Consider the following 46,204-nt stretch of genomic DNA (forward strand, 5'->3'; position numbering starts at 1 on the left):
ATCAATTGGAAACTTTTGATGAGCTAATTACAACTTTGGAAGATGCTGAAGAAGAGGTGGAAGGTTTTACGTTTAGCTATTTTTTAGAACAGTTTGAGGATGATGAGGATGGCGATTTAGAAGACGATTTAACAGATTAATATGATAAGAAAAGCCCAATTAGACGATCTGGATCAACTGGTGATTTTGTTTAATAATTACAGAAAATTTTATGGAAAAACGTCTGATATAGAGTCCGCAAAAGATTTTCTGAAAGCACGAATTTCTAAACAAGAATCCGAAATTTTTGTGGCAGAATATGAAGGTAATTTAAGAGGCTTTGTACAATTGTTTCCAATTTTTTCTTCTACAAGAATGAAAAAATATTGGTTGTTAAATGATCTTTTTGTTGATGAAAACTCTAGAGGACGTCAATTTTCTAAAGCCTTAATCGAAGCAGCCAAACAACTCTGCATTGATACAGAATCTTGCGGAATGCTTTTAGAAACTGGAAAAACGAACAATGTTGGAAATCATTTGTATCCAGCTTGCGGTTTCAAATTGTATGATGAGGTTAACTTTTATGAATGGACAAATCCCCAATAATATATAAAATGACAGATTTTGAAAAATACATTCAAGCTTATTTAGATCTTGTTCCTTCCGAAAATTGGATTGAAGAAATGGATTTTGCAGGAGCAAAAACTTTTGAGTTTTATAGTCAATTATCAGAAGAGAAAAGTCTTTTTGCGTATGATGAAGGCAAATGGTCGCTGAAAGAATTGTTGCAACATTTGATAGATACAGAAAGGGTTTTTAATTATCGTGCATTGACTTTCGCGCGCCAAGATAAAGTGGAGCTTCCTGGTTTTGATGAAGAATTATGGGCAAAAAATTCTGAAGCTAATGATCGCGCTTTGGAAAGTCTAATCGATGAATTTTCGTTTGTTAGAAAAGCAAATGTTTTATTTTTTGAAGGTCTTTCGGATGAGGCTTTGTCACAAACAGGTCTTGCCAACGGAAATTCGATACAAGTGGAAACCACAGGAAAACTGATTGTTGGACACAATATTCATCATCTTAATATTATCAAAGAGCGTTATGCGCCAAAAATGTAGGATTAATTGTTAACTTCAAAAGTTTTCAAATAAGCTTTAATATCGGGAAAGAAAATATCAAATTCTTTCCCGATTTCTTTTTTGTTGTCCAAAAAAACTTGAAAAACAGGTAAATCTTTATTCAGATATTGTGCTTTGTTCAAGACATTCTGAATACTGAATTTGATGCCCCAGTCTTGTCGATAATTGTACAGCCAATTGTCTTCTTCCATTTTGATGAGCATTCTTTTAAAATTTTCAGGAAGCCATTCTTCGTGATCCCAAAGAGTTTTATAAACTTTTTTTGAATGCTCTAACAGTAGGTTTTCTTTCATGGAATGTGCAACATAAAAATCAAAAGCGACATCTACAAAAGCGCCAGCATACAATCTTACCAAGGGACTAAAGATCTTTTTTGCGGCAGAAACTGCGGGATGCGTATCTGTAAAACTGTCAATCGCACGATGTAGTTTTATACCTTCCTGGATTTCTAAAGGGAAATTCTTGCGTTCATTGTTTTTAATGAAATCAGCAATCATATTACCCACGAGTTGCCCGTCGGTAAAGGAAAAATAGGAATGTGCGAGGTAATTCATGGGCTTTTGTGTTCGTATTTGGAAGCGTTGTTAGGGCTCAAAGCCCTAACAACGCTCAGTAATTAATAATTTTTAAAGTTGAGATTAGCATAACTAAAATTTTCGATATCTTCAAATAAGGAAATGACTTTTTCTGTGTCTATAAGTAATGAGGTTTTATTTAAAATTTCTAAAAAAGAAGAATATGGGTAACTTATTATATCGTCTGAAATATTATGTTTTTTAGGATTGTTATGGATGTATAGAATGCTATTGATAAGATGATCTTGCGTTTTTAATAGTTTTCTTCGAAATGGCAATTCAAATAGTTTTCCTGTCCGAAGCTCTTGTTTGTTAATTGCTTGTGTATAGCTATTAAACGTATTTGAGAATTTTTGACTGATAATTTTCGAAATATCAAAAGACTCGTTGTTATTTTTCTGTCGAATTTCTTTTTCAGATTTTGTTTTAATAAGTAAGTGGAAGTGATTACTGGCTAAACAATATGCATAAATTTCTGCTGTTGTAGAAATTTTTTCTTTTAATAACTTCAAAAAGTAAAAGTAATTTTTTGGCAAGAAAAAGATTTTTTCACCATTTATACCACGATTATAAATATGATAAAAAGAATCGGTGTCCAAAGGGTATACGTTTGTTTTCATCTTTTTTGTTTTGTGTTTTGGGAGCATTGTTAGGGCTCAAAGCTTTAACAACGCTTGGTTTCAATAATGTAATTTAAACTCGTTCCGCATTTTCACTCATTGTATTTCATGAATATGAATAACGTGTTTGTTTATACTTATTTTCAGTATGCTATTGAATAATTTTTGTCTTGCTTTGTGTTTAAATTATCGCAATGTTAAACAAAGTTTTATTGAAAAAAGTCCTTTTAAAGATAAATAATGGTACTTCGTTTTATATAAGTAATACTGGAATAATGAAATAATGATGATGATCAGTTAATTTTACTTTATTTCAAAATATACCATGGTTAAATTAAATTTAAAACAAAATATCTACAAAATCTTCAATCTTTCCAACTTCTTGAATTTTGATACCAAATTTACGCTTCGGAATTTTATTTAAATTAGAAATAAAAATACATTCATAACCTAATTTTTCGGCTTCAGAAATACGCTGTTCCGCATGTGGAATAGGGCGGATTTCACCACTTAAACCAATTTCTCCAGCAAAGCAAAACTTCTCCGAAATGGCGATGTCTTCATTGGATGATAAAATAGAAGCGATAACTGCTAAGTCCAAGGCAGGATCATCGGTCTTGATGCCACCAGTAATATTGAGGAAAACGTCCTTGGCGCCTAATTGAAAACCAGCTCTTTTTTCTAATACTGCCAAAAGCATATTTAATCTTTTAGAGTCAAATCCCGTCGAGCTGCGCTGTGGCGTTCCATAAACCGCTGTGGAAACCAAAGCCTGAATTTCCAATAACATGGGGCGATTGCCTTCCAAAGTAACAGCCACCGAATTTCCAGAAAGTTCTTCAAATTTTTTGGTTATTAAAATTTCTGAAGGGTTTTTAATCTCTTTTAGACCTTGGGAAATCATTTCGTAAATTCCGATTTCTGCGGTGGAACCAAAACGGTTTTTGTTGGCGCGAAGTAATCTGAACAAATGATTTCTGTCGCCATCGAAATTAAGAACGACATCTACCATGTGTTCCAAAACTTTTGGACCTGCAATTTGACCATCTTTGGTGATATGGCCAACCAAAAATACGGGTGTATTGGTTTCTTTCGCAAATTTGATGATTTCTCCAGAACATTCCCGAATTTGAGAAACTGTTCCTGGAGAACTTTCAATCATGCTAGAATGCAGTGTTTGTATGGAGTCGATGATGATAAAATCGGGTTTGAGTTTTTTTGCTTCGTGGAGAATTTTGTCCACAGAAGTTTCTGTAAAAAGATAACATTCGGGATTTTGTAAATCGGTAAGTCGGTCTGCGCGCATTTTGATTTGTGAGGCGCTTTCTTCCCCAGAAACATAAAATACTTTTTTGCGCATCTTGAGTGCCAGTTGGAGCAACAAAGTTGATTTTCCTATGCCTGGCTCGCCGCCGATAAGTGTGACAGAGCCTAAGACAATTCCGCCTCCTAGAACGCGGTTGAGTTCTTCACTAGGTGTAGAAATTCGGGGTTCTTCTTGTGCATTAACTTCGATAATGTTAATGATGTGTTGCTTTTTGTCGCCTGAATAGTTTTTGGATGTTGATTTTTCAACAACTTCTTCAATAAGTGTATTCCATTCGCCACAATTTTTACATTGGCCGTGCCATTGTGGATATTGGCTGCCACAGTTTTGGCAGTAATAGACGGTTTTGAGTTTTGCCATTCTGTAAAGTTACTATCTAATTTTTAAAAATAAAATTTTCTTTTGTATCCTAAATCCTTAGCCCCGATGGAAGCGGCATCCTTTTGGGGTGGCGTGAGGCGGCGGAGCGTAGCGGAGCCGTCCGAGCGACACTCTAAAAGATAAAGCTGAGAGCGGGAAATAGCTCCTAATAAAAAACGGCAACCTAAGAAAGATTGCCGTAATTTTTTTAAATTATCAACTATTAGTTTTTGATAAATTTAAGATTTGATATTTCGTCACCATTAGAAATTTTGATGACATAATTGCCAACTGGAAGCGGTTGTACATTGATGCTTTGGTTGCTGGCTTTACCAGAAAGTACCACTTGGCCACTTACATTTATAATTTGGTAAGACATCTCACCTGATTTTTTAGCTTGGATGTTGATAATATCTTTAACTGGGTTAGGGTAGATGTTGAAGGCATTGTTTTTGTTAATGTCAGAAACTGCCATGTTAGTTTCTACAAATTTCAAGGTGTAATCTTCAACTTGTCCGTATGTGAAAGACTCACAAGCTGTTGGTATCGCATTGAATTTCATCGACACTCTCATTCTCGTATTTTTATTAACGACTGCATTCGCAGGAACTTTTATTGAGCCAACAATAGGTGTTGTTGTTGATGCGGCCTTACTAAATGCTTGTTCTCCAGTGTCTGAGAAGTCTCCATCGGCATTCCAGTCAATATAAACAGCGTATCCTTCGTTATATGATGAACTTGTCCATTTTGGAGTAATTTTGATTTCGTAAGTTTTGCCTTGTTCTAATGTAGTGGAAATGTCTGTGAAATCTTCGTAACCAGCTGTTCCTGTACTTAGATTGTCTATGGTGTTAAATTGTACGCGATTAATTTTTTCGTCATTTGTATTAGAACTTGTTGATGTGCAATATTCTGCTTCGTCTGTAGTTGTTACAATTGCGATGTTGCTTGCTGCGGAGATGTTATTATAACCGTCAATAGCTTTTACAGTAAAGCTATAAGTCGTAAGGCGTGTAAGTCCTGTAACATTGTAGGTCAATTGCGTGGTTGTTCTAGCAATCTCTGCACCATCTTTGTAAACGATATAGCCTGCCATATCGTTGTCATCTGTAGAAGCTCCCCAAGTTAGTTTTGCGCTAGTGCCTTTAATATTACTAGCTGCTAAATTAGTTGGAATTGTCGGTGGCGTCGTATCTGGTGTTGACAAATATTTTACCCCAATCCCAACAGCATAAAATGCGTCTTGCACAGCAATCATCTCTGCAGAGTTTTCTCCATACAATTCTTTCGCTACTTGAATTCCAAAGTCTCTCGTGTTTTTATAGTTTGAGTTAGCAGTAAGATAAGTCGTTTCTAGTTTGTAAACAATTTGTTCTGCTTTTTCCCAGCCAATACCTGTAACATTGTAAGGTTTTCCAAGGTCGTTAGTTCCTGTTTTTCCCATTACAAGAATGTAAAACCAATGGTTAAGAACGCCACTGTTATAATGTACACCACAGTTATCATTGGTCCAGCTACTTGGCGTAATACATCCTTCTTCAACAGTTGCTGGATACCAATTGGTTCCTCTATAAGTGTCTGGTTGAGCGGATAATCCAGATTTTGGATTGCTCATTGATCTTAAATAATTAGGCGATGTTTTAACGATATCTTCACCAATTAAAAAAGCTTGCTTTTCTGGTGCGTATTTGTGTTCTACAATTGCGCCCCAAATATCTGAAAAACCTTCGTTAAGTGCTCCTGACTCTCTTTGATATGCTAGATTGGCAGAATATTCGCAAACACCATGTCCCAATTCGTGTGCTGTAACATCGAATGCGGTTAAGGGTTTGAAAGTCGTTGCGCCATCTCCATAAATCATTTCGCTACCTGTCCATCCTGCATTTTCATAATTACTACCATAATGAACATAACTATTTAGTATAGCTCCCGCGTTGTTATAGCTATTGCGATTGAAAGTGTCTTTGAAGTAATCGTAAGTTTTTTCAACACCCCAATGTGCATCCAATGCAGCATTGTCAAAAGTGCTATTGTCGTGTTCCGCAGCAGTCCAATCGTTATTATTATCAACAAAATCTACGGCACTTCCTATGCTAGAGCTTTTTTTAAGATTTTTTGTAACAACGCCACCGCCACGTGTCGTATCGTTCAGAATATATTTACCACTATTGGTACCACTTGTAGCAAGTGTTGTTTCTATTTGACGAGAGCCACTATATCTTGTTGCCGCAGTTCCCGCAGCAAAAAGAATAGGTTGTGTAAAACTATCTTGAAGTTTGATAGGTTCTTCTTTAGCGATGTTGTTGGTTGGAAGATTGTTATGCAAATTAGCATGTTTCATAATGGCATTATATCCTAAGATAGCACCACTAGAAGCATCTACATAGACCCAACCTCTGCTAATAGGCATAGCCGCATATATGTCAAATTTGTACGCTAATATCAATTTGTAATCACCATTTCCAGATGAAATCGGTAATAGTACTTTTTGACCAACAGGTTTTTTGTATCCAGAAGATGCAGAATAGGCTTGGTCTTCCCACATATATGAGGAAGCGTTCACGTATTTTTTAGCTTTGTTAAAAGCCTGTTCTTCTGTTATTGAAATCTTAGTTTGTGCATCATCGGTTTTAAAAATTTCACCATTCATGCTGGTAAGCTCACCATTCTTGTAATGTAGATTATAAGAACCAAATTCAACAGGGATATTATCAAAATACATTTGGTATTTTTCATCTTTGAATTTTCCAGATTTGTCAACCTCTGTAGAAGTCAATTTCATACTAGTTTTAGATGATAAATTAAGATACTGTTGAAATAAATTTTGGGCTGTTACAGATGAAAGACCGTTTCCTGAACTAAAGCTTATTAAGCTGGGTGTTCCGTTATCATGAAGAATTTTTTCACTGATATTATTCTGTGCATTCAAATTTGCAGATAGAAACAAAACACCAATAAAACCGAGACTAAGTAGATTTTTTCTCATTTTTTAATTATTTGTAAAGTGATTTATGGTCGCCGCAAATTAATAAAAAAATATGAGTTATATCATTAATGATTATTTTTTTTCAAAAAAGTCCAAGATTATCAAGTAGTTGTTGCAATAAAACTTAATTTTTTACTACTTGCTTAGATTAATTAAAATCAATATGGAGATGCTTTACATTCCTATTAGCTTTAGGAATTAAATATTCTTCTAATCGAAGTTTATCTCCTTATTTTAATTTTTTAAGCTGTGTTATTAGGAAGAATTGACAAAAAAAATCCCTTCTATTAAAAGGGATTTTATGTTAAAATTATTTCTTTTCAGGAATGTTTTGAAGAATGTCTTGCAAGAACTTCCAGAATTTTTGTAGCGAGGAAATACTTGCTCTTTCGTCTGGCGAGTGCGCACCTTTTATAGTAGGACCAAAACTTACCATTTCCATTTTTGGATAATTGGTGCCGATAATTCCACATTCCAAACCTGCATGACAAGCGACAACCATTGGTTTTGCACCGAAATTTTTTTCATAAATATCTGTCATAATTTGGATGATTTCTGCGCCAGGATTAGGTTTCCAACCAGGGTAACCTCCTGCTAGCTCTGTGGTTAATCCATTGCTTTCAAAAGAAGAAATCAACTGTTGGGCAACTTCTGTTTTTGTAGATTCTACAGAAGATCGCGTTAGGTTAAGGATTTTAACGGCGCCGTCTTTTACCTCGATTCTAGCAAGATTATTAGACGCCTCGACCAAGCCTTCAACATCTGGACTCATTCGGAAAACACCATTATGCGCTGCGTTTAATGCAAAAATAATGCTTTTAGAATCTGCATTTGATAAAGCTTTTTCTGTAGTAGATGTTTTATTGATTTCGATGATTAAATCTTTTTCAATGCTTGCGAATTCTTCTAAAATGTTTGTTTTTAAATTTGATAAAACGATTTCAACATCTGATATATTTGAAACCTTAATGACTGCTTTGGCTTCTCTTGGAATGGCATTTCGTAATCCACCACCATCGATACTGTTAATTTGAACATCAAATTTTAATGTTTCAAATAAAAATCTTCCTAAAATCTTGTTAGCATTTCCAAAGCCTTTGTGAATATCCATTCCAGAATGTCCACCTTGCAGACCTTTAATTTGGATTTCTAAGCTTTCACCTTTTACGTTTTCTGTTCCGAAGCTTGCAGTTGCAGTTATATCAACGCCTCCTGCACAGCCAATGTCGATTTCGTCATCTTCTTCGGTATCTAAGTTTAAAAGAATATCGCCATGTAGCAAGCCGCCTTTCAGGCCAAGTGCGCCAGTCATTCCGGTCTCCTCATCTATTGTGAAAAGTGCTTCCATTGCGGGATGCGGAATGTCGTTGCTTTCCAAAATTGTCATAATTGTAGCCACTCCAAGGCCATTGTCCGCACCAAGTGTCGTACCTTTTGCCCTAACCCAATCACCGTCAACATACATCTGGATGCCCTGCGTGTCAAAGTCAAAATCAACATCGCTATTTTTTTGACAAACCATATCAAGGTGCGATTGCATTACAATAGCTTGGCGGTTTTCCATGCCTTGTGATGCGGGTTTGCGGATAATAACGTTGCCAACTTCGTCAACTAATGTGTCTAATCCTAAATCTTCTCCGAATTTTTTGATGAATGCTATTACGCGTTCTTCCTTTTTGGAAGGACGCGGTACGGCGTTCAGCAATGCAAAATTCTTCCAAATATTTTTAGGTTCTATTTGTGAATATTCCATTATATAATTTTAAAAAAGCTAATTTACGGAAACTAATGTAGCTATTACTAGTTTTTGAATATTTTGATTCAAAAACTGGTTTTAAATGAGGATATTTATTTGGTTTAAATTTAAAATAAATCCTTCCTATTATTAATAAGAAGGATTTATTTCTAGTGTTCAATCAAATTATGCTGAATAGCAAAGCGTACAAGTCCAATAGAGTTTCTGATGTTTAACTTTTGAAAGATATGTCTTCTGTGGGTTTCAACAGTGTTAAAACTTATAAAAAGACGATCAGAAATCTCTTTGCTATTGCAACCTTCACAAATAAGTTGAATAACTTCTAATTCGCGATTGGTAATACTGTCGAGGATTTCGTTGAGGGGAAGATTCTTATGAGAATTAGGTGTGTTAAGTAAAGATTGCATGATTTTCTCTCTAAGCTCTTCGCCCACATATTCTTTACCGTTTTTAATACAAGTCAAAGCTTCCACAACGGCTTTGCTATCGTTGTGTTTTTCTACAAAACCATCTATTCCTATCTGGAATAAATCGGTAATTCTTTTGAGTTTGTTTTCTCCGGTAAGAATTAAAATTTTTGTGTTTTCCCGAAGTTTTTTGATGGATTTGATAAGGTCAGCAGAGTTTTCGTTTTCAAAAATAATTTCTGTAATGACCAGGTCTACGTCATTATTTTCTAGCCAATTACAAGCTTCTGACGAGGAATTTGTGTGACCAACTATTTCAAAGCCTTTTTTGCGGGTTAGCAACGAAACTAAGCCATCAATAACAATTTGATGTTGGTCGATAATGTAAATTTTCATTTGGTTTTTTTGGTTTTTAGTTTATATATATGGTTTTTGTGTTTATGGCGACATAATTTTATAATTTTTCTTATTTTTTAATCTTTCAAGGAGGTGCAAGTTAATGATTATTAATGATATTGGAAATAAAAACTACACATTTATCCATTTTTTTTCAATTAATTTCATCAAAAAATCAGGACATTTGATAATCTTATTATCATCGGCTCTCAAAAAAAATAATGTGGTGGAGGCTTCTGTTATTTTTTCATCGACATCATTATAAATTTCGTAGTCGAAAATAATTCTTACCCCAGGTTTTGTTTTTATACTGGTTTTTATATGTAGAATTTGGTCATAAAGAGCGGGTTTTAAATATTTAATTTTATATTCGGAAACGGGAAGAAGGATACCCATTTTTTCAATCTCATCATAAGATATTCCAAGTGAACGAAATAGCTCCACGCGTGCCACTTCGAAGTAGGTTGCATAGTTGCCATAATAGACGTAACGCATAGGGTCTGTTTCTGCGTAACGTACTCTTATTGAGGTGTTTGTGTGTATCATTTTAAGTCGATATTAATACATACAAATATATTTTTTAATAAGCAATAGAGCAAAAATTTTTTTTTATAAATTATAATTAGATATTTGTCTTCCCTATAAAAAAATGCCTAATCTGGTAAAAAAGCAGCTCTGAAAATGGATGAAAATTTAAATTTAATTTGGGATAAATGCCTTCAGTTTATGAGAGATAATCTCAATGCAGCGGAGGATCATTCTGACCTTAAGAAATTGGAAAATTCTTTTGATTTATTATTTGATAAAGTTAAACCATTATCTTTAGTGAATCATAATTTAACGTTATTTGTCCCAAGTGATTTTTATAAAGAATATATTGAAGAAAATTACTTGTCTTTGTTATCTGCTGCACTTAAAAAATATATTGGAAAAGGTGTTAAACTTTGGTATTCTGTTATGGAAAACAAGCCTACAGGACAAGAAGCGCCAATTACAGTTAATGTAAAAGGCAACAGCACACAAACACCAAAAATCCAGGAAGCATTACCAGTTCAGAAAGAAGTTAACATCAATCCTTTTGTAGTACCGGGCATCAAAAAAGTGAATATTGAGTCTAACCTAAAAGCAGATTTGTCTTTTGATAATTTTGTAGAAGGTGAGAGCAATAAGTTGGCTGCAACAGTAGGGAAAACCATTGCAAAACGTCCTGGCTCGACAGCTTTTAACCCTTTATTTGTGCATGGTGGTTATGGTGTAGGGAAAACGCATTTGGCACAAGCTATCGGATTAGAAGTTAAAAACTCTTGTCCAGATAAAGTGGTATTGTACCAATCTTCAGAAAAATTTATTCAAGACTTTATAAAAGCAGCGAAGTCTCAAAACAAAACAGATTTCCAAAATTATTATCAATTGGTTGATGTTTTAATCATTGATGATATTCAGTTTTTGTCAGGAAAAGCGGCAACACAAGATAGCTTCTTCCATGTTTTTGATTATCTCCACCAAAACGGAAAACAAATTATCTTAACATCTGATAAAGCGCCAGCCGATATTATGGACATACAGGAACGTATTGTTTCTCGTTTCAAATGGGGATTAACTGCAGAGATCAAATCACCAAACTTCGAGACAAGACGCCAAATTATCGTTGATAAACTGAGTCGCGATGGGATTGTGCTAACAGATGATATGTTGGATTTCTTAGCAACGGAGGTGAAAACCAATGTTCGCGAATTGATGGGCGTTATCAATTCTGTGATTGCATATTCTACGGTTTACAAATCGGATTTAAGTTTAGAACTTTTAAAAGAAACAATCAACAAAATTGCAACGACTCAAAAGAAAACCATCAATATTCCCTATATCCAAGAAGTGGTTTGCGAATATTTTGGAATCAACAGAGAGTTGCTGTTGTCAAAATCTAGAAAAAGAGAAATTGCTTTGCCAAGACAGTTAGCTATGTATTTTGCTAAAGAATATACCAATTCTACATTTACCAAAATAGGCGAAGAAATGGGCGGAAAAGACCATTCGACGGTCATGTATGCTTGCGATACCATTCGCGACGTATCAAAGATTGATAAAGAAATTAAAAAATACATCAAAGATTTGAAAGAGCGTATCAATCATTAATCGATGTAAAATAATACTATAAAAAGGGTTTAAAATTTTTTAAATCCTTTTCTTTTTTTATAAATTCATCACATGAAAATTTTAATGCTTTGTTTAGGGAATATTTGTCGGAGTCCTTTAGCTGAAGGTATCTTAAGAAGTAAACTTTCTAGCGATCATGAGATTGATAGCGCCGGAACTATCGCTATGCACGAAGGCGAAAAGGCCGATAAGCGTTCTATAAAAACGGCTGACAATCATCATATCGACATTAGCGAGCATCGCTCAAGACCAATTACTTCGAAGGATTTTGATGATTTTGATCGTATTTATTGTATGGATCTTCATAATCTTGAAGATGCTATTTCTATGGCAAAGACCAAAGAACATCGTCGAAAAGTAAGCTTGATTTTGGATGTTTTGGAAACGGGGAATGATAACGAAGTTCCGGATCCGTATTGGGGCGAGATGTCCGATTTTGAAAAAGTTTATCAAATGTTAGATAAAGCCTGTGACATCATCGCAAAGGATATTAAACTTAATTTTAAAACCAACTAAATGCTGTATTTATTACCTGCGTATTTGTCAGAAAATTCACCGATTGATTATTTTGCGCCGACAATCCGTGAGATTATTATGAATCTAGATCATTTTTTTGTGGAAAACGAAAAAACAGCGCGTCGCGTGATCAAATTTTTTGCACCCGAAAAAAAACAATCCGAATTAAAACTTTATGTACTCGATAAATATTCCGAAACTGCAGATTTAAAAGACGCGCAAGAGTTAATGAAATCGGATGTCAATTTTGGTTTGTTGTCAGAAGCTGGACTGCCGTGTATCGGTGATCCAGGAAATATCATGGTGAAATGGAGTCACCAACATAACATAAAAGTTATTCCTGTCAATGGACCAAGTTCTTTTGTTTTGGCTCTGGTGGCGAGTGGTTTCAATGGGCAACAATTCAGTTTTAGTGGTTATTTAGCAATCGATAAACAAGAAAAGAAAAAGCAAATCCAACATCTCGAATCTTTGATGCAAAAGACAGGTTTTACCCAAATTTTTATGGAAACGCCTTATCGTAACAATCAGATGTTGGAAGACTTGTGCAAATTTCTTTCGCCACAGACGCAGTTGTGTGTCGCCACCAATATCAACGATCCAGAACACGAGTTTATAAAGACAAAATCGATTAAAGATTGGTCAAAACAAAAACCAGATTTACATAAAATTCCTGCTGTTTTTTTGATAGGAAAATAACAGATTAAAAACACCAACATCATGAAAACAACCTTTCCATTCTATCTAAAATTATCTTGTGTACTTGTCAGTATTGTCGTTTTGGGGTTTTTAGCCAAACTTGGCGAACGCATTATTGTGCCTATGATTTTGGGTTTGCTTTTTTCAATTTTGTTGACACCAGCATGTCGATTTTTAGAAACTAAAATTAGGCTTCCGAGGAGTTTTGCATCCATTGTTGTATGTATTTTGGCGATGTTAGCAATTTCGGGAGTGGTGTATGTTATGGCGTTGCAGATCGGGAAGTTATCCCAAGATTGGCCAGCTTTTCAAAAACAAATTATGGATTTGTTCGACCAATTACAAAGTTGGTTTTATAAAACTTTTGGTGTTAAACAAAGTGAGCAATTAACTTATATTAATGATACCGCCAGAAAAAGCATCAGCACAGGGACGGCTATTCTTGAAAAAATTGTCAGTTCGGTTTCTTATGTTTTGATGATTTCGGCATTCACATTTTTGTTTACTTTATTTTTTCTAATCTATCGAAGTCGACTGGTGCTTTTTCTGGTCATGAGTTTCAGCGATGATAGTCATAAAAATTTGGTCTACGAAGTGGTAGAAAACATTCAGTTTATGGTGAAAAAATATCTTGTAGGTTTGTTTTTACAAATGTTGCTTGTGATGATTTTGTCATTCATTGCCTTTACGATTATCGGGATAAAATACAATGTCATGTTAGCCGTTTTGACAGGTGTTCTTAACATTCTTCCATATATTGGGATTTTTACTGTTTTGTTAATTGGTGTTTTAATTACGTTCGCAACCTCAGGTTTGAGCAGTGTTTTGTTCCTTGTTATTTCTATCATAATTATTCATGCGATCGACGCCAATATCATCATGCCAAAAGTTGTAGGCTCGAAAGTTAAAATTAATTCTTTAGTTGTTATCATCGGTTTGGTTATAGGAGAAATGCTTTGGGGGATTTCAGGGATGCTGTTGACGATTCCGATTTTAGCAATTGCCAAAATTGTTTTCGATAGGATAGACCATACCAAAGCTTGGGGCTATCTCATGGGTGAGGAAGATGAATAAAAAATGATAGTATCATTTATGAATATTTGTGGAATATTTAACCAATGTTAACTCTGGACTTGCATTAGTTTTGCAATTAATATATCAAAACACTTTAGACAAAGATTCGTTATTAAGTTTAATAGTTGAGCGAAATTAAATCAAATTAAACAGTCTAAAATGCAATATTTCAAATTAAATTTTTCAATATTAAAACCATTCTTCGGAGTGGTTTTTTTATGCTTTATTTTTCTGTTTTATTAGATTTAAATATTTAAAAATCGTTTTTTTAACGACAGCTTTTTTCGTATTTTTGTTAAAATCGAAAATATAGCAATTATGATTTCTAACAAGTATTTGGAATATTTACAAAACGAATTACAAAACATCGAAAACGATGGACTTTATAAAAGAGAACGTATTATTACATCTCAACAATCTGCGGAAATTGAAGCTAATGGAAAGAAGCTACTCAACTTCTGTGCCAACAACTACCTAGGACTTTCTAACAACTCTGAAGTGATGAAAGCGTCACAAGATGCCATTGCATCACATGGTTATGGGATGTCGTCCGTACGTTTCATTTGCGGAACACAAGATATACACAAAGATTTGGAAGCTAAGATTTCTAAATTCTTAGGTCTTGAAGATACCATTCTTTATGCAGCGTGTTTTGATGCCAATGGTGGGGTTTTCGAACCATTGTTTACCGAAGAAGATGCCATAATTTCCGACGAGCTCAATCACGCTTCAATTATTGATGGCGTAAGGTTGTGTAAAGCTGCAAGATACCGTTACAAAAACAACAATATGGAAGATCTGGAAGCGCAACTTATTGAGGCTTCAAAAAAAGATCATCGTTTCAAAATTATCGTAACAGACGGTGTTTTCTCAATGGATGGCATTGTTGCGGATCTTAAAGGTGTTTGTGATTTGGCAGACAAATATGACGCTTTGGTGATGGTGGATGACTCTCATGCAACTGGATTCATCGGGAAAACAGGTCGTGGTACGCACGAAGCTAACGAGGTTATGGGACGTGTGGACATTATCACATCAACTTTAGGAAAAGCTTTAGGTGGTGCTTTGGGAGGTTTTACTTCTGGAAAAAAAGAAATTATCGACATGCTTCGCCAAAGATCAAGACCTTATTTATTCTCAAATTCTTTGGCGCCAGGTATAGTGGGTGCAGCTTCAAAAGTTTTGGATATGATTTCGGATGATACAAGCTTAAGAGATAAGGTGATGGAAAATGCATCTTATTTTAGAACCGAAATGAAAGCAAAAGGTTTTGATATCCCAGATGGTGATGCTGCTATTGTTCCTGTAATGTTGTACGATGCACCACTATCCCAGAAAATGGCGGAAAAACTGATGGACGAAGGTATTTATGTAATCGGATTCTTCTATCCAGTTGTTCCAAAGGGCAAAGCGAGAATTAGAGTTCAGTTATCTGCGGCACATACCAGAGCACATTTGGATAAAGCCATTGCTGCTTTCGAAAAAGTTGGAAAAGAATTAGGTGTAATTTAATGAATCTAAATTATTAATACTAAAAAAAATCCCGTTCCTTGAGCGGGATTTTTTAATGGCAATATTCTTGCTTAGATTTTAGCCTAACATTCAATCACCATTATTATGAAAAAATTATTACTAGGAATTATTGCAATATTTGCACTTTCCATGTTAACAAGTTGCGAAGCCATTAATACTATTTTTAAAGCAGGAATGTGGTGGGCGTTTATACTCATGTTTGGAGGTATTGCTTTGATAATTTGGTTGCTTTCCAAATTTATGGGAGGTGGCAAAAAATAAAAAGGTGGGAAATTTTCCCACCTTTTATTTTATATAAACGAACTCAAATTACATCGTCTCATCTGCTGAAGGTCCATAGATTCCCGGAACAGGAATGTCTAATAATCTTAGATACACACTAAGTTGTCCTCTGTGATGGATCAAATGATTGGTGATGACAAATCGGTAAGCGCCTATTTTTGGCATCACACCGATAACATGTTCTCCATATTTGAAAGTCCATTCGTCAAACCAAAACTCATCGGATTTAGAATTTGCAAATTCGATGTTTTTTGCTAAACCCGCTTCTAAAATTTGGATAAGTTCTTCAAAAGTAGCTGATGGGTTAGGTTGGTAATCGGTTGCATAATTGAAAGAATCGCCTTCCAGCGCATTTGGTAACCACGATTGCAGCTCTACAATATGTTTTGCTAATGCACCTGCAGACATCGATTTTTCATGAGGTTTCCAAGTCCAGTGGTCTTGGTTAAGACGCTCCAACAGACGTTTCGTATTATCTGTTTCGCGTTGCATTTCTATGGTCAAACTTTCTTTAATGCTCATCTTGTTAGATATTTTAAAGAAAATTATTGTTTAAGATTTTCAAGAACTTCGCTCAAATCACTATAAGCCCCACCATTGTAAACATCTGTCAAACCTTCTGCCTTGAAATATTCTGTAGCTTTTCCAGAACGATTTCCGCTTCGGCAGAAAAATATTTTTGTACCACTTAGGTTAAGAATTTCTTGTTTACGATCTTCCAATTCGCCTAACGGAATATTTTGTGCTTCTTCGATGTGACCATCCATTTCCAATTCCATAGGTTCGCGAACATCGATGAGATGATAATTTCCCGATAATAGGATATCTTCAATTGCCATTTTAATTTTTTTTTATTGTTATTAAACAAAACTACAATTTAATTTTTGGATTCAACTTTTCAACAATTATAAATTTTAGTAAAAACTTTTAAAATTTAATTTCATCGAAAATTTTATATTTAATTATAACTTTGCAGCAGTGATTTTTAATGCACAAAATACACAACTTATCAAAGAGAAAGCTAAGAAATTTGGCTTTCAGTCTTGCGGTATTTCCAAATCAGAATTTCTGGAAGAAGAAGCACCTCGTTTAGAAGAATGGCTAAAAAATAATTACCAAGGCGAAATGCAGTACATGGAAAATTATTTTGACAAACGTCTTGATCCAAGATTGTTGGTAGAAGGTTCAAAATCGATTATATCGTTAAGTTATAACTATTTTCCCAAAGAAGATATTTTTGAAAATAAATTTCAGAAAATCTCAAAATACGCCTACGGACAAGATTATCACGAAGTTATTAAAGAAATTCTACGCGAAATGATTTTGGAGCTTCGGGATGAGATTGGCGATTTCGAATGTCGTGTTTTTGTAGATTCAGCGCCAGTTTTGGAGCGGGCTTGGGCAAAAAAATCAGGCATTGGATGGGTTGGCAAAAACGCAAATCTTATTACAAAACAAAATGGTTCTTTTTATTTTTTAGCGGAAATAATTTGTGATTTGGATCTGGTTTATGACAATCCAACAACCGACCATTGTGGGACTTGTCGCAAATGTATTGAGGCTTGCCCTACCAATGCGATTGTCAGCGATAAGTTAATCGATGGATCCAAATGTATTTCTTACGCCACCATAGAATTAAAAGAAGAAATCCCCTCTTTTTTCAAAAATAAAATGGAAAATTGGATGTTCGGATGCGATATTTGTCAGGATGTCTGTCCTTGGAATCGTTTTTCGGCACCCACTTTAGAAGAAAAGTTTCAGCCTAATGAAGCTCTACAAAATTTCACCAAAAAAGAATGGATAGAGATGACGCAAGAGATTTTTTCTTCGGTTTTCAAAAAATCACCTGTTAAGAGAACCAAATTTGCTGGGCTTAAGCGCAATTTGGATTTCCTGTCAGATTAGATTTTTTTGGTGTACTTTTAGCCTGAATTTCAATCGAGGCTTTTTCTCTCTATTTTGCATAGAATAATTTGTATGTATCTGCCCGAAATTGCTTATTTCTCTTATAACAAGCGTGTTTAGAATATTATTTTTTTTTGTTCAAAATTTTAAATTTTATTCTATATTTATTTTTTTAAATTCAGTTAATGAAAAAAATACTAATCAAAGTTTTAAAAATAATTGGCCTTATCATCGGTGCCGTTTTGTTGTATGTCATTTTAGCGCTTTTGCTACCCATGATTCCTGTCCAAGCCGAGGAAACCAAGGATCCCAAAGTTGTCGAAGTCTATATTCTGACCAATGGTGTCCATACGGACATTGTTGTGCCAACAAAAACTTCACACATCGATTGGAGCACCAGAATTTTATACGCGAATACCAAAGGGAAACAAACGGATTTCAAATACACTTCTTTCGGTTGGGGTGACAAGGGCTTTTATTTGGATACGCCGACTTGGGCGGATCTCAAATTTTCAACGGCTTTCAATGCCGCATTTTGGTTAAGCGATTCGGCTATGCATGTCACTTTTTACAACACGATGAAAGAGGGCAAAGATTGTAAAAGAATAATGCTTACCGAAAAACAGTATAAAAATTTGATAGCCTTTATCGACAAAAAATTTGTTAAAGATACTAACGGAAAATATGTTTTAATTCCTACAGACGCTGTTTATGGTAAAGATGACGCGTTCTATGACGCCAATGGAAGTTATAGTTTTCTCTATACTTGCAATACCTGGGCAAATAATGCGCTAAAGGCAGCAGGACAAAAAGCAGCACTTTGGTCACCGTCCGACTTTGGAATATTTAGACATTATAAATAGTTAAAATCAAACAATAAGTTCTGATTTATAATTTTTTTTGGGCGGACAATTCGCGCTATCCGCTATATCTTTTATTGAGCCTTTCCTTTTCCCAAAGCTTTCAATAAAAGGATGCCGCTTCTATCGCGGCCGCAATCCCAATTTAAGCCTTGTTAGGGCTCAAAGCCCTAACAAGGCTCTACAAAAAGCCATTTTAAAATAAGAAAAGCTTGTTTTTTTTATTCCTAAACTCTTTAAAAATCACTAAATTTGCCAACTTAGAAAACGCTTAAAGCCTATAGCTTTTTGCTTAAAGCCAAAAATATGACTTCACAAGAAATACGCCAGCAATTTTTAGACTTTTTCAAAAGCAAAGAACACCTTATTGTGCCTTCTGCGCCTATTGTTTTGAAAGATGATCCCACTTTAATGTTTTCCAACTCTGGAATGACGCAGTTTAAAGATTATTTTTTAGGATACAAAGAACCAAAAGCCTCTAGAATTGCCGACACTCAAAAATGTTTAAGAGTTTCAGGAAAACATAACGATTTGGACGATGTTGGTCGTGATACCTATCACCATACCATGTTCGAAATGCTAGGAAACTGGTCTTTTGGCGATTATTTCAAGAAAGAAGCCATCGATTGGGCTTGGGAATTATTGACGAAAGTTTACGGAATTCCAAAGGAAAATCTTTACGTCACTATTTTTGAAGGCGACGCTTCCGAAAATTTAGCTAGAGATACCGAAGCTTACGATTTCTGGAAAGCGCATATCGACGAAAGCCGCATCATCAACGGAAATAAGAAAGACAATTTCTGGGAAATGGGTGCAAGTGGACCTTGTGGACCCTGTTCAGAAATTCATGTGGATTTAAGAACGGATGAAGAAAAAGCAAAAGTTTCTGGTCTTGAATTAGTGAACAACGACCATCCTCAAGTAGTGGAAATCTGGAATCTCGTTTTCATGCAATACAACCGTAAAGCAGACGGAAGTTTAGAAAATCTTCCTGCAAAACACATTGACACCGGAATGGGCTTCGAGCGTCTTTGTATGGCTTTACAACATAAAGAATCGAATTATGACACTGATGTTTTCACGCCTTTAATTGCTAAGGTGGAAGAACTTTCAGGAAAAAAATATACCGGAATTTTAACCGACGAAAAAGACATCGCAATCCGTGTGGTTGTGGATCATATTCGTGCGGTTTCTTTTGCAATTGCAGACGGACAATTGCCTTCTAACAACGGCGCTGGCTACGTGATTCGTAGAATTTTAAGAAGAGGAATTTCTTACGCTTACCGTTTCTTGGGTATGAAAGAAGCTTTCCTTTTCGAATTAGTTTCAGTTTTAAAAGCTCAAATGGGTAAATTCTTCCCAGAGCTTGAAAAACAAGGAGTCATTGTAACGGAAGTGATTAAAAGTGAAGAAGAATCTTTCCTAAAAACCATTGAAAGTGGATTGGTACGTGTTGAAAAACTCATTGAACAAACCATCGCAAAGAACGAAAAAGTACTTCCAAGTGAAGAGGTTTTCGAGTTGTATGACACTTACGGTTTCCCAGACGATTTAACGAGAATTATTGCGGAAGAAAAAGGTTTAACCATTGATGAAGCTGGTTTCGAAGCGGAAATGCAAAAACAAAAGCAACGATCTAAAAAAGATTCTGCAGCAAAAGTTTACGATTGGGTGGTTTTGGAAGAAAAACCAGAAACTTTCGTGGGTTACGATAAAACAGAAAACGAAGTAACGATTACACGTTACAGAAAAATTGAAAATAAAGACGGTGAATTCTACCAAATTGTTCTCGACAATACGCCTTTCTATCCTGAAGGTGGTGGACAAGTTGGTGATAAAGGAAGTTTAGAAAACGCCATTGAAAACATCGAAGTTTTAGAAACTAAAAAAGAAAATAACTTGATTATTTCTTTAATTAAGGAACTTCCAAAAGATGCAAGCGCTGTTTTTTACGCTAAAGTAAACGCTTCCGACAGAAGAAATTCTCAAGCCAACCATAGCGGAACTCACTTGTTGCACGAAGCTTTGAGAGATGTTTTGGGAACTCACGTAGAGCAAAAAGGTTCTTATGTAGGTCCAGATTATTTGCGTTTCGACTTCTCGCATTTTTCTAAGATGAATGAAGAAGAATTGGCTTTGGTAGAGCAAAAAGTAAATGCTAAAATCAAAGAAAATATCGCTTTGCAAGAATTCAGAAGCATTCCTATTCAAGAAGCTTTGGATAAAGGTGCAATGGCTTTATTTGGTGAAAAATACGGTGATAATGTAAGAATGATTCAGTTTGGATCGTCTAAAGAACTTTGTGGAGGAACGCATGTAAAATCAACGGGTGAAATTGGTCACTTCAAATTGGTTTCCGAAGCGTCTGCAGCAGCGGGAATCAGAAGAATTGAAGCTATTTCTGGCGATAAAGCTCAAGAATATTACCAATCTTTAGAACATCAAATTTCAGAACTATCTCAGTTGCTAAAATCGAAAGACGTTTTAAAATCTGTTGAAAAATTATTGGAAGAAAACCATAGTTTAAAAGCTGAATTAGACACTTTCAAAAAAGAAAAAGCAAAAGGCGAAATCTCCGATTGGAAAAACGCTTACGAACAAAAAGGTGACAAGCAACTCTTAGTAAAGAAAACATCTTTGGACGCGGCTTCTGTAAAAGATATCGTATTTGAATTGAAACGTGAAATTCCAAATTCTGTAACCATTATTCTTTCTGATGCCGATGGAAAACCAATGATTACGGTTGGCGTTTCTGCAGATCTAGAAAAAACCTACCAAGCGGGAGCTATCGTGAAAGATTTAGCGAAGGAAATCCAAGGCGGCGGCGGCGGAAATCCAGGTTTTGCAACTGCAGGTGGTAAAAATCTTGACGGAATTGAAAATGCTTATCAAAAAGCCTTAGCGCTTTAAAATTTAAAAGCCTTATAAAACAAACAATCGGGAGTAACAATGTTGCTCCCGATTTGTTTTTGGTTAAGTGAAAAAAATGATTAATTATATAGATAGTATTAGTGTTTTTTAAATTTTAAACTTTAAAAAAAGTAACAATTCATTCGACCTAGGCTACAGGAAGACGATAAAGCAAGTAGAAATATCCTTTTAGCAGTTTTTATTTTATAGATGTTAGATTGAAAAACTTTAAGTTTTCTTGATTTCGGATTGTGTTCAAATACGAAGTTTTCTACAAAATATTGACTTGTCGAATGATTGTTACAATTTTTCCTTAGTTCAAACAATACAAATCACCTACTTGTTTTTTTTGTTATTTTGCTGTACGGTAAGGGAAGTAGTTAACGACCTTTTCCATAAGATTGTTCATGAGCTTGTCCGTTTCATCGATTAGAGAATATTTAGACCCTGCATTTTCGTCAAGTTTCCAAACCCAATCGCCAGTTTTTCCATCAAATAAAGTGATTTTGATAACGCCAGATTTGCTGTCTTTATTTTTCATTTGTTGATCAAAGTCCCCTGCAATTACAGCATCTACGCCCAAAGCTTTAGCGATTTCTTCTTTTGAAGTTGTGTAAAGCGTTGGCATAATGCCACTATTTTTTAGTTTTAAATTAGTGGTGCTAATGTCTTGGAATTCAATGGAATATTTGTCTTGATTTCTAAGTAAGAATTTGTAAAGACTCTCTTGGATTTTTTCCTCGATTTCTTTTTCGTTTCTTACACGTTCTTTTTTACTGGTAATTTGCTTTTTGTTTTCACCCTCAATTTCTACTGAAAAAGGGAGAATAGCAATGGTTTTGTGTTCTTTGATATAGTCGTCATAACGCTTCGATAAAAAGATATTTTTGTTCTTTGACTTGTCCAAGCTTTTTTGAATATCTGTACTTTTTTGAAATAAAATACCAGTTAACGGATCTCCGCCAAGTACGCCTCCTGTGGCTGCGCTTAGTAAGATATTACCTACACCAGAGCCTTTTTTCTTTTTTGGTTGTTCTGTAATTGTAGTTAAAGCGGTGGTGATAGCATTAGCTGTATTATTTGTATTTGCAGCTGGTGTTGATGTATTAGCAGATGCTGAAATCATATTGATGTTTTTTGGTTTTTTTACCAAAGCATCGATTAAGCCAGGGTTGCTGTTAAGCGTGTTAACAATATTTGGATTCATGCTTAATGCTAAAACGACATCGTCATTTTTGGTTAGCATTTTTAAAAAATCTGGGCTAGCATTTATAGTATTGATAATTGCAGGAATGTTTGTTACCAAATTTAAGATTTGAGGTTCATCAATTACTGCATCCAAAAGCTTTTCGTTCATATTTAATGAATTAACAAGCTGAGGATTAGCATTGATGGCATTTAGGAGTTGAGGGTTTTTCTTAATCGCCTTTGTAACTTGCTTACTTGGTGGCATCAGCATTTGCGCATCTAGTTGTGGCAAAGCACTCAAAAGAAATGCAGTGAATAGAAGTTTCTTCATGATTCAAGATTGTTTGTTATTATTTATTTTCGAAATAAGGGAAATTTTTGTTAAGTCGTTTGATGACATTGGCGACAGTTTTTGACATATCATAAATTCTGGTTTTAGAATTTTCGTTGATATATTGCCATAGAACCCTGTCATCATCTTTACCGAAAATGTTGATGGTAAACTTCGATTTGTCTTTCGGGTCAAGCGTTGGATCTAGGATAGATGCCGTTGTTTGTGAGAAGGTTTTTTCTCTTAAACTCACATTGTCGTATTTGTGTGAAAGCGCATCTCTTCCGAAATCAAAGAACTGAAGATCAATCATATCGTTGAGTAACATTTGATTGATTTTTGAGTTAACGATAACTTCGGCTACCGTTTTTTGTTCTTGGGTTAAACCTTTTGAAATTTGTTTATAAAGATGCTTGTCGATGCCCAATTCTTCTTTAATTTCTGGACTTTCGAAGTTGGCGAAGATTTCTTGCTCATCACCTTTTACAATTCCGTTGAGAATGCCTTTGCTTTCTGAAATTTTATAAGCTAAAACTTCAATTTCTTCTGGTGTTTTATTAAGAATTGTAAAGTCTTCATCTGTAGAAATTCCTAAAAGACTATTGATTTTTGAACGATTGTTAATCAGAATATCTGCTGCTTTTTCATTATTTCCTAAAAATCCTGCAAGTGCTGTTTTGTCACCTTTTAGAAGCGAAACGACAGCGTCTTTGTTATTAAGAATTGCATCAGAAGCTTTAGACATTGCAACGTCGTCAAGCCCTAGGTTAAGGTCTGAAAACCAAGCTTTCAAAGTGCCAGTTGGCGAATCGTCTTTTAGTAGATTTCCAAGAACGCCTGTCGTACTGCTAACAATTTGTGCAAATTGACCAATCTGGCTGAAGTTAAGCTCTATTCCGAAAAGATTCCTATTTTGTTGTAATAATGACGTTACAATATTGCTAATATTTCCACTGTTAATATTACTGATGAAATCTTTGTTATTGCTGATAAATAATCCTAATTTTTGAATGTCTAGACCTTCAATATTATTACCAAATAATTGACTGGCATTACTTGTCAGATTGTTAAGTATTTCATCTTGGTTAAGATGTAACAAGCCTGAAATATTGTTTTTGTCTAATAATATGGATGTGTATTTTTGAGCTTCATCTGTATTGAGTTTGTCTCCCAAAATGACAGTGCTATTAGTCAAAGCGAGATTTACCAACCCAGAAACATCACCATTTATAATGTTGCTAACATTGTCTTTATTTTTTAGGATTAAATTGGTGTAGAACGATGTTGACTCATCACCGATGCTTCCTACCAATCTGCCAACATTGTTCGTGAGCGCGTCTTTAAGAGCATCAGATGCATCGCCAGAAGCTAGTTTGCCGATAAGTTCTGTATTGTCAATCAAGATATTTCCAAATTCACCCAATTGATTTTTGTCCAGAACTGTTCCCAAAATTTTGCTGTCTTTGGAGAATAGGGAAGATAACATATTTTTGGTGTCTCCGTTTACAGCACTTCTTAAGAATTCTTTATTATCGCCCACTAACTTTGCAAATTTCTGTACGTCAACATTTCCTATCTGATCACCAAATAATGCCAAACCTTGCTCCGACAGTGTTGTAACAATAGATTGTGTATCGCCAGACAAAAGACCTTTTATAGCATCTTTGTTATTGAGTAAAGCGCCATATTTTTGTGCTTCTTCAGCAGGTAACAATTCGCCTATCAAAGATGTATTGTTCATTAATAGATCGGTGGTGAAAGATGAAAAGTCACCGCTCATCGCTTTGCTGATTAAACTCTGATTTTTAACAATTAAATCCGTGTAGAACGAAGACGAATTATTTGCCACAACGCCTGATAAACTCGAAATGTTTTTACTTAAAACATCTTGTAAAAGATTTGAAGTATCGCCAGATGCTAACTTCACAATAATATCTGAGTTGTTGTTAAGTATTTCCCCGAATTTCCCTAACTGCGCACTACTCAAAGCGGTTCCTAAAATGTTACTGTCTTTACTAAGTAGCGAGTTCAGCATTTTTTTAGGATCCCCATCCAGCGTACTTTGTATAAAGTCTTTGTTGTTAGCAATCAATTTTGCAAATTTCTGAACGTCAGCATTTCCGATTTGGTCACCAAAAAGTTGTGCACCACTTTGTGTTAAAGTTGTGATAATGGATTGCGTGTTTCCAGAAAGAAGTCCTTTTACGGCATCTTTGTTCGCCAGTAGCGCTGCATATTTTTGTGCTTCACCAAGAGGTAGTTTTTCCCCGATTAAAGAAATATTGTTAACCAACAGATCTGTAGTTAATGATGTAAAGTCACCTTTCAGCGCTTTACCTACCAGATCTTTATTATTTAAAATTAAATTTGAATAAAATGATGCGTTGTTACCACCAATCATGCTGGTAACTTGTCCAATGTTTTTATCTAAAACATTTTGCAAAAGGTTACTCGTATCACCAGTTGCTAGTTTTGCAATAATACTTGCGTTGTTGCTAATAGCTGTATTCAGAAACGAATTTTGTTCTCCCGCATATTTGCTGGTAATACTTCCAACATTGCTGGAGATAATATCAAACATAATTCCTTTGGTATTACCATCCATCACATTTTGTACAATCTTGGTGTTGTTTTGGATAAGCTTTACAACTTGTGGATTAAGATTAAGCTCGCTTCCTAAAAGTGATGCGTTATTCGAAACCAAATCACTGAATAAGTTGGAGGTATCTCCCTTTGCTAGTTTGTTTATCGTTTTCGAATTCTTAGCCGCAATTTCGGCAACTTTTTGCCAATTACCTTCTGGTAAAAGGGCTCCTGCAATAGATGTAATCGCGGCAATATCACCAGATTTCAACTTTTGGAAAAATTCGCCTGGCTTTGTAATAACATCTATTAAAGCATTTGGGTTTTTAATAAATTTTAATGCGTGGATACCAGGGATATTTCCTTTAAGTTGAGAAATTGCCAAATCGCTCATCGCTTTAGATAAATTCTGCCAACCCGTTTTTTGGTTATCAACTTCTAAGTCATATGTACAAATAAGAACGGCGTCTACATTTAATAATTTAGCTAAATAAGAAGGCGGAAAATCCCCTGGATGTAGAAAATAACCAATATCCTGAAGAAGTTTATTGGTAATCCTAATGTCCTGAAGATAAATTTCGGATTTGTAATTGTCGAAAACATCCCAAAATTGTTCTTGCAACAATTTGCCTACCATTTGTTGGTTTTCAAATTGTGTTTCTGCCTCTTCCTCGGTATATTCTGGAGGTTTTATGTAGCTAATGGTCGTGTTAAAAGGGATAATGGCTATCTTAACATGATCTTCAATCTCTTGATCGAGGTTTTCATCGGCGTAGATAACATCATTCTGATTAGATTTTAATAAAGTCGCGTACTTGCTAGCGATACTAATTACAGAAGTGATTTGACCAATTTGTCCATTGAACTGGGCAATAGGGAATAAGGTTGCCCCAAACAGTAAAAGAATTGAACACTTTCTTCTAAGCATGGTTTTTAGTATTAGTGGATAAAAGTTTAGTTTTTTTAGAATCGAAATCCTGTTTTTTCAATCTGGGGCAAAAATGCTCTTTATTACTTCTAAAACTGAATTTTTTCAAGGTAGTTTTGAGGTAGTTCAACAACTACCCGCATGGGTAGTTTATTGTAAGGTTTTGATAGTCAATAACTAAATTAGTTTGATGAAATTTTAGTTTTATTTTTTATGAACTTAAAATTTTTGGAAAACACAGCGGTTATATTATTTTATACTTCTAAGGGTTTACCCAATTTGGGTTTATAAATCAATAAAAGACGAATAATTTATCCGTCTTTTATTTTTAAAATACCAATATTAAATTAGCGATTTTTCTAATTTAATGGATTATCTTTTTAAAATTAATGAATTGATTTTGGAGAATAGAAATATAAAAATTTCTTTTTTGAAGTCTCAAAATCGGACCAACTGTCACAGTCTATTTCATATCCCGCAACACCACAAGTGGGAAGATTAACAATTTCGTCGCTTAGATAATTTGCAAAATTCGAGATGCCATTGTTATGTGAAAAAATTGCAACTGAGTTAATATCATCGGATAATCCATAAATTAGATTTTCAAAGTGAATTTCTCGGGCATTATACAATTGTTGTTCGGTATCGAAATCTTTATCATAAATTTTTGAAAACACGTCGCAGGTATCTTTTGCGCGTTTTGCGGGACTACTAATAAAACAATCGATTGCTGTATTTTTCTCTTTAAGAAATTCGGCCATTCTTATAGCGTTGGATTTTCCAACTTCTGTTAATGGCCTGTCAAAATCGTCTATGCCTTCTGGCCAATCGCTTTTTGCATGTCGTATTAGTAGAATTGTTTTCATAGTTTTTGCAATTTTTGGAAATTAAAATTAAGAAAAAAATCTTTTTAAAACGACTTTTATTTTAAAATCAAACTGCTATACATAAAAAAAGAGAGAAAACTTATGTTTTCTCTCTTTGGTGACCTTGACGAGCGTATCTTCAAACACTTTTATCGATGATTTGGTTCGATTAAGTCAAATTAAGAATGAATTATATTCTTCCATCTTATCAAGCAAATTCTGTTAAACTTTTTGTTTAATGTAATTTAATAATCTAAAAATTTAGAAATTAACATTCGAATAGTAAGTATTTATTTAGCTGTTGTGGTCTTGTATTGATAACTAAAGAAATATCGAAATGTTTAATGTAAGATTTGGAAAAAGGTTTGAAAAAAAACGGTGAATGGCTTCTATCAGTATCTATCTTTATTTATTTTCACTTTCTTTGCAAAACCTGTATTTAATATATTTGTTAAGGTCAATATAATTTATGCTGTTTATACTATTTAACTGAATAACAATGAAAACAAAAATACCTCTTTTATTATTAATCTTTAATATTGTTTTTTTTTATTCTCAGGAAAAAAAAACAGAAAAGCAAATCGACAGTATAACCACTGCTCTCTGGAGCTCTAAATTTTTTAATGATGAAGGACTTGTAAAACTAACAGAGCTTTACTATCAAGCTAAAGAAATAGATTATGAAGAAGGTCAGATAAGGTTATTAAAAAGAATTGTAGAAATTAAATCATCATACTCAGATTTTATATCAGCACTTCAATACTTAAAATATCTGAAATCTCTCTCTTTGTCGGTCCAACAATACGAAGAATATACTTATGCAAATTGTCTTGAAGCAAAGATTTTTTTCATGGATAAAAATTATTCTCAGGCAAAAAAAGTTCTCAATCTTGCAGAAAGATATCTTTATAAGATTCCGGATAAAGAAAAAAGGAGAAAAGCGAAAACTGAAATCTATATCTATCAATGGTATAATTTTGAAAAATCGAAACTTCCGAAATCTTCTTATGCAGATTCTTTATTATCTATTTCAAAAAAACTTTATAACGAAGCAGTATTAATCGAAAATGATCATCAGCGTGCAAAAAGTGTTCTGTATTCGACCAATTTAATGGTAAACTCTCTTATTCTGTTAAAAAAGTATGAAGAAGCAGTAAAATATTTAAAAATAGGAGGACAAGAGCTTAAGACATTCGGAGAGGTAACTTATCTGGGAGTTGATTATTATAAAGCAAAGGGCGATGTGGAATTTAATTTTAAGCATTATAAAGGTTCTTCAAATGACAGTGCATTAGCAAGCTATAATAAAGCCATAAAAATTGGAGAAGCGCTTGGATATACGGCTAAGACAAAAGAATTATATTCTAAAGTAGCTGAAATCTATAGAGAGAAAGAAGATTACGCAAAGCAAGCGCTGTTTTTACAAAAATCTAGTAATCTGGAAGATAGTATCCAGGTCAAAGAAAACAAAGGATTAAATGAGGTCAAGTCTCTACTATATGCTAATAAAGGAGACGTAACTGAAACTCCTTCTCAAAATAGGACACTGCTTTATTTCTTGTCGGCTGTTGCTTTAATAATTATAGTAATTGGAGGTGGAAAACTTTATTTCAATAAAAAGAAGAATAAAATACAACCTCTGGAAAAAGTAACTTCTGAAAAAGACCCGATTGTCAAAACGAATGCATATAATCATCTTATCAGTCTTGCATTAAAAAATGATTCTTCGTTTTATTTAACTTTTCTAGAAGCATTTCCTGACTTCAGTGAAAAGCTTCTTAACATTCACCCCTTGATGAAAATATCCGATATAGAATTTTGTGCATACATTAAACTTAATCTTGAAACCAAGCAGATTGCAATAATGAAAAAAATATCTGTAAGAGCCGTGGAAGGGAAAAAATATAGAATCCGGAAAAAATTAGGAATTTCAGCAGAGGAAAATATGTATATCTGGTTTTTAAAATTATAGCCAACATATATCTTTTTTACAAATGTAACATTCTGAAAATCAAAATAAAATAAATATCGTGTAGTTTTGTGTAGTTTGCGTGAAATACCGATAACACAAAATTTATACTAAACTGCACATGAAAAGTAATTTTGTAGATTAGAAAAATGACATACTATTTTTCAATACAAAAATTACACATTTGCAAAAACCAAATTTAAAATTATTTAGCGTTTCTGGGGTTATTTCTTTCAAAATGACTTCATTTTTTGCGTTGATATGTCTGTTTTTTGCCAATCTGATCTATGGAAAAATCAGCACTTCGGAAAGTAACGACGACTCTAAAATTATTCTATCAGGAAAAGCTATTGTTTTTGGGTCGGGAGACTTTGTAAATATTGAAAGAGTCCAGAGTGAGGATTTAAAAGAAATAAAAACTGAAAAAGCACAGATTTTTATTTCTGATAATGCTACTCTTTATAATATTGAAGCACTTAGCAAGGCTGAAATCAAAACAATAAAAAAGAATAAAACATCTTCTACCAAAAAAAAGGTTGTTAAAAAAACAGTAACTAATAAAGCCTTAATTGCTTATGTTCAAAAAGAGCCATTGCGGGCGTATTATAATTCTACACATCACTCAGATTTAATATCTCAGAATCAGAAAGAGAATATTGTTTTTACGACAGGTAGTAGTCAGTATTTAATTAAAATAATAATTTCTTTAATTAAAAGATCTGAGAGACGCTTGTATGTCATCACAGGACAAGTTTTTAGTTACTCGGATCCAAGTATCAGACTTTGTTATTTCTCTGGCAAACATTCGGTGAGGCCACCCACACATTTATCTTGAGTAAAGTTTCTGTTCGAAAGGACTGAAACTTCGATCAAAACACAAATTATTTACCGCTTAAATTTCAGATAATCAGCACTTTGAATGGTTGTCTTAAGAAGTTGTATACCTATTTAAAAAATACAAATGATAGAAAAAGACCACTTTTTTTCTGCGCCGCCTGAAAGCAGAAGAATTCCGCTAAGTACACTTTTAAGGTTATTGAATGAAGATAGTACTTCATTTTATATTGCTTTTTTAGAAACTTATCCCGACTTCACCGAGAAATTGCTAAAAATTAATCCGGCAATGAAGTTCTCAGATATTGAGTTCTGTGCATACATAAAACTCAATTTGGAGACTAAGCAAATTGCGCAATTTAAAAAAATATCCACAAGAGCAGTAGAAGGTAAAAAATACAGAATTCGAAAAAAACTGAATATTCCTCCCAATATCAATATGTACATATGGATGTCCAGAGTTTAAGCTCTGACCATTACCAAAGAATACGAGGCTATAATATCTAAACAAAAATTTAAAATCAAAAAAAAAATTAGAATAAACAAATGATTAAATTAAAACAAATTTTAACATTACTGCTGGTCGCGATTTCGACCTGTATTAATGCACAACTACCAGTACCGACTTTGAAAGGTTCTGCAAAATACTCTGCGAAAGGTAGTGGAGCAGCAGGTATCATCCCAACCATTAACTATTCGTTACCCACTGGTAAAAATAGAATGATTATTGTATCTACTCAAATTGAAAGAGTCCGTACGACTACTGGTAACACAAATTTACCTAATACTAATCCTTCGAACAAAGGGGCTGTTCCATATGTTAATGGCACTAAAATGCCTAGTCAGGTTACTGGAGCTGTTATGATGGATTATACAAAACTAGTTGCCTCGATGAGTTTACGTAGTATGTTAGTGCCAGATAACCTCTCCGGTACTATTTCTATTACATATCCTGATATCACAACTCCTTTGTTTAGGTTTTTAATTTCATTAAAATTTAAACCCCTCATATAAAAACAAAAAAACAACAATGATAAAAAATTTTTCTAAAATTTTTGCATTGATATTAACTCTAATATTCTCTGCAAATTATTACGCGCAATGTACAGGTTGTACAGTAACAAACCCAGTATTATCTGGCAATTATACATTTGCTTCTGGTAGTACGGTTTGTTTTACTTCTAACGCTACTCTTGGGGATGTAACATTTCAAAACAACAGTAAAATATGTGTAGCACCAGGCGTGACAGTAATCATACAAAATAATGTTACTTCTTCATCTGGAAATAATGTAACATTAGAAATTGGTGGTACTTTACAATTTAATAATCCACCAACATTTAATGCCAATCTTACTGCAAATGTTCAATCAGGGGGTATATTAAGATCCGGAAGTACTGGAAATAATAATTTCACCTTTAATGGAACTACTAATACTCTTACCAACAATGGAACTGTACAAGTTAGTGTTTTGCAATTTCAAAATTCAAGTTCTACAAATACTGTTGATAATTATGGAACTTTAAGTATAGGATCAAATATTAATATTAGTGGTACATCTACTAATTTTAGAAACTGGAATGTAATAAATATTGGCCAAAGTTTCAATATGAATTCTAGTACCACCTATATTAACTGTGGCACTATAAATACCGGCTCAGGATTTAATGTAGGCGGTGGAAGAATAATCAATACTGGGAATTTTAATGTTGCTACTTCTGGTAATGGTGATTTAGATTTACCAAATGGCACTAGATTTGAAAATTATGGAATTCTAGATTCTAGAGGAGCAACCAATAATAATGGCACAACTAGTATTATTTATAATGAAGGTCTTGTAAAATTCAATACTTACCAAGGAGACGGTTGGTTAAGAGGACCAAGCAGTTCTACCAAAAAAGGTTATTTTGAATTAGCAAATCAATTATTAATCAATAGTGGAAAAGTAGGCCCTAATCTAGATTTTAAAAGGAATAGTGGTGGATCATCACAAGCTACCGTTTTTAATGCTAGTAACCCTAATTATGTTACTTCTACAGGCACCACCACTACACAAACAGGCGCAAATGTTACTTTTGATTGTAGAGCAGCTGCAAACTGTTCTGCACCTTTGGTGACTAATATTGGTATTTGTCCTAATATTGATGGGACATTTCCATCTTCTGTAGTAGACGCAGTTAATGGTACTCAAACAATAACTTCTGGTAATAGTGGTACAATATCTGTTTTGTTTAATGATACTTTAAATGCATCTCCTGCTACAATAAGTAATGTTAATCTTTCACAAGTTTCTACAACAATTTCAGGGGTTACACTTAATACTTCTACTGGTATGATAAATGTAGCTCCAGGTACACCTGCAGGTACTTATATTGTAACTTACCAAATTTGTGATAAATCAAATCCAACAATTTGTGATACAGCTACAGAAACTATTACTGTAATTAACAATTTAGATACAGATGGAGATGGTGTTGCAAACTCCGTAGATTTAGATGATGATAATGACGGTATATTAGACACTGTAGAAAATAGCGCTTGTGGAGTACCAGATCCCACTACACCTACAGGCAATGGTGTTATTATAAATACTATCTTTAAAGAAGACTTTGGCACAATGAGTACTACCAATGGAACACTTAGTGTTAATATGGCTACTTTAGGTACTGGTGCTACTACCAACTACAATTATTATGCTGCAGAGGTAGGCAAAACTCCTGCTAACTCTAATGATGGTGCTTCTGCTCCTTTTTCATTACAAGATAATCGATACACTATTTTTAACCAAGTTAGATATACATCATCTTGGGCTGCAAGTATTTGGCAATCTACTTTAGGAGACCATACTGGTGGTGGTACTATAGGCAGTGGTAGAATGTTTGTTGTAAATGCAAGCAATACTGCAGGAGAATTTTATAGAAGAACTCTTACTAATATTGTACAAGGTGCACCTATTAATGCATCTTTATGGATAATGAATATTGATACTAATATTGCAGCAAATAATGGAAGAAATTTACCTAATATCACCGTAAAGTTTATGCAAGGCACCACTACACTATATAGTTATAATACTGGTAACATCCCTAGAGAAGCTTTAGGTAGTCCTAGTGCTTGGAAATTCTTTAAAAACCCTGCAATATTTATCCCTACATCTAACGCTAATATTGATTTAGTTCTTGTAAACAATGCTCCAGGTGGTGCTGGTAATGATTTAGCAATTGATGATATTATTGTATATCAATCATTTTGTGACTTTGACAATGATGGAATTCCTAATTATTTAGATTTAGACTCCGATGGTGATGGTTGTCCTGATGTGATAGAAGGTGGCGCTAATTTTACAAGTGGCGCTTCATATATTACAAATAATGCATTAAATACAACAGTAAATTCAAGTGGTGTTCCGGCAGTACCATCTGCTACACCAGCCATTACTGGTTATAACCAAACCATTGGACAAACGGTAAACCAAGCATACACAGTAAATCCTGCTGCTGTAGCAGGAACTGTAGGTTCTAATCAAACGATAGTATCTGGTAGCGCTCCTTCGGCTTTAAGTTTAACAGGTTCTACAGGAACTATACAATGGCAATCTTCTACAGATAATGTAACTTTTGCTAATATTTCAGGAGCTACATCAGCTAGTTATTCTCCAGGAACAATGACTTCTACAACGTATTATAGAGCAGTGGTATCTAGTCTTGGCGGATGTAGCGTAAATACTAATTCAGTTGTAATTACGGTGGTTCCAAATACTGATTCTGATGGTGACGAAGTAGTTGATTATTATGATCTAGATGATGACAATGATGGTATCTTAGATACAGATGAGGGCTTCTGCTTATCAACTCCATTATTGATTGAAAGTAAAACGTTTTCCGCAACTGGTAGTGGTGCAGCAGGTAGGCCAAATATTACATTCAGTGCTCCTACAACAGGTACGGGTAAAAGGTTAATGTTTTTAACACTTACTATTGAGCGAGATCACACATCTACACTTTACGGTGATAACTGGGAATCTACCTTGCCAGCCACTGATAATTTTGCAAATGCCCCAGTGGTGAAATTTGGCAGTAATAATATGACTGCAAGTGCCTACAATACTTCTTTTAAATCTTCACCTAGTATTTCGCATTCAGACGCAACAATTTCGGTTACACAATATGTTTATACATTATGGGATTCTCAAATCTCTGCTGGTTTAAATTCTATTGATTTATCAAATTTTCAATTACCTAAAAATGCTGGCGACGAATGGCATGCCGAAATATTAGTATTTGATCATGTAAACAATCTTGAATACATTGGCAGTCAGCGTTCAATTCTAGCAACAAATGATTTATCAATATCAGGTAATATGCTAGCTAATAGTCAACCAGCGGGTACTATTGAACAAAATAATGTTTTATTGGCATTTGGTGCAACGTCAGCTCAAAGCGGAATGTCAATCAATTCTGGCTGGAATACTATAACTTCTAATTCTGTAGCCAATACAAACGGAACTTATGCAACAGACCCAAATACATCATCTGATTTACCTGAAAACGATGGTATTTCTGTATTTACTGCCACAAAAACGGGGGTTACAGGTAACCAAACGGCTGCCTTTAGTTTTAATAAAAGTATGCCAACAGCAATAATGTACAGATTAATTCCATATCCTTGTAATCTTAGAGATACTGATGGTGATGGTATTCCCGATTATTTAGATTTAGATTCAGATGCTGATGGTTGCCCTGACGCAAAAGAAGGTGAAGGTAATTTTAATCCAACTGCTACAGCTTCTGGAACTTTAAGCTCTCAAACACCTAATATCAATTTTGGTACCACGGTAGATGCTAATGGTGTGCCAACAGAAGTTGGTGCTAGTGGGCAAGCAATAGGTCAATCTATAGATGCTTCTAAAAATGATTGTATTTCTTTCGTTTGTCCACCAGATCCTTATGCAGCACAACAAACATGGTGGTTGCCTTATAGATGGCCAAGTGGTTCTGCTGTTAAAATTGATTTTCAATCGGGAAGTGCTGTGTTGAACAACCCAGTTGCAGGAACTTTTGGTCAAGGTAATATTACTTCTTATGAAGGGAATACAGCAGTTACAAACCCTATCACAGGAGCTCTTATTTTTGTCACAGATGGTAATAAAGTTTTCCGAGGTTCAGATGGGTTACAGGCTACTGGTTTTGTAGGTGGAAATGACTCTGCAGGAGAAGCTGCTGCTGTAATACCTGATGCAAATGGCGTATTGGGTAGAGATTTTATAATATTTGGTAATGCATCTGGTAACACAGCAGGTCCTTTACGAAGTGCAAAATACAATGCAGAAACCAATGTTTTATCAGGTATTACCACACTTTTGTCTGGTAGCGCGATTTACGAAGCTTTAGAAGTAATTCCTCATACCAACGGGGTAGATTATTGGATATTAGTAAATACTACAGATCAAAAATTAAAATCGTATCTATATACTAAAGCATCTGGTTTTAATTCTACACCAGTTTCATCAACAGATGTAGCTAATTTATCTGGAGTTGATCCGACTTATATTGCAGTTAGTTCATTTATTTCTTGGGATCCCCGCAATTCTGGAAAATTATTAATTGCAAGACATAATAAAATTGGTTTAGCTAATTTTAACCCATCTACAGGTGCATTAGGAACTTGGGATGTAAAAGTTACCCAAAATACTGGAATTGTTAAAAGTGATGAGATGACAGGTTATTCGGCAGCATTATCCCCTAATGGAAGGTATATTTATTATGTTCCATCTTTATCGGGAACAATAAGATATCATGACACAACAACCGGAAACGATTATTCAATTGGAACAATTGGTAGCCAAGGTGCAGGTTTAAAAGTTGCAAAAGACGGTAGATTGTATATTGTTGGATACGATTCGGGATTGTATTATTTTACTACACCGGATACTCCACCAACTAATAACCCTACAGCACTATTACCTGTGTTTTATACAGGAGGCAGAGGGGTTTCTTTGCAGCTACCAAATAATGTTTACTGGGGATGTATCACGTGTCAGTCAGGTACAGCCGCGCCTGTATTAGCAAGTACGAATATTACATCTAACCCAGCTACTGTAGGAGATTTAATTGCTTTGTTATCGGCTAGCAATAAACCAGCAGGTACAGTGATTACCATTCATTCTGGTGCTACTGCTACAGATGCTAATAAATTGGCAAATTCTACGGCTATCGTTGCAGGAACTACATATTATATATCATTTTATGATGGTTTAGCGGTTTGCTATAGCCCTACAATATCCATAAAAATTGGAGAGACATTTTGCTACAAGCCTGCCGCTACAGATGCAGGCAACACTTATCCTTCTAAACACGGTATTACCGCATTAGGAAGAGCAGGAACAGATAGCGATAATTGGCCAATGGTAAGACAAAGTGCTTGGACAGTTCTAGAAGCTAAAACAAAAGGGTTTGTCATCAACAGAGTGAAATTCAACACCAGCAATCAGCCTGTTGCAGATAATGGGACAACGTTGGTAATTACCGATCCAGTTGAAGGAATGATGGTTTATGATACCACTAACAATTGTTTGAAAGTTTATACAACTACCGACGGAACTACTTTCGCTTGGCATTGTATGACTACACAAGCCTGCCCTAATTAATATAAACACAATTTCATATATAAGAGGAGTTTTCCAAACGGGTGGCAGTAAAATCTTGCCACCATTGGAAATCTCAATTAAAAAACAGAATCAAAATTTAACAAAAAATAAATTACAGCTATGAAAAAAAAGACACTTATTTTATTATTAGCTACAGTTTCTACAGTTGCATTTTCACAGGTAGCAATCGGAAAAGCAGCAATTACAAAACTATCTGATAATGTAACTCCTAATCCGGGAATTTCTTTAGAATTTGGTTCAGATACAACCGAAAAAAAGGGAATTGTTCTTCCTTGGGTGACAGGAACCAGTAATTCTTCTCCTTTTATTACAGGATATGCAGGAAGTAACACAGTGGTAGACGGAACAATCGTTTATGACACATCTGATCACAAAGTAAAATATAAAAAAGCAGGAACTTGGTTTGATTTGTCTGTAGATACTAATGGAACTGCAATTACCACCTTGCAAGATTCTAAAACAGAACTTACTAGTGCAAAAGCAGCAATAGGTAAAGATGGCGCTACAGATACAACACCAGGGATATTGGTATTAACAGATACAGACAAGGCAATGATTTTACCAAAAGTAGCAGAGCCACATCTTAATATTAAGAATCCCGCAGCTGGTATGTTGGTTTATGATACCACCAATAGACAACTGGCGGTTTTTAATGGTAAGAATTGGTCGTTTTGGAAGCCTTAAACATAAGTTAATCGATACTGCCTTCGGTCTAAAAATGTCAAATGTGTTTTTTAGAGATCTTTCAGATTTCTTTTTTCTTTTTTAGCTGAAGGCTTTTTAAAATTAATCCAAAGAATAATATTTGAGATTAGCCATCAATGATTTTTAGGTAAAACAAAATGTTCATCAATTATAAAATATTATTCAGGAATCACATATCGAAATTACTATGACATTAAATGATTTTTCAGATAAATATTTTGATCAGAATGATTTTTTAGATTCAAAAGACAGAGAAAAACTTTTAGAACTGGTTCAATTTGTCACTATTCCAAAAGATAAAATCTTACTTCATAGAGGTGAACAGATAAAACAGGTAGGAATAATTCTAAAAGGACTAATAAGAGTTTATAATAAGAATAATAGAACGGTTTGGTTTGTGCAAAATAATGGAATTTATGGATCAATAGATACTTTAGCTCTTGATCGCGCTTCATCCCTCACTTTTGAAACATTAGAAGAGACGAGTATGTTTTTGCTAAACTATGATGATTTAGAAGAAGCAATTATATCATATCCGAATATTGCCAGCTTGCTTCTAATGTACTGGAAAAGAACAGCGGTAGAAATTTACCGTAATTTTTATACATCTTTAAGCTTATCTCCAGAAGAAAAGTATTTAGAAATTTTGCAAAAAAATCCTCAATTAATTTTAAATGTAAAATCAAAAGATCTTGCTTCTTATTTAGGAATTCATCCTACCTCATTAAGTAGATTAAAAAGAAGATACTTCGTTTCAAAAGAAAATAAAGATTGATATACTGCGTGTTCTCATCTTTTGTTTATAGTGTCATTGTCTATTGCTAATAATATAAATAGCGAAAGTGTATTATTATTAATAAATAGGTTTTTTATTTGATAATAATATGTTATTATTTTATTTTCGTTGAAATATTAAAATAAAAGTTGATGAAATTTAAAATTTATTTCGAAAAAATTATTTATCAAATGAATTATAAAATGAGATCAAAAAGATTGATTAGTAATTCTTTAAATAAATTTAACCTAATAACACTAGATGAAGATGCAGAAACTTGAAAAAATCTCCCAACATAAATTTATTGAGTATAAAGAATGATTCATTCTTAGGGTAGAGTTCCCATTCAAAAGTTTCCTGTTCCGGACAAAATCTCTTAAAACAAGGCTAAATGTAAGCACCACACAGTTTCTAGGTAGCCCTACGCACCCAAAGCCTGTGACAACGGAGGTGTAAACTCCGAAAAAGATGGTAAAAAGTTATTGCAACAGCCAAAGAATAACTTTAAAAAAACAAAACATAACAATCCAACATGAAAATTTAATTAGTATGAATGCAAAATTTAAAAATTTTTTAGCATTGCTGGCAGTAGCTATATCTATTTTTAGCTATGCTCAGACGCCTACTCTTATTGCAAGTGGCACATACAAAGCTAACGGTAATGGGACCTCAGGAATACCTACAGTGAGTATAAATATACCTGCTGGGAAAAACAGAGTAATGATTATTAGCACTTTTTCCGAAAGAGTTCATAGTACATATAACAGTAATTTTGTATATAACACCGATGGAGCAACAGATGGAGATGGTGCGCATCCGATTTTTGTAAATGGTGTCTCTGGAACATTTTTATCTGCTCCTTGGTCATCTAATAAAAATATCAGTGGTAACTTGGCTACTGTAGATTTTTCTACTAATAACACAGTAAGATATGTCTCAGATGCAATGGGACTGCCTACTGGAATAGCAACTGTAACATTTACTGGGATTAATTTGCCGGAAAATTCTGGTGATGAAATGATTGTAAATGTAGCTGTTTTTGAGAATGCAAGTGCCAATCTTTCTTTACTAAGCTGGAATAACGTTACAGATTTTGATACTACACCCTTTTTAACACTATCAGGTACTACTCCTACGATTCCTGTTGGAAATACAATTGGAAATATTGTTTTCTTAGGAACTGGTGGCATTACACAATCTAAAACCGTTACATTTTCCACTGGATGGACAGCAATACAATCAGATATAGTAACTAATACAGCAGGAAGTTCTCCCTATACACTTTCTCCCAATGAACACGATGGTATAGGTTATACTACGGCTTATAGAACAATCTCTTCAGGAGACCCTAGTTTTACACTATCAAGAAGTGCTACAAATCCATCTACAGAAACTGCGTCTGCCAACTTAATTTCTATTTTGCCAATGGCAAGACCTTCTGTTTCTGGTACCGTTTATATTGACAATAATGGCTTAACAGGCGGAATAAACAATGGAGGGACAGGTGGAGGTATCTGGAACATCGCCAATGCATTATATGTAAATGCGGTAGATACCAACGGAAATGTTGTGGCTACAGCATTGGTTAATACATCTGGAGTTTTTACATTTGCTGCAGGTGGTGCATTGATAGAGGGCGATGTTATCAAATTTCAGTTAAGTAAAACACAGGGTACAGTAGGGCAACCTGCTCCAGTAAAAGAGTTGCCTGTAGGTTGGGGCACCGTGGGTGAAAGTACCACTAACGGAACTAGTGACGGAACTATTAATGGTGAATTTACCCTAACCATTGGTACTGTAAACAGCCCGAATAATACTACCAATAGATTTGGTGTTACTGCTTGTGCTGCAGGAACAGTGGCGCCAACAGTGGAAAATCTTTTCATCAATTGTCCTGCTACGTTTGTAAATCTTAATACAGCTCATACAGGTACAGTTCCTGCAAGCACGTCCTTAGTATGGTTTACCAACAATACCCATACAGGTACAGCTTTATTCGGAACACAAATTACTCAGGCAGGAGCGGGTACTTATTATGCTTTTTATTATGACAGTACTAATATTTGCTACAGCCCAGCAGCTACAGTTAACGTTATTGCAAATACTATAGATTCTGATGGAGACGGAGTTCTAGACACCTGCGACCTTGATGATGATAATGATGGAATTTTAGATACCGACGAATGTGCATCATCAAATAGAATAACAAATGGAGTATTTCCTACTTCTGGATCTCTTACAGGATGGACTACAAGTGGTTCTTACTCCTTAACTTCCAGAGGTTTGGAATTCACAGCAGATAATAGTACAATTGCTACTGTAAGCCAGAGCTTAAATGGTGTTTTCGGAAATAGCAATATATATGTAAATGACATCAATTGGCTTACAACCAATACTTCTGGTGCTACCTCAACGCTTGTTACTGAATTTTTGTATAATGGTACTGTTTATGCTACCATAGACACAGGAACTGGAGTAGCGGGTAGTATTCCTACTGTTAGAGGAAATAATGGTGCTGTAACCAATATCAGTACTTTACCCTCTATTGGCTCTGCTGGTACTTGGTCTACTACCAATACAGATTTGATTATAACTTTACCTCCAAATATTTCTTCAGCCAGTGGTACTTTTCAAATCCGTTTCAGAGCAGGAACAAGTGGAAATTCAGTAGATGATATAGCAATTGCTTCTGTAGGTTTTATTTCTTGTTCAGACTTTGATGGTGATGGAATTCCTAATTTTCTGGATTTAGACAGTGATGGCGATGGCTGTCCGGATGCGGTAGAAGGATCTGGTAATTTTAATCCAACTACTACAGCTTCAGGTACGCTTACATCTCAATCTCCAAATATCAATTTTGGAACAGCGGTAGATGCTAATGGTATTCCTACAACAGTTGGAGCAAGCGGACAAGGTATTGGAGACTCTTTAGACACCTTAAAAGATTGTAAAGATTCTGATGGAGATGGTATTCCGGATTGGCAAGATCTTGATGATGACAATGATGGTATTTTGGATTGTGTGGAAAACGGCCTCAACACTACGGTTGATAAAATTTTTAAAGCCAATAATAGCGCTACCTTAATTACAAGCCCTTCTACAGGACCAGTACATCAATTTAGATTAACAAATGGAGGCTCTCAAAACGGACAGATTTGGTCTTATGGAAAGGTAGATTTTACAAAAAGTTTTTCTTTACCTATGAAGGCATTATTATCTGATGCCGATGGTATTGCCATTGTTTTCCATAACAGTCCGGCGGGTCAGCTAGCAGGAGGAACGAATGGTCAAGGTTTAGGGGCAAGAGGAATTGCCAATGGAATTGCTTTAGAATTAGACACTTTTGAAAATGGTTGTGTAAATGATCCAAATAACGGCGGAAACTGTGACCCTTCTTTAGATCACGGAAGCATCAGAACTACTGCTGGTTGGGTTGGCACAGGCAAATTAGCAGGAGACGTTCAATTAGGAGACGGAACGGTAGATGACGGGCTTTGGCACAATGTTGTAATCAATTGGAATGTTGCAACCAGAAACCTTTCTTATACATTTGACGGCGTTCCTGTTACCAATTATACTTTTCCAACAACAGGTGCTAATGCTATCGAAACTATTTTAGGTGGAAATTCAGCGTATTTTGGATTTACAGCTTCCACAGGTGGAGCAGGTAATAATAATTCTGTAGGTTTTGATGATTTATGTGCTTTACCGTTAACATTAGATTTTGATAATGACGGTATTTCTAATCATTTAGATTTAGACAGCGACGGAGATGGCTGTACAGATGCTATAGAAGGCGCAGGAAGCTTTACAACTTCCCAGTTAGCTACAGCATCAGGAAATATTTCATCTCAAAATCCTAATCAAAATTTTGGGATCGATGTTGATTCTAATGGTGTACCAACATTGGCTGGTGCTAGTGGACAAGGGGTAGGTCAATCTCAGGATATCGGTAAAAATGACTGTTTAGATAGCGATAATGATGGCGTTCCAAATTGGTTAGATCTTGATTCAGACAATGACGGAATCCTTGATATTGATGAAAATTGTACAGGATTTTTAGCTCAAAATACAAATGGTACATGGAAAGGCGATACAAATTCTAATCTTACAGTAAGTTTAGGTACATCCACTACTCAAACCGATAGTAATTCTTTTAATGATGGTAAACATTATTATTACGTTAATAATAGTGGTGCCGAAAGGAGATATGTAGTGAGTGGCAATTTTAACAACTTTACCTATACCTTTAGCACGCCTGTTAAAGCCAAAGAAATAGCTTTCTATTTAACTGATCTAGATCCTGAAGGCAGTTTAAGTTCTTCTGTTAGTTTTAAAGTAGATGGTGGAAATCCTAATGGAAAATTTACATCACTAATAGTGTATGGTTTATCTGCAACAGATCCTTATTTAAATTATAATCCTATTACGGGTGTGATGACTCACGATGGAACAAATAATCAAAGAATTTTACTTAAAGGGCAAGGTGACTCTTTGGTAAGTAGTATTACCATAAATAGTACAAATATAAACTCTGGAGATTCCGTAGCGTTTTCTTTGTTTGCATTAAAAACCTGCGATACAGATCAGGATGGCATTTCAAATGATTTAGATTTAGATTCAGACGGAGACGGTTGTCCGGATGCCATAGAAGGCGATGCTGCATTTACAACACCCAATCTCGTAAATTCATCAATGCCTGGAGGAAACACAGGAGGCAGTTATACTGGTACAGCAGGACCAGTAACAAGCAACTTAGGAAATACTGTTGGAAACACGCCAACCACAATGGGAGTTCCAACAATTGCAGGAACAGGACAAGGTGTAGGAGGTTCAAAAATCGCAACCAACTATAGTCAGTGTTTAGATTCTGATGGTGATGGTATTCCTGATTGGCAGGATCTGGATGATGATAATGATGGAATTTTGGATACCGCAGAAATTTGTAAATCTGCTATTAGTACCGATTTTTATAGTGGACAAAGCGCCACTGTAAATACTGTAAGTGGTATTAAGGTAGTTCCTACAACGGCAACAATAACCCCTGCTATTACAGGTTATTCCATCGGTTGGCATATGGGCAACGCTACTGCAGCTGTAGGTAAAGAAATGTCTATCAATTTTAGTAATCCTGTCTATTTTGCAAATGATAACATAGATTTTACTCTGGGAGGCATGGATGCTAATTCAAAATTTGGTAATTTCTTCGTTGTATATGAAGATGGCACAAGACAAAGTAATTTAAATTTAAGTTTAGCAAGTGTATCACCAACAGGTAATCTAATCCTTTCAACAATAAATGGAGCAATGGCGGTAGAGTCATCAGGAGGTCAGGCATCAGCAAACCTTACTCTTCTTGCTATCGACAGAACTAAACGTGTTGTGAAAGTGGGTTATACGGTACATGCCCTTAATGGAGGGGCTTTTTCTGAAATTATATCGCCAAGAATACAAATAGATTGTGATATGGATGGCGATGGGATTCCTAATCATTTAGATTTAGATAGTGATGGCGATGGTTGCCCAGATGCAATAGAAGGCGCAGGTAATTTCAATCCATCTACAACAGCATCAGGAACCTTAAGTACTCAAACACCAAATATTAATTTTGGAACAAGTGTAGATGCTAATGGTATCCCAACGGTTGTTGGAGCTAGCGGACAAGCTGTAGGAGATGCACAGAACGCTAGTGTAAATTCTCAATGTAGTAGTACTTTCTGCTACAAACCAGGAATTACAGATGCAGGCAACACTTATCCTTCTAAACACGGTATTACCGCATTAGGAAGAGCAGGCGTAGAAAATGATAACTGGCCTATGGTAAGACAAAGTGCTTGGACAGTTCTGGAAGCTAAAACGAAAGGTTTTGTAGTGAACAGAGTTAAATTTAACACCAGCAATCAGCCTGTTGCTGATAACGGAACCACTTTAGTTATTACCAATCCTGTTGAAGGGATGATGGTTTATGATACTACCAACAATTGTTTGAAAGTTTATACTTCTAATGATGGGGGAACAACTTTTAATTGGTATTGTATGAGTACACAGACTTGTCCTAATTAATCATTTTATAATATAAATAATTGAGGCGGAAATATGATTCAAACAAATCATACCCGTCTCAATTATTTAAAATTAACAATCTAAAAAAATTAAAATATAGGCTAAACCTTATGTAATCCAAACTGAGCACAGGATCACAACCTGACAAGTTCAATACTTTCATAATAGAGAAGTTTTTTAATAATTTAAAAGATAATGCTAATTCTAACAATTACAGTAAGCAATAGATAAATTGTTTTTGTTCTAAAAATTTGTTGCTTATTTATACCAAAATACTACGGCACAAACTGAAGTTTCTCAAGTTATAAGACCAAGATATCGTATGAGTTGAAATAATTTTAGAAAAAAGAAGACAAATAAAAGCGGATTCAATCCGAAAAAGAAGACAAATAAATAATCAAGAAAAATTAGTAAGTTTATAACCCGAAATCCTCCTTAAGGATTGAATGAAATTTGTCCAAATTAGTTTGAAGACTTACAATTAAAATTAAGTTTTGTTTCATAGATTTAATACGTACTATTTTTTTGTGAGATTACATCTAACGAAAAAGTATTGGCGAAGTGCGGGAATTCGAAGGACTGAAAGTTCAAGAATTCAGAAACGAAACCGATGCTTTTTCACTTCTGCTAACTTACAAAAAATCGCAGAATTGAAAAGCATTCGGCGGAATATTTTTACAAAATTTCAACGTTTACAAAATCCCGCATTTTTCCAATACACTGTTAGCTGTAGTCCGAATTTACGGCTTTATTTTCACGATTTTATTCTCTTGAATTACAACAATTTCACTATTGTTTTTTCGTTTAAATTCAAGCATTTTTTCATAGGCTTTTTCAAGACCTTTTATTATTTTATTTCGTCTTTCTGTTTTAGCTTCTTTTGTCATAATAATTTTTTAATTCATTAAACTTTTCTTGATTGTGAATTGCAATATCTTCATCAAGATTTTTTTCTGCAATTAGCTCATGTTTTCCTTCCGAATTATCAAAAATCAAAACTTGATCCACAATTGGAAGATATATTTTAAAAAGATTATTGATGCCGTTTTGATAACGTCTTTCAATTACTTCTGTTGGAATATTATGTCCTCCTTCTTGAACTCTTATTTTTACTCTTTCTTTTGCCAATTCTGGGTTTTTCAGCCAAAAAAATAATAGAGTAGTATTGTATTTATTTTTTTGTGCGTTTAGAATTTTTTGCTTGTAAGTTTTTGTCGCTAAAGTTGTTTCAAATGCAAAACTTTCATTATATTCAAAAAGCTCATCTATTCTATTAAGCATTATTCTTCCTGCTTCAAAGGAAACTTTTTCAGGCTGAAATGGAGAAAGACCTTTTGCAATTTCATCAGCATTTACAAATTCTTTACAATCGAGAATTTCAGGCAAAATAGTAAAAGATGCTGTTGTTTTTCCAGCACCATTACAACCAGCAATTATGTAAAGATTTTTTTCTTTCATAATTACAAAGTTAGGATTTAATTTCTTGTTTTATAAAATTTTCTTTTGATGACGAAATTTCAAATCGGATTACAGCTAACGGAAAAAGTATTGGCGAAGTGAGGGAATTCGAAGGACTGAAAGTTCAAGAATTCAGAAACGTAGCAAATGCTTTTTCAGATTGTCTAATTTAGGTAAAAAAACAATATGAAAAGCAGTTGCGAATTTTTTTGACGAAATTTCAATTTATGATTAAACCCCGCATTTTGCAAAACCTATGTTAGCAGAAGGACTTTTATTTTATTTGTTTTATAATCCAATTCATTGTATCATTTGAATCCATTATACTCCAAGAATGTGGATGTTTCGTTCCGTTTAAC

General features: G+C 34.6%; 34 protein-coding genes (1 of these 34 cut by a window edge). 20 read left to right on the plus strand and 14 right to left on the minus strand.

The genetic code is table 11. The features are described 5' to 3' along the window. The 3 genes in view from ACVFVN_RS06670 to ACVFVN_RS06680 are tightly spaced (at most 8 nt apart) and all read left to right on the plus strand, a layout consistent with a single transcriptional unit that may run on beyond the window. Positions 1 to 140, plus strand: the end of a protein-coding gene (locus ACVFVN_RS06670) for a barstar family protein (protein WP_165137395.1). The gene continues 181 nt to the left of window position 1, outside the view; the window shows 140 of its 321 coding nt (coding positions 182–321); the start codon falls outside the window, past its left edge; the stop codon is at positions 138 to 140. 1 nt (position 141) lies between these two features. Then, on the plus strand, positions 142 to 585 hold the full coding sequence (locus ACVFVN_RS06675; protein WP_456234704.1) for an N-acetyltransferase family protein: 444 nt from the start codon (positions 142 to 144) through the stop codon (positions 583 to 585). 8 nt (positions 586 to 593) lie between these two features. Next, positions 594 to 1,097: a DinB family protein gene (locus ACVFVN_RS06680; protein ID WP_456234705.1), complete on the plus strand. Its 504-nt coding sequence runs from the start codon at positions 594 to 596 to the stop codon at positions 1,095 to 1,097. A 2-nt stretch (positions 1,098 to 1,099) separates the two neighbouring features. On the opposite strand, the gene ACVFVN_RS06685 is transcribed toward ACVFVN_RS06680, so the two are convergent. The 7 genes from ACVFVN_RS06685 to ACVFVN_RS06715 form a co-directional block, all read right to left on the minus strand. Beyond that, the gene (locus ACVFVN_RS06685; RefSeq protein WP_456234706.1) at positions 1,100 to 1,672 is read right to left on the minus strand and encodes an acyl carrier protein phosphodiesterase; all 573 of its coding nucleotides are present in this window, start codon (positions 1,670 to 1,672) and stop codon (positions 1,100 to 1,102) included. A gap of 62 nt (positions 1,673 to 1,734) precedes the next feature. Next, positions 1,735 to 2,313, minus strand: coding sequence for a transposase (locus ACVFVN_RS06690; RefSeq protein WP_456234707.1), 579 nt, complete (start codon positions 2,311 to 2,313; stop codon positions 1,735 to 1,737). Between the two features lie 340 nt (positions 2,314 to 2,653). After that, positions 2,654 to 4,000 (minus strand): DNA repair protein RadA, encoded by a 1,347-nt coding sequence (radA, locus tag ACVFVN_RS06695; RefSeq protein WP_456234708.1) that lies wholly within the window; start codon positions 3,998 to 4,000, stop codon positions 2,654 to 2,656. Positions 4,001 to 4,223: 223 nt separating this feature from the next. Beyond that, complete coding sequence (locus tag ACVFVN_RS06700; protein WP_456234709.1) at positions 4,224 to 6,986, minus strand: M4 family metallopeptidase; 2,763 nt, start codon at positions 6,984 to 6,986, stop codon at positions 4,224 to 4,226. Positions 6,987 to 7,296: 310 nt separating this feature from the next. After that, positions 7,297 to 8,739: an aminoacyl-histidine dipeptidase gene (locus tag ACVFVN_RS06705; protein WP_456234710.1), complete on the minus strand. Its 1,443-nt coding sequence runs from the start codon at positions 8,737 to 8,739 to the stop codon at positions 7,297 to 7,299. A 152-nt stretch (positions 8,740 to 8,891) separates the two neighbouring features. Then, positions 8,892 to 9,545 carry a response regulator gene (locus ACVFVN_RS06710; protein ID WP_456234711.1) on the minus strand — a complete coding sequence of 218 codons (654 nt, stop codon included), beginning with the start codon at positions 9,543 to 9,545 and terminating at the stop codon, positions 8,892 to 8,894. 132 nt (positions 9,546 to 9,677) lie between these two features. After that, positions 9,678 to 10,091 (minus strand): acyl-CoA thioesterase, encoded by a 414-nt coding sequence (locus ACVFVN_RS06715; protein WP_456234712.1) that lies wholly within the window; start codon positions 10,089 to 10,091, stop codon positions 9,678 to 9,680. 135 nt (positions 10,092 to 10,226) lie between these two features. Between ACVFVN_RS06715 and dnaA the strand changes: the two genes are divergently transcribed. The 6 genes from dnaA to ACVFVN_RS06745 all read left to right on the plus strand — a co-directional run bounded on the left by dnaA (position 10,227) and on the right by ACVFVN_RS06745 (position 15,782). Continuing rightward, the gene (gene dnaA / locus ACVFVN_RS06720) at positions 10,227 to 11,678 is read left to right on the plus strand and encodes a chromosomal replication initiator protein DnaA (protein WP_165130355.1); all 1,452 of its coding nucleotides are present in this window, start codon (positions 10,227 to 10,229) and stop codon (positions 11,676 to 11,678) included. 72 nt (positions 11,679 to 11,750) lie between these two features. Further along, a complete protein-coding gene (locus ACVFVN_RS06725; RefSeq protein WP_456234713.1) occupies positions 11,751 to 12,215 on the plus strand; it encodes a low molecular weight protein-tyrosine-phosphatase in 465 nt (154 codons plus the stop codon). Then, positions 12,216 to 12,914, plus strand: coding sequence for an SAM-dependent methyltransferase (locus ACVFVN_RS06730; protein WP_456234714.1), 699 nt, complete (start codon positions 12,216 to 12,218; stop codon positions 12,912 to 12,914). It abuts the gene before it with no gap. A gap of 21 nt (positions 12,915 to 12,935) precedes the next feature. Continuing rightward, the gene (locus tag ACVFVN_RS06735; RefSeq protein WP_456234715.1) at positions 12,936 to 13,988 is read left to right on the plus strand and encodes an AI-2E family transporter; all 1,053 of its coding nucleotides are present in this window, start codon (positions 12,936 to 12,938) and stop codon (positions 13,986 to 13,988) included. Positions 13,989 to 14,306: 318 nt separating this feature from the next. Next, positions 14,307 to 15,500, plus strand: a complete 1,194-nt coding sequence (gene kbl / locus ACVFVN_RS06740) for a glycine C-acetyltransferase (protein ID WP_456234716.1) — start codon at positions 14,307 to 14,309, stop codon at positions 15,498 to 15,500. 105 nt (positions 15,501 to 15,605) lie between these two features. Further along, positions 15,606 to 15,782, plus strand: a complete 177-nt coding sequence (locus tag ACVFVN_RS06745; protein ID WP_456234717.1) for a phosphatidate cytidylyltransferase — start codon at positions 15,606 to 15,608, stop codon at positions 15,780 to 15,782. A 48-nt stretch (positions 15,783 to 15,830) separates the two neighbouring features. On the opposite strand, the gene ACVFVN_RS06750 is transcribed toward ACVFVN_RS06745, so the two are convergent. Further along, the gene (locus ACVFVN_RS06750) at positions 15,831 to 16,325 is read right to left on the minus strand and encodes a DinB family protein (protein WP_456234718.1); all 495 of its coding nucleotides are present in this window, start codon (positions 16,323 to 16,325) and stop codon (positions 15,831 to 15,833) included. Positions 16,326 to 16,348: 23 nt separating this feature from the next. Further along, positions 16,349 to 16,642, minus strand: coding sequence for a rhodanese-like domain-containing protein (locus ACVFVN_RS06755; RefSeq protein WP_165130369.1), 294 nt, complete (start codon positions 16,640 to 16,642; stop codon positions 16,349 to 16,351). Between the two features lie 139 nt (positions 16,643 to 16,781). On the opposite strand from ACVFVN_RS06755, the gene queG reads away from it, so the two are divergent. From queG to alaS, 3 genes are all read left to right on the plus strand, one after another. Beyond that, positions 16,782 to 17,708, plus strand: a complete 927-nt coding sequence (gene queG / locus ACVFVN_RS06760; RefSeq protein WP_165130371.1) for a tRNA epoxyqueuosine(34) reductase QueG — start codon at positions 16,782 to 16,784, stop codon at positions 17,706 to 17,708. Positions 17,709 to 17,893: 185 nt separating this feature from the next. Beyond that, positions 17,894 to 18,571 carry a TIGR02117 family protein gene (locus ACVFVN_RS06765; RefSeq protein ID WP_456234719.1) on the plus strand — a complete coding sequence of 226 codons (678 nt, stop codon included), beginning with the start codon at positions 17,894 to 17,896 and terminating at the stop codon, positions 18,569 to 18,571. A gap of 303 nt (positions 18,572 to 18,874) precedes the next feature. Further along, positions 18,875 to 21,478, plus strand: a complete 2,604-nt coding sequence (alaS, locus tag ACVFVN_RS06770) for an alanine--tRNA ligase (protein ID WP_456234720.1) — start codon at positions 18,875 to 18,877, stop codon at positions 21,476 to 21,478. 352 nt (positions 21,479 to 21,830) lie between these two features. Here alaS and ACVFVN_RS06775 read toward each other — a convergent pair whose 3' ends face one another. The 3 genes from ACVFVN_RS06775 to ACVFVN_RS06785 all read right to left on the minus strand — a co-directional run bounded on the left by ACVFVN_RS06775 (position 21,831) and on the right by ACVFVN_RS06785 (position 27,374). Then, positions 21,831 to 22,997, minus strand: coding sequence for a hypothetical protein (locus tag ACVFVN_RS06775; protein ID WP_456234721.1), 1,167 nt, complete (start codon positions 22,995 to 22,997; stop codon positions 21,831 to 21,833). 19 nt (positions 22,998 to 23,016) lie between these two features. Continuing rightward, positions 23,017 to 26,508, minus strand: a complete 3,492-nt coding sequence (locus ACVFVN_RS06780; RefSeq protein ID WP_456234722.1) for a hypothetical protein — start codon at positions 26,506 to 26,508, stop codon at positions 23,017 to 23,019. Between the two features lie 386 nt (positions 26,509 to 26,894). Continuing rightward, entirely contained in the window at positions 26,895 to 27,374 is a 480-nt protein-coding gene (locus ACVFVN_RS06785) for a SixA phosphatase family protein (protein WP_165130381.1), read from the minus strand. A 499-nt stretch (positions 27,375 to 27,873) separates the two neighbouring features. Between ACVFVN_RS06785 and ACVFVN_RS06790 the strand changes: the two genes are divergently transcribed. The 8 genes from ACVFVN_RS06790 to ACVFVN_RS06825 all read left to right on the plus strand — a co-directional run bounded on the left by ACVFVN_RS06790 (position 27,874) and on the right by ACVFVN_RS06825 (position 44,387). Further along, a complete protein-coding gene (locus ACVFVN_RS06790) occupies positions 27,874 to 29,346 on the plus strand; it encodes a helix-turn-helix transcriptional regulator (protein ID WP_456234723.1) in 1,473 nt (490 codons plus the stop codon). A 235-nt stretch (positions 29,347 to 29,581) separates the two neighbouring features. Next, positions 29,582 to 30,178, plus strand: a complete 597-nt coding sequence (locus ACVFVN_RS06795) for a hypothetical protein (protein ID WP_456234724.1) — start codon at positions 29,582 to 29,584, stop codon at positions 30,176 to 30,178. Between the two features lie 126 nt (positions 30,179 to 30,304). Continuing rightward, complete coding sequence (locus tag ACVFVN_RS06800) at positions 30,305 to 30,643, plus strand: helix-turn-helix transcriptional regulator (RefSeq protein WP_456234725.1); 339 nt, start codon at positions 30,305 to 30,307, stop codon at positions 30,641 to 30,643. An 80-nt stretch (positions 30,644 to 30,723) separates the two neighbouring features. Then, positions 30,724 to 31,191: a hypothetical protein gene (locus ACVFVN_RS06805; protein WP_456234726.1), complete on the plus strand. Its 468-nt coding sequence runs from the start codon at positions 30,724 to 30,726 to the stop codon at positions 31,189 to 31,191. A gap of 1,603 nt (positions 31,192 to 32,794) precedes the next feature. Then, complete coding sequence (locus tag ACVFVN_RS06810; RefSeq protein ID WP_456234727.1) at positions 32,795 to 36,823, plus strand: hypothetical protein; 4,029 nt, start codon at positions 32,795 to 32,797, stop codon at positions 36,821 to 36,823. A 120-nt stretch (positions 36,824 to 36,943) separates the two neighbouring features. Then, positions 36,944 to 37,528 (plus strand): hypothetical protein, encoded by a 585-nt coding sequence (locus ACVFVN_RS06815; RefSeq protein WP_456234728.1) that lies wholly within the window; start codon positions 36,944 to 36,946, stop codon positions 37,526 to 37,528. Positions 37,529 to 37,736: 208 nt separating this feature from the next. Continuing rightward, positions 37,737 to 38,324 (plus strand): Crp/Fnr family transcriptional regulator, encoded by a 588-nt coding sequence (locus ACVFVN_RS06820; protein ID WP_165130391.1) that lies wholly within the window; start codon positions 37,737 to 37,739, stop codon positions 38,322 to 38,324. Positions 38,325 to 38,873: 549 nt separating this feature from the next. After that, on the plus strand, positions 38,874 to 44,387 hold the full coding sequence (locus ACVFVN_RS06825) for a lectin-like domain-containing protein (RefSeq protein WP_456234729.1): 5,514 nt from the start codon (positions 38,874 to 38,876) through the stop codon (positions 44,385 to 44,387). A gap of 740 nt (positions 44,388 to 45,127) precedes the next feature. Here the strand turns inward: ACVFVN_RS06825 and ACVFVN_RS06830 are convergent. Beyond that, entirely contained in the window at positions 45,128 to 45,274 is a 147-nt protein-coding gene (locus tag ACVFVN_RS06830; protein ID WP_165130395.1) for a hypothetical protein, read from the minus strand. Further along, positions 45,258 to 45,845, minus strand: coding sequence for a zeta toxin family protein (locus ACVFVN_RS06835; protein ID WP_165130396.1), 588 nt, complete (start codon positions 45,843 to 45,845; stop codon positions 45,258 to 45,260). The genes ACVFVN_RS06830 and ACVFVN_RS06835 overlap by 17 nt, the downstream gene beginning before the upstream one ends. Positions 45,846 to 46,204 lie beyond the last annotated feature (359 nt).

Source organism: Soonwooa purpurea (assembly GCF_053891095.1).

What these genes read in the sequence shown, in the direction of transcription:
- ACVFVN_RS06675 (WP_456234704.1), top strand. Translation starts at nt 142, where the DNA reads ATGATAAGAAAAGCCCAATTAGACGATCTGGATCAACTGGTGATTTTG.
- ACVFVN_RS06680 (WP_456234705.1), top strand. Translation starts at nt 594, where the DNA reads ATGACAGATTTTGAAAAATACATTCAAGCTTATTTAGATCTTGTTCCT.
- ACVFVN_RS06685 (WP_456234706.1), bottom strand. Translation starts at nt 1,672, where the DNA reads ATGAATTACCTCGCACATTCCTATTTTTCCTTTACCGACGGGCAACTC.
- ACVFVN_RS06690 (WP_456234707.1), bottom strand. Translation starts at nt 2,313, where the DNA reads ATGAAAACAAACGTATACCCTTTGGACACCGATTCTTTTTATCATATT.
- radA (WP_456234708.1), bottom strand. Translation starts at nt 4,000, where the DNA reads ATGGCAAAACTCAAAACCGTCTATTACTGCCAAAACTGTGGCAGCCAA.
- ACVFVN_RS06700 (WP_456234709.1), bottom strand. Translation starts at nt 6,986, where the DNA reads ATGAGAAAAAATCTACTTAGTCTCGGTTTTATTGGTGTTTTGTTTCTA.
- ACVFVN_RS06705 (WP_456234710.1), bottom strand. Translation starts at nt 8,739, where the DNA reads ATGGAATATTCACAAATAGAACCTAAAAATATTTGGAAGAATTTTGCA.
- ACVFVN_RS06710 (WP_456234711.1), bottom strand. Translation starts at nt 9,545, where the DNA reads ATGAAAATTTACATTATCGACCAACATCAAATTGTTATTGATGGCTTA.
- ACVFVN_RS06715 (WP_456234712.1), bottom strand. Translation starts at nt 10,091, where the DNA reads ATGATACACACAAACACCTCAATAAGAGTACGTTACGCAGAAACAGAC.
- dnaA (WP_165130355.1), top strand. Translation starts at nt 10,227, where the DNA reads ATGGATGAAAATTTAAATTTAATTTGGGATAAATGCCTTCAGTTTATG.
- ACVFVN_RS06725 (WP_456234713.1), top strand. Translation starts at nt 11,751, where the DNA reads ATGAAAATTTTAATGCTTTGTTTAGGGAATATTTGTCGGAGTCCTTTA.
- ACVFVN_RS06730 (WP_456234714.1), top strand. Translation starts at nt 12,216, where the DNA reads ATGCTGTATTTATTACCTGCGTATTTGTCAGAAAATTCACCGATTGAT.
- ACVFVN_RS06735 (WP_456234715.1), top strand. Translation starts at nt 12,936, where the DNA reads ATGAAAACAACCTTTCCATTCTATCTAAAATTATCTTGTGTACTTGTC.
- kbl (WP_456234716.1), top strand. Translation starts at nt 14,307, where the DNA reads ATGATTTCTAACAAGTATTTGGAATATTTACAAAACGAATTACAAAAC.
- ACVFVN_RS06745 (WP_456234717.1), top strand. Translation starts at nt 15,606, where the DNA reads ATGAAAAAATTATTACTAGGAATTATTGCAATATTTGCACTTTCCATG.
- ACVFVN_RS06750 (WP_456234718.1), bottom strand. Translation starts at nt 16,325, where the DNA reads ATGAGCATTAAAGAAAGTTTGACCATAGAAATGCAACGCGAAACAGAT.
- ACVFVN_RS06755 (WP_165130369.1), bottom strand. Translation starts at nt 16,642, where the DNA reads ATGGCAATTGAAGATATCCTATTATCGGGAAATTATCATCTCATCGAT.
- ACVFVN_RS06765 (WP_456234719.1), top strand. Translation starts at nt 17,894, where the DNA reads ATGAAAAAAATACTAATCAAAGTTTTAAAAATAATTGGCCTTATCATC.
- alaS (WP_456234720.1), top strand. Translation starts at nt 18,875, where the DNA reads ATGACTTCACAAGAAATACGCCAGCAATTTTTAGACTTTTTCAAAAGC.
- ACVFVN_RS06775 (WP_456234721.1), bottom strand. Translation starts at nt 22,997, where the DNA reads ATGAAGAAACTTCTATTCACTGCATTTCTTTTGAGTGCTTTGCCACAA.
- ACVFVN_RS06780 (WP_456234722.1), bottom strand. Translation starts at nt 26,508, where the DNA reads ATGCTTAGAAGAAAGTGTTCAATTCTTTTACTGTTTGGGGCAACCTTA.
- ACVFVN_RS06785 (WP_165130381.1), bottom strand. Translation starts at nt 27,374, where the DNA reads ATGAAAACAATTCTACTAATACGACATGCAAAAAGCGATTGGCCAGAA.
- ACVFVN_RS06790 (WP_456234723.1), top strand. Translation starts at nt 27,874, where the DNA reads ATGAAAACAAAAATACCTCTTTTATTATTAATCTTTAATATTGTTTTT.
- ACVFVN_RS06795 (WP_456234724.1), top strand. Translation starts at nt 29,582, where the DNA reads ATGACTTCATTTTTTGCGTTGATATGTCTGTTTTTTGCCAATCTGATC.
- ACVFVN_RS06800 (WP_456234725.1), top strand. Translation starts at nt 30,305, where the DNA reads ATGATAGAAAAAGACCACTTTTTTTCTGCGCCGCCTGAAAGCAGAAGA.
- ACVFVN_RS06805 (WP_456234726.1), top strand. Translation starts at nt 30,724, where the DNA reads ATGATTAAATTAAAACAAATTTTAACATTACTGCTGGTCGCGATTTCG.
- ACVFVN_RS06810 (WP_456234727.1), top strand. Translation starts at nt 32,795, where the DNA reads ATGAGTACTACCAATGGAACACTTAGTGTTAATATGGCTACTTTAGGT.
- ACVFVN_RS06815 (WP_456234728.1), top strand. Translation starts at nt 36,944, where the DNA reads ATGAAAAAAAAGACACTTATTTTATTATTAGCTACAGTTTCTACAGTT.
- ACVFVN_RS06820 (WP_165130391.1), top strand. Translation starts at nt 37,737, where the DNA reads ATGACATTAAATGATTTTTCAGATAAATATTTTGATCAGAATGATTTT.
- ACVFVN_RS06825 (WP_456234729.1), top strand. Translation starts at nt 38,874, where the DNA reads ATGAATGCAAAATTTAAAAATTTTTTAGCATTGCTGGCAGTAGCTATA.
- ACVFVN_RS06830 (WP_165130395.1), bottom strand. Translation starts at nt 45,274, where the DNA reads ATGACAAAAGAAGCTAAAACAGAAAGACGAAATAAAATAATAAAAGGT.
- ACVFVN_RS06835 (WP_165130396.1), bottom strand. Translation starts at nt 45,845, where the DNA reads ATGAAAGAAAAAAATCTTTACATAATTGCTGGTTGTAATGGTGCTGGA.